Source organism: Falcatimonas sp. MSJ-15 (assembly GCF_018918265.1).
Classification (GTDB): Bacteria; Bacillota; Clostridia; order Lachnospirales; family Lachnospiraceae; genus Falcatimonas.
Genome location: NZ_JAHLQC010000012.1, coordinates 1 through 57,671 on the forward strand (window position 1 = coordinate 1; position 57,671 = coordinate 57,671).

The 57,671-nt window shown below is 32.2% G+C and carries 48 protein-coding genes, 1 other RNA gene and 1 riboswitch (1 of these 50 running past the window's edge); of the genes, 43 read left to right on the plus strand and 6 right to left on the minus strand.

Annotated elements, in window-relative coordinates:
• The first annotated feature begins 560 nt into the window (after window positions 1-560).
• Window positions 561-2,249 carry an ABC transporter ATP-binding protein gene (locus tag KQI85_RS10205; protein WP_216575989.1) on the plus strand — a complete coding sequence of 563 codons (1,689 nt, stop codon included), beginning with the start codon at window positions 561-563 and terminating at the stop codon, window positions 2,247-2,249.
• A 208-nt stretch (window positions 2,250-2,457) separates the two neighbouring features.
• Here KQI85_RS10205 and KQI85_RS10210 read toward each other — a convergent pair whose 3' ends face one another.
• Window positions 2,458-4,197: an NFACT family protein gene (locus KQI85_RS10210; protein WP_216575990.1), complete on the minus strand. Its 1,740-nt coding sequence runs from the start codon at window positions 4,195-4,197 to the stop codon at window positions 2,458-2,460.
• 288 nt (window positions 4,198-4,485) lie between these two features.
• Between KQI85_RS10210 and KQI85_RS10215 the strand changes: the two genes are divergently transcribed.
• From KQI85_RS10215 to metA, 7 genes are all read left to right on the plus strand, one after another.
• The gene (locus KQI85_RS10215) at window positions 4,486-5,364 is read left to right on the plus strand and encodes a YicC/YloC family endoribonuclease (protein ID WP_216575991.1); all 879 of its coding nucleotides are present in this window, start codon (window positions 4,486-4,488) and stop codon (window positions 5,362-5,364) included.
• 111 nt (window positions 5,365-5,475) lie between these two features.
• Window positions 5,476-5,760, plus strand: a complete 285-nt coding sequence (locus KQI85_RS10220) for a DUF370 domain-containing protein (RefSeq protein WP_253293834.1) — start codon at window positions 5,476-5,478, stop codon at window positions 5,758-5,760.
• Window positions 5,753-6,412, plus strand: a complete 660-nt coding sequence (gmk, locus tag KQI85_RS10225) for a guanylate kinase (protein ID WP_216576098.1) — start codon at window positions 5,753-5,755, stop codon at window positions 6,410-6,412. Before KQI85_RS10220 ends, gmk begins: the two co-directional genes overlap by 8 nt.
• Before the next feature lie 3 nt (window positions 6,413-6,415).
• The gene (rpoZ, locus tag KQI85_RS10230) at window positions 6,416-6,661 is read left to right on the plus strand and encodes a DNA-directed RNA polymerase subunit omega (protein WP_216575992.1); all 246 of its coding nucleotides are present in this window, start codon (window positions 6,416-6,418) and stop codon (window positions 6,659-6,661) included.
• A 79-nt stretch (window positions 6,662-6,740) separates the two neighbouring features.
• Entirely contained in the window at window positions 6,741-7,502 is a 762-nt protein-coding gene (locus KQI85_RS10235; protein WP_216575993.1) for a pseudouridine synthase, read from the plus strand.
• Entirely contained in the window at window positions 7,495-9,459 is a 1,965-nt protein-coding gene (gene ligA / locus KQI85_RS10240; protein ID WP_216575994.1) for an NAD-dependent DNA ligase LigA, read from the plus strand. The genes KQI85_RS10235 and ligA overlap by 8 nt, the downstream gene beginning before the upstream one ends.
• On the plus strand, window positions 9,460-10,371 hold the full coding sequence (gene metA / locus KQI85_RS10245; RefSeq protein ID WP_216575995.1) for a homoserine O-succinyltransferase: 912 nt from the start codon (window positions 9,460-9,462) through the stop codon (window positions 10,369-10,371).
• Window positions 10,372-10,644: 273 nt separating this feature from the next.
• Here the strand turns inward: metA and KQI85_RS10250 are convergent, their stop codons facing one another.
• Window positions 10,645-10,974, minus strand: coding sequence for a cupin domain-containing protein (locus tag KQI85_RS10250; RefSeq protein WP_216575996.1), 330 nt, complete (start codon window positions 10,972-10,974; stop codon window positions 10,645-10,647).
• Window positions 10,975-11,202: 228 nt separating this feature from the next.
• On the opposite strand from KQI85_RS10250, the gene KQI85_RS10255 reads away from it, so the two are divergent.
• Window positions 11,203-12,363: a polysaccharide deacetylase family protein gene (locus KQI85_RS10255; protein ID WP_216575997.1), complete on the plus strand. Its 1,161-nt coding sequence runs from the start codon at window positions 11,203-11,205 to the stop codon at window positions 12,361-12,363.
• 136 nt (window positions 12,364-12,499) lie between these two features.
• Here the strand turns inward: KQI85_RS10255 and KQI85_RS10260 are convergent, their stop codons facing one another.
• Window positions 12,500-13,888, minus strand: a complete 1,389-nt coding sequence (locus tag KQI85_RS10260; RefSeq protein ID WP_216575998.1) for an oligosaccharide flippase family protein — start codon at window positions 13,886-13,888, stop codon at window positions 12,500-12,502.
• Window positions 13,889-14,053: 165 nt separating this feature from the next.
• Here KQI85_RS10260 and nifS point away from each other — a divergent pair, with 165 nt between their 5' ends.
• From nifS to smpB, 15 genes are all read left to right on the plus strand, one after another.
• The gene (nifS, locus tag KQI85_RS10265) at window positions 14,054-15,247 is read left to right on the plus strand and encodes a cysteine desulfurase NifS (RefSeq protein ID WP_216575999.1); all 1,194 of its coding nucleotides are present in this window, start codon (window positions 14,054-14,056) and stop codon (window positions 15,245-15,247) included.
• Window positions 15,248-15,417: 170 nt separating this feature from the next.
• Window positions 15,418-16,494 (plus strand): tRNA 2-thiouridine(34) synthase MnmA, encoded by a 1,077-nt coding sequence (mnmA, locus tag KQI85_RS10270; protein ID WP_216576000.1) that lies wholly within the window; start codon window positions 15,418-15,420, stop codon window positions 16,492-16,494.
• A 274-nt stretch (window positions 16,495-16,768) separates the two neighbouring features.
• Window positions 16,769-18,211, plus strand: coding sequence for an MFS transporter (locus KQI85_RS10275; RefSeq protein ID WP_253293835.1), 1,443 nt, complete (start codon window positions 16,769-16,771; stop codon window positions 18,209-18,211).
• 14 nt (window positions 18,212-18,225) lie between these two features.
• Entirely contained in the window at window positions 18,226-21,420 is a 3,195-nt protein-coding gene (locus KQI85_RS10280; RefSeq protein ID WP_216576001.1) for a DEAD/DEAH box helicase, read from the plus strand.
• Window positions 21,421-21,788: 368 nt separating this feature from the next.
• Window positions 21,789-23,096: an alpha-amylase family glycosyl hydrolase gene (locus tag KQI85_RS10285; protein ID WP_216576002.1), complete on the plus strand. Its 1,308-nt coding sequence runs from the start codon at window positions 21,789-21,791 to the stop codon at window positions 23,094-23,096.
• A 511-nt stretch (window positions 23,097-23,607) separates the two neighbouring features.
• Complete coding sequence (locus KQI85_RS10290; protein ID WP_216576003.1) at window positions 23,608-24,720, plus strand: SLC13 family permease; 1,113 nt, start codon at window positions 23,608-23,610, stop codon at window positions 24,718-24,720.
• Window positions 24,721-24,788: 68 nt separating this feature from the next.
• The gene (locus tag KQI85_RS10295) at window positions 24,789-26,549 is read left to right on the plus strand and encodes a hypothetical protein (protein WP_216576004.1); all 1,761 of its coding nucleotides are present in this window, start codon (window positions 24,789-24,791) and stop codon (window positions 26,547-26,549) included.
• Window positions 26,550-27,065: 516 nt separating this feature from the next.
• Window positions 27,066-27,150, plus strand: a riboswitch (cyclic di-GMP riboswitch).
• Between the two features lie 253 nt (window positions 27,151-27,403).
• Window positions 27,404-28,276 carry a CAP domain-containing protein gene (locus tag KQI85_RS10300; RefSeq protein ID WP_216576005.1) on the plus strand — a complete coding sequence of 291 codons (873 nt, stop codon included), beginning with the start codon at window positions 27,404-27,406 and terminating at the stop codon, window positions 28,274-28,276.
• A gap of 276 nt (window positions 28,277-28,552) precedes the next feature.
• Window positions 28,553-29,569 carry a type I glyceraldehyde-3-phosphate dehydrogenase gene (gap, locus tag KQI85_RS10305; RefSeq protein ID WP_216576006.1) on the plus strand — a complete coding sequence of 339 codons (1,017 nt, stop codon included), beginning with the start codon at window positions 28,553-28,555 and terminating at the stop codon, window positions 29,567-29,569.
• Window positions 29,570-29,931: 362 nt separating this feature from the next.
• Complete coding sequence (pgk, locus tag KQI85_RS10310; RefSeq protein WP_216576007.1) at window positions 29,932-31,140, plus strand: phosphoglycerate kinase; 1,209 nt, start codon at window positions 29,932-29,934, stop codon at window positions 31,138-31,140.
• A 38-nt stretch (window positions 31,141-31,178) separates the two neighbouring features.
• Window positions 31,179-31,928: a triose-phosphate isomerase gene (gene tpiA, locus KQI85_RS10315; RefSeq protein WP_216576008.1), complete on the plus strand. Its 750-nt coding sequence runs from the start codon at window positions 31,179-31,181 to the stop codon at window positions 31,926-31,928.
• Between the two features lie 97 nt (window positions 31,929-32,025).
• Window positions 32,026-33,567, plus strand: coding sequence for a 2,3-bisphosphoglycerate-independent phosphoglycerate mutase (gene gpmI / locus KQI85_RS10320; protein WP_216576009.1), 1,542 nt, complete (start codon window positions 32,026-32,028; stop codon window positions 33,565-33,567).
• Window positions 33,568-33,644: 77 nt separating this feature from the next.
• Entirely contained in the window at window positions 33,645-33,884 is a 240-nt protein-coding gene (secG, locus tag KQI85_RS10325; RefSeq protein ID WP_216576010.1) for a preprotein translocase subunit SecG, read from the plus strand.
• A gap of 489 nt (window positions 33,885-34,373) precedes the next feature.
• Complete coding sequence (gene rnr, locus KQI85_RS10330; RefSeq protein WP_216576011.1) at window positions 34,374-36,515, plus strand: ribonuclease R; 2,142 nt, start codon at window positions 34,374-34,376, stop codon at window positions 36,513-36,515.
• 3 nt (window positions 36,516-36,518) lie between these two features.
• Window positions 36,519-36,986, plus strand: coding sequence for an SsrA-binding protein SmpB (gene smpB / locus KQI85_RS10335; protein ID WP_216576012.1), 468 nt, complete (start codon window positions 36,519-36,521; stop codon window positions 36,984-36,986).
• A 145-nt stretch (window positions 36,987-37,131) separates the two neighbouring features.
• On the opposite strand, the gene KQI85_RS10340 is transcribed toward smpB, so the two are convergent.
• A complete protein-coding gene (locus KQI85_RS10340) occupies window positions 37,132-37,452 on the minus strand; it encodes a hypothetical protein (RefSeq protein WP_216576013.1) in 321 nt (106 codons plus the stop codon).
• 146 nt (window positions 37,453-37,598) lie between these two features.
• Window positions 37,599-38,258, minus strand: a complete 660-nt coding sequence (locus tag KQI85_RS10345) for a ribonuclease H family protein (protein WP_216576014.1) — start codon at window positions 38,256-38,258, stop codon at window positions 37,599-37,601.
• Window positions 38,259-38,418: 160 nt separating this feature from the next.
• Here KQI85_RS10345 and ssrA point away from each other — a divergent pair.
• The 15 genes from ssrA (at window position 38,419) to pgeF (ending at window position 51,313) form a co-directional block, all read left to right on the plus strand.
• Window positions 38,419-38,757, plus strand: a transfer-messenger RNA (tmRNA) gene (gene ssrA, locus KQI85_RS10350).
• Window positions 38,758-38,864: 107 nt separating this feature from the next.
• Window positions 38,865-39,080, plus strand: a complete 216-nt coding sequence (locus KQI85_RS10355) for a DUF3006 domain-containing protein (protein ID WP_216576015.1) — start codon at window positions 38,865-38,867, stop codon at window positions 39,078-39,080.
• A gap of 63 nt (window positions 39,081-39,143) precedes the next feature.
• Window positions 39,144-40,883 (plus strand): serine hydrolase domain-containing protein, encoded by a 1,740-nt coding sequence (locus KQI85_RS10360; RefSeq protein ID WP_216576016.1) that lies wholly within the window; start codon window positions 39,144-39,146, stop codon window positions 40,881-40,883.
• Window positions 40,884-40,895: 12 nt separating this feature from the next.
• Window positions 40,896-41,429 (plus strand): hypothetical protein, encoded by a 534-nt coding sequence (locus KQI85_RS10365; protein WP_216576017.1) that lies wholly within the window; start codon window positions 40,896-40,898, stop codon window positions 41,427-41,429.
• 251 nt (window positions 41,430-41,680) lie between these two features.
• Window positions 41,681-42,361 carry a response regulator transcription factor gene (locus KQI85_RS10370; protein ID WP_216576018.1) on the plus strand — a complete coding sequence of 227 codons (681 nt, stop codon included), beginning with the start codon at window positions 41,681-41,683 and terminating at the stop codon, window positions 42,359-42,361.
• Complete coding sequence (locus KQI85_RS10375; protein ID WP_216576019.1) at window positions 42,358-43,854, plus strand: HAMP domain-containing sensor histidine kinase; 1,497 nt, start codon at window positions 42,358-42,360, stop codon at window positions 43,852-43,854. The genes KQI85_RS10370 and KQI85_RS10375 overlap by 4 nt, the downstream gene beginning before the upstream one ends.
• 33 nt (window positions 43,855-43,887) lie before the next feature.
• Complete coding sequence (locus KQI85_RS10380) at window positions 43,888-44,598, plus strand: hypothetical protein (protein WP_216576020.1); 711 nt, start codon at window positions 43,888-43,890, stop codon at window positions 44,596-44,598.
• Window positions 44,599-44,762: 164 nt separating this feature from the next.
• A complete protein-coding gene (gene rplS, locus KQI85_RS10385) occupies window positions 44,763-45,110 on the plus strand; it encodes a 50S ribosomal protein L19 (RefSeq protein ID WP_216576021.1) in 348 nt (115 codons plus the stop codon).
• 134 nt (window positions 45,111-45,244) lie between these two features.
• A complete protein-coding gene (gene lepB, locus KQI85_RS10390; RefSeq protein WP_253293836.1) occupies window positions 45,245-45,808 on the plus strand; it encodes a signal peptidase I in 564 nt (187 codons plus the stop codon).
• A gap of 11 nt (window positions 45,809-45,819) precedes the next feature.
• Entirely contained in the window at window positions 45,820-46,683 is an 864-nt protein-coding gene (ylqF, locus tag KQI85_RS10395) for a ribosome biogenesis GTPase YlqF (RefSeq protein ID WP_216576022.1), read from the plus strand.
• Window positions 46,684-46,734: 51 nt separating this feature from the next.
• Window positions 46,735-47,496 carry a ribonuclease HII gene (locus tag KQI85_RS10400; protein ID WP_216576023.1) on the plus strand — a complete coding sequence of 254 codons (762 nt, stop codon included), beginning with the start codon at window positions 46,735-46,737 and terminating at the stop codon, window positions 47,494-47,496.
• A gap of 220 nt (window positions 47,497-47,716) precedes the next feature.
• Window positions 47,717-49,633 carry a flagellar hook-length control protein FliK gene (locus KQI85_RS10405; protein ID WP_216576024.1) on the plus strand — a complete coding sequence of 639 codons (1,917 nt, stop codon included), beginning with the start codon at window positions 47,717-47,719 and terminating at the stop codon, window positions 49,631-49,633.
• A gap of 26 nt (window positions 49,634-49,659) precedes the next feature.
• Window positions 49,660-50,040 carry an EscU/YscU/HrcU family type III secretion system export apparatus switch protein gene (locus tag KQI85_RS10410; RefSeq protein WP_371820598.1) on the plus strand — a complete coding sequence of 127 codons (381 nt, stop codon included), beginning with the start codon at window positions 49,660-49,662 and terminating at the stop codon, window positions 50,038-50,040.
• Window positions 50,015-50,359: a YraN family protein gene (locus KQI85_RS10415; RefSeq protein ID WP_216576025.1), complete on the plus strand. Its 345-nt coding sequence runs from the start codon at window positions 50,015-50,017 to the stop codon at window positions 50,357-50,359. Before KQI85_RS10410 ends, KQI85_RS10415 begins: the two co-directional genes overlap by 26 nt.
• Before the next feature lie 84 nt (window positions 50,360-50,443).
• On the plus strand, window positions 50,444-51,313 hold the full coding sequence (gene pgeF / locus KQI85_RS10420) for a peptidoglycan editing factor PgeF (protein ID WP_216576026.1): 870 nt from the start codon (window positions 50,444-50,446) through the stop codon (window positions 51,311-51,313).
• Window positions 51,314-51,531: 218 nt separating this feature from the next.
• On the opposite strand, the gene KQI85_RS10425 is transcribed toward pgeF, so the two are convergent.
• Window positions 51,532-52,725 (minus strand): ribose-phosphate pyrophosphokinase, encoded by a 1,194-nt coding sequence (locus KQI85_RS10425; protein WP_216576027.1) that lies wholly within the window; start codon window positions 52,723-52,725, stop codon window positions 51,532-51,534.
• A gap of 324 nt (window positions 52,726-53,049) precedes the next feature.
• Between KQI85_RS10425 and der the strand changes: the two genes are divergently transcribed.
• From der to KQI85_RS16875, 4 genes are all read left to right on the plus strand, one after another.
• Window positions 53,050-54,375, plus strand: coding sequence for a ribosome biogenesis GTPase Der (gene der / locus KQI85_RS10430; RefSeq protein WP_216576028.1), 1,326 nt, complete (start codon window positions 53,050-53,052; stop codon window positions 54,373-54,375).
• Between the two features lie 7 nt (window positions 54,376-54,382).
• The gene (plsY, locus tag KQI85_RS10435) at window positions 54,383-55,027 is read left to right on the plus strand and encodes a glycerol-3-phosphate 1-O-acyltransferase PlsY (protein ID WP_216576029.1); all 645 of its coding nucleotides are present in this window, start codon (window positions 54,383-54,385) and stop codon (window positions 55,025-55,027) included.
• Window positions 55,028-55,037: 10 nt separating this feature from the next.
• A complete protein-coding gene (locus tag KQI85_RS10440; RefSeq protein ID WP_216576030.1) occupies window positions 55,038-56,048 on the plus strand; it encodes an NAD(P)H-dependent glycerol-3-phosphate dehydrogenase in 1,011 nt (336 codons plus the stop codon).
• Window positions 56,049-56,121: 73 nt separating this feature from the next.
• Window positions 56,122-57,671, plus strand: the 5' portion of a protein-coding gene (locus tag KQI85_RS16875) for a LuxR C-terminal-related transcriptional regulator (RefSeq protein ID WP_305854890.1). It continues 964 nt past the right edge of the window; 1,550 of the gene's 2,514 nt are visible here — the first part of the coding sequence; it begins with the start codon at window positions 56,122-56,124; its stop codon lies off the right edge, out of view.

Below are 57,671 nucleotides of genomic sequence, written 5' to 3' on the forward strand. Positions count from 1 at the left end.
GTCTTTAATTTCTAGAAGATTTGATATAAAATTAGTATTAGGCATAAGCATTCTCCTTTGTTGATTATTTTGTGGTGATTTAATTATAACTTATGGGATTGTTTATGCCTATCTTTTTTATAAAAATGAAAGGTTCTAAACTCTACCCCCAAGTAAAGTTTAGAACCTTTTTAATGCAATATTTTAAAATGATTCAAAAATATATTAATTTGTCCCTATTTATCTTTGTGTGTCTAATATCAAGACAGTATAATTATACATTTCACGAATTGAGTAAGCAATTAGAAAATCAAGTAGTCCCAATTCAAATACAATCCTAAGAGGCTTTTTGTTTTATATTCTTTTGACGGAAGTACGATTGAATATTGGAACTTAGCATGATATAATAATAGAAAATTTTTAGGAAGAGGTGAGAACGATATGAAAATTATCCGAGGTAACTACTCAGTACAGTTGATGTAAACTGTTGGCAGATTGTGCTGAGGTTAAAAGAAACTTGCCAGTAGTCGTTGACTGTACTGCTCTGATGCTTGAAATACAATATGTAAAGGAGTACAGTTATGCGTTATATAAAAGAAATATTAAAGAAAAACAGAATATGGGTATTGGTCTATATTGGACTAGGTATATTTAATTCATTTGTGGCTAATTACAAGGTTGACTATTTCCAGAAGGTTATTGATGGATTGGCTGATAGAACACTTGCATTTGCAGGAGTTGCAACATATGGCTTTATTTTGCTGGTAAATTATTGTATGAATTATCTGGATAATTACCCTGAAAAGAAGTTGGAACATGGTATTTATCTGGATTTTAAGCTTTTGTCACTTAGAAAAATAAGTACAATAGATTATATGGAATATCAGAAAATAGGTACGGGCAAACTTGTTCAAAGGATTGAGAATGGTTCAGCAGCAGGAAGAAATGTATTATTCAATTTCTGGTTGTGTTTGATTCGTGACTTACTTCCTACCATTGGTTTTAGTATATACTTTATTTGGAAAATAGATGAAAAAGTTACTTATGTACTGTTTGTAGGCTATACGGTTATTTTTATAATAACCAATATTCTATTGAAGTTTCTTTATAAAATAAAAGAAAAGATTTTGAATAGTGAAGAACTATTAAATCACTATTTGGTCAGAGGCTATATGGAAATGTTGGTATTTCGTATGAGCAAACAGTTCCCGGGTGAAATAAAGAAGACTTGTAATGCAAAAGAGGATATTGTTTCATCAAAAGTAAAAATGAATATGATTCATGAAGCATTCTTCACAATATTTGCACTACTTGTGGCAATGTTAGATATTGGTATTCTTTTTTATGCATGGAAAACGAAAAACCTTACAGTAGGTTCTGTGGTTGCACTAATTGCACTGATTGAAAATGCTTATACGCCAATTGCCATTTTTAATGTACTTTATGTCCAATATAAATTAGACAAGGCGTCATATAAGAGATTTGAGGAATTTTTAGGCTTAAAAGACGATGTTCAATTAAGAAACGGTAACGCAATAAATACAAATGTTGGAAAAATTGCAATAAGAAATTTATCATTCCAATATGAGGAACGAAAAATTATAGATGGCTTGAGCCTGTCAATACAAAAGGGAGAAAAAATAGCTTTTGTAGGAGAAAGTGGTTCCGGAAAATCGACCTTGATTAGGATATTATTAGGGTTGCTAAAATATAATCAAGGAGAAGTTCGCTTAGGAGACATGGAGTTAAAAGAAATTTGTCTTAATAATCTGTATGATAGAGTTAGTTATCTATCACAGGATACCCCTGTTTTTGACGGAACAATAAAAGAAAATCTGGTATTTGAGAAACAAGTGTCAGAAGAACAAATGTTAGAGGCATTGAGTGAAGTGCAACTATCTCATTTAGTTGAAAATCTTGCGGAAGGTTTAAATACTGAAATTGGTGAGAAAGGTACTTGTTTATCGGGTGGAGAAAAACAAAGACTTGCATTAGCTCGCTTGTGGTTTGAAGACTCCGAACTTGTCATTTTGGATGAAGCAACATCTGCAATGGATAATTTAACAGAAGAAAATGTAATGAAATCAGTTATGCAAAAAATGAAAGATAAAACTGTTATTGCCATTGCACATAGATTAAATTCCATTGCAGGTTTTGACAGAATTATTCTCTTTAAAGAAGGGAAGATTGTTGGACAGGGTACTTTTGAAGAACTACTACATACAGATTCTTATTTTATGGACTTGTATAATGCGAATGTGAAATACTAGTTTGTCAATTACAGGTGACATTGAAAGAGCCAGCCCATTCAAGGTGCTGGCTCTTTCAAAAATTCTATTCTAATAAATTGCACGACAACTTATCAAAAAATAAACTCCCCATTATGGAAAAATGAATAGAAAATGTATAAAAGTGGTAAAACGAATAATTATAAAGGTTTATACATTAGACACACTTTTGTAAAAAGGGAGATTAATTTTAATTAATCTCTTCAATTCCCGATATATCAGGGGAAGTCATAAGAGAATAGTTAGTATGATATATTACAAATCCAGGTGCTGAACCGGCTGGTTTTTTGACATTCTTTCGCTCTGTATAATCAATCTCTACTTTTTCCTGTTCACGTCCTTTTGAATAATAAGCAGCAAGTTTGCCTGCTTCTTCAAATGTTCTGTCAGGAAGTTCATTGCCTTCAGTCTTTACAACGACATGAGAACCCGGAATATCTTTTGCATGGAACCACCAATCGCCACCGTTGGCAAACTTGAATGTAAGTTCTTCGTTCTGATAGTTATTCTTGCCAACATATATATGGAAACCATCGCTTGATATATAATGAAAAGGTTTGCTTGTAATCTTTGTCTTTTTGCCATTATATTTTCTTTTTATATATCCATAGTCAGTAAGTTCCTCTTTGATCTGTGTAAGATCATTTTCTGAGAGTGCAATATCGAGAGAGTTACTTATTGATTCAAGATGTTTTATCTCAGCATCAGTTTCTTTGATTAGTTCAGACAAAGCTTCGTAAGTTCTCTTTAACTTGCTATATTTGTCAAAATATTTTTTAGCATTATCCATTACAGGAATTGTACTATCAAGTGGTATTGTAATCTCTTCACCGGTATAATAGTTAAGAGCTGTCATATTCTTAGAACCTTCAGGAACTGTATAACCATAAGTTGTGATTAACTCGCCATATACTTTATATTTATCTTTTTTCTCAGTATCTTTTAACTGTTTAAGCTGTAGATCATATTTTTTGACATTTCGCTCAAGAGCATTTTGAACTATCTTACGTAGATCTACAGATTTTTGCCTGATACGTGTTATTGCATTCTTAGATGCATAATAGAATTCTAGAAGTTCACTAACTGTATTAAAATTCTTGATTGTATATGCATCATCATACAAATTAAGAGAAAGACTTGAGAATTCGACAGGTTCATTCCCTTTCATAATTACATTAGGAGTATAGTTGCCATCTTTAACTTCATTAATAAGAATAGAGAACATATTAAACAGATGTTGCTTTTCAATGTCACTAAGAACATTAGCAGGAGTATCTGAGTCTATTGAAGCATTATAACATATCTCTTCTGATATAAGAGGACTTATTCCGGTAAGCGAAGAATAGATAGCTTTTCTTATAGCCATAGGTTTTGAATATACTGACTCACAGAATTCGTCATAAGTTACAGTAATAGGATTAAACTTGTGGGAAGCATCCGGAACAAAATATTCACGTCCGGGTAAGACTTCTCTTACAGAACTCATCTGATTCGACACATGCTTAATACTGTCGATAATCATATTATTACTGTTGACGAAGATGATATTGCTATGTTTTCCCATTAGTTCGATGATAAGCGTATGTGTGCATAGATCACCCATCTCATTAAGATGCTCAACATCAATGTGAACAATACGTTCAAAATCCGGCTGGTATATTCGTATAATTCTGCCATTATTAAGATGCTTTCTAAGAAGCATACAGAAGTTAGGTGCAGTCATTGGATTAGGTTTAGTCTCACTTGTAAAATACAATAGCGGGAGACTTGCTGAAGCTGACAGTAATAACTTATATTGCTCTTTGTTATTCTTAACTGTTATTATAAGTTCATCATTCTCAGGCTGTGCAATCTTATATATTCTGCCATTGAGAAGACGTTCATTCATTTCTTTTACTATATTAGAGATGACAATTCCATCAAATGCCATATTGATCCCTCTTTTCAATTATATTTTTAGTTAATCGCATAATTACATTTTGGATTAATATAAGAGTACAATTATCTAAATCAATTTTTTACTATGCTATTATATCAGCAGAATAAGAAAAAAGCAAAATTTTTTAAGCCTTTCTTTACGGATGTTCAAAGGTGTGCTATAATTAACTGAAATTATATTGTCAGGCAGATATATATTATCTGTCTGATTCTATGTTCGAAGAAATATTGTTAAAAGCAGAACATATAATTGCTTCAAGAACAGAATATGGAGGAAAAAATGATAAAGAGTATGACAGGTTTTGGAAGAAGCGAAGTAAGTGATTCTTCTAAAAAAATAGTAGTGGAGGTAAAGTCTGTTAATCACAGATATCTTGATACTAGTATTAAAATGCCTAAAAAACTTAATTACTTTGATGCTGCTATAAGAAATCAGCTAAAAGAATACATACAAAGAGGTAAGGTTGACATTTTTATCACATATGAAGATATATCAGAGAACCAGGTAGAGATAAAATATAATGAAGCTATTGCAGCTGAATATATGAATTACTTTAAGAAGATGAGTGAGAATTTTGGCATAGTAAATGATATAAATGTTAATTCACTCGCACAGATGCCAGAAGTATTGACACTAAGTGAAGCTGTATCTGATGAAGATGAGATATGGAGTCTTTTAGAGAAAGCTCTTGATGAAGCTTTCGCTTCTTTTGTTAAGACAAGAGAAGAAGAAGGAGAGAAGCTTAAGGTTGATCTGATTGATAAGCTTGATAATATGCTTGCTGCTGTCGATTTTATAGAGAAGAGAAGTCCTGAGATTGTTAACTCATATAGAACAAGACTTGAAGAAAAAGTAAAAGAACTATTAAGCGATACACAGATAGACGAGTCAAGAATTGCAGCAGAAGTTGTTATTTTTGCAGATAAGATATGTGTAGACGAAGAGACTGTGAGACTTAGAAGTCATATTGAGAATACAAAAATGGCACTTAACGAAGGAGGAACAGTAGGACGTAAATTAGATTTTATAGCGCAGGAGATGAATAGAGAAGCTAATACAATATTATCTAAAGCTAATGATCTTGAGATAACTAATACAGCTATAGAACTTAAGACAGAGATTGAAAAAGTAAGGGAACAGATACAGAATATTGAATAAATATTATATTAATGTGTTTTATCACTTGATTAATTGTCAGGGTTTGGGTATAATATGATGATGCAAGGGTCTGTATATTGCAAATATAAAGATATATGAGAGGTTGCAATTTTGAACGGATTAATTAATATCGGTTTTGGGAATGTAATTAATGTTAATAAAATAGTCGCTATTATTACATCAGATTCTGCTCCGGCTAAAAGAATGGTGCAAAATGGTAAAGACGAAGGCAAAGTTGTAGATGCTACGCAAGGGCGTAAGACAAGGTCAGTTATTGTTACTGACAGTAATCTTATTGTATTGTCAGCACTTTTACCAGATACTATAGCTGAGCGAAGCAGAGATGTTAAAAATTGCGTGAATAATATAGAGGCAAAAGGTGATGAAGATGAATAAAAGAGGATTATTAATAGTAATATCTGGTTTTTCCGGAGCAGGAAAAGGAACATTAATGAAAAGTCTTACTGAAGAATATGATAATTATGCATTATCTATATCAGCGACAACAAGAGCACCAAGACCAGGTGAGACAGATGGTAAGGAATACTTTTTTAAGACAAAAGAAGAATTTGAAGCAATGATTGCAAATAACGATCTCATAGAATATGCACAATATGTAGATAATTATTATGGAACTCCAAAAGAATATGTATTAGCCAATCTTAATGAAGGTAAAGATGTACTTCTTGAGATTGAGATACAGGGTGCACTGCTTGTAAAAAAACAGTTCCCTGAGACAGTACTTATATTCATTACACCACCAGATGCCAATGAGTTAAAGAGCCGTCTAATTAACCGTAATACAGAAGATATGGATACGATTAATAAACGACTTAACAGAGCTTCAGAAGAAGCACTCGGTGTTGAGAATTATGATTATATAATAGTTAATGATGATATAGACACATGTGTAGATGAGTTTCATGAGCTGATAATAGCCAAGCATGATAATAATATTGAAGCGTGTAACAAATATTGCGTTTCCAATAATATTAATATAATTAATGAAATCAGAGAGAGTCTTTGTGACTTTAAGAAAGGAGAATAAATTATGTTACATCCATCATATTCAGACTTAATGGAAGTAGTAAACAGTGAAGTAGAAGAAGGAGAACAGCCTTTAGTACAGAGTAGATATTCTATCGTTCTTGCAACAGCAAAAAGAGCAAGACAGATAATTGCAGGTGAAGAACCACTTGTTCCTGCTAATGGAAAGAAGCCTTTATCAATTGCAGTAGAAGAATTATATGAATCAAAAGTTAAGATTGTAGGCGAAGACGTAGATTCAGAAGAGTAATATTAAGTGAGTATGAGCGCCATAAAGGATAAGAGAATTACCTTTATGGCGCTATTTTTCAAATTAAGGTGGGATAGGATTGGCAGATAGAAAAAAGAGCAGTATTGAAGGAAAACGTGGTGAACTGATACGAATCAATAAGTATCTCAGTGAAGCAGGTGTATGTTCAAGACGTGAAGCAGACAGACTCGTTGAAGAAGGTAAAGTAAGAGTTAATGGTACTGTGGCACTTCCTGGTACAAAAGTTGCAAATACAGATACAGTCTATGTTAATAATAAGAAGATAAGTGTCTGTGAGAAACTTGAGCTGATTGCATTCAACAAGCCAGTAGGAATTGAATGTACAAGTGATAGAACTGATGATAAAAATATAATCGACTATATTGGTTATAATAAGAGAATATATCCGGTAGGAAGACTTGATCAGGCATCAGAGGGGCTAATTCTCCTTACTAATGATGGTCATATGACTAATGAACTTTTAAGAGCAGCCAATTACCATGAAAAAGAATATGAAGTTACAGTTAATAAGAAGATAACAAAAGATTTCATTGAGAAGATGTCTAATGGTGTTAAGATACTTGATACTGTAACAAGGAAGTGTTATGTAAAACAGACTGGTGAATATAGTTTCAAAATAATTCTGACACAGGGACTTAATAGGCAGATAAGGCGAATGTGTGATGCTCTTGGATATAAAGTTGTAAAGTTGAAAAGAATAAGAATTATGAATATAAAGCTTGGTAATCTGAAAGTAGGGACATATAGAAAACTGTCAGATGAAGAGATTGATATTTTATATAAAAATCTAAGAATAAGGCAGGGTAAAAGTGGTGAATAGTAAAATTGACAGAATCAAAGAATTGGTAAATATACTTAATGAAGCTGCTAAAGCATACTATTCGGAGAGTCGGGAGATAATGACTAATTATGAATATGATGCATTATATGATGAGCTTACAAAACTTGAAGAAGAAACAGGGATAGTTCTTGCTAATAGTCCGACTAACAGAGTAGGTTATGAAGTGCTTAGCGAACTTCCAAAAGAGACACATGCATCGCCGATGCTTAGTCTTAGCAAGACTAAGAGCAGAGAAGAGCTTGCAGATTGGTTAAAAGATAAAGAAGGACTTTTATCATGGAAGATGGATGGTCTTACAATAGTTCTGACTTATAATGATGGAAAGCTTGCAAAAGCAGTAACAAGAGGAAATGGCGAAGTAGGTGAAGTAATCACTAACAATGCAAGAGTATTTACTAATGTTCCTCTTAATATACCATACAAAGGTGAACTTATACTTAGAGGAGAAGCAGTAATATCATATTCTGATTTTGAAAAAATCAACAGAGAGATAGAAGATGATGATGCAAAATATAAGAATCCTCGTAATCTATGTTCAGGTTCGGTAAGACAGCTTAATAATGAGTTAACAGCTAAGAGAAATGTACGTTTTTACGCATTCACATTAGTAAGTGCAGATTATGACTTTGAGAACAGTCGTGAGAAGCAGATGTTATTTTTAAAAGATAATGGATTTCAGACAGTTGAATATAAAAGAGTTAACAAAGATAATGTAGTTGAGATGGTTGAGTGGTTTGAAAAGAAGATTGAGAGTAATGATGTTCCGTCAGATGGACTTGTACTCACTTATGATGATATAGCGTATGGTGATTCACTTGGAAGAACAGCAAAAGCACCTCGTAATGCTATTGCATTCAAATGGGCAGATGAGATAGCAGAGACAACACTTGAGAATATTGAATGGAGTGCATCAAGAACAGGACTTATTAATCCTGTTGCTATATTTAAACCGGTAGAACTTGAAGGAACTACAGTTAGTCGTGCAAGTGTGCATAATGTAAGTATTGTTAAGAGTCTTAAGCTTGGAATAGGTGATAAGATTACAGTCTACAAAGCTAATATGATTATTCCACAGATTGCTGAGAATCTTACAAAAAGTGATACAGCAGTTATACCGGATAAGTGTCCTGTATGTGGCGAAAAGACTCAGATTCGTGATGTTAATGATGTAAAATCATTATATTGTCTTAATAAAGAATGTCCGGCAAAACATATTAAGAGCTTTGCACATTTTGTAAGCAGAGATGCGATGAATATAGACGGACTTTCAGAAGCAACACTTGAGAAATTCATCGATAATGGATTCATAAGAGAATTTGCAGATATATATCATATTGACAGATATGAAGAACAGATACTTACTATGGATGGATTTGGAATGCGTTCATATGAGAATCTCCTTGCAGCTATTAATAATTCAAGAAAAACATATCTGTTTAAGTTCATATATAGTCTTGGAATAGAGAATATAGGATTGTCAAACAGTAAGATGATATGTAGGGAATATGATGATGATCTTACCAAGATTATGAATGCAGAAGTTGACGAACTAGTTACGATAGATGGCGTAGGAGAAGTTATTGCAAAGACATTTTCTGATTATTTTAAAGATGCCAATAATATAAGAAAGATTAATGAACTTTTAAAAGAGATTGTGTTTGAAAAAGATGAAAAAAGTGATTCATCAGATATATTAAAAGACAAAGTCTTTGTAATAACTGGTTCACTTAATGGCTATGCCAATAGAAATGAGATGAAAGATCTTATTGAAAAATTAGGTGGTAAGGTTACCGGTTCTGTTACAGGTAAGACATCATATCTTATTAATAATGATGTAACATCATCATCATCAAAGAATAAGAAGGCTAAGGAACTTGGAGTTCCAATTATATCTGAAGACGATTTTAATAAACTTATAGAAGGACAGGTGATATAAATGCCAATTAAGATACAGAGTGATTTACCGGCAAAAGGCATACTTGAATCAGAAAATATATTCGTAATGGATGAGAAAAGAGCTTCAACTCAGGATATAAGACCTCTTGAGATTATTATTCTGAATCTGATGCCGATTAAAGAAGATACAGAGACACAGCTACTTAGAGAACTCTCTAATACTCCACTTCAGGTTGAAGTGACTTTTATGCAGCTTGAGACTCATACATCGAAACATACATCAGCAGTACATCTTAATAAGTTCTATTGTACGTTTAGTGATATAAAAGATAAGAAATATGATGGTCTTATCATTACAGGAGCACCAGTTGAACAGATGGCTTTTGAAGATGTTAATTATTGGGATGAGCTTACAACTATAATGGATTGGTCAAAGACTAATGTTACTTCAACATTTCATATATGCTGGGGCGCACAGGCTGGACTCTATTATCATTATGGTATTGATAAGACACTTCTTGATAAAAAATGTTTTGGAATATATAAACATAGAGTTTTAAATCGTAAAGTACCACTTGTAAGAGGATTTGATGATTATTTTTATGCACCACATTCAAGACATACAGTTGTTCCAAGAGAAGCTATAGAAGCTAATGAGAATCTTATGGTACTTGCAGAATCAGAAGAAGCAGGTGTATTCATTGTAATGGCTGATAATGGTAAGCAGATATTCGTTACAGGACATCCTGAATATGACAGAATTACATTAGATGGCGAATATAAGAGAGATCTTGAAAAGGGACTTGATATTGAGATGCCTATTAATTATTATCCTGATAATGATCCTTCAAAGAGACCAATCCTCTCATGGAGAAGTCATGCTAATAATCTATATACTAATTGGTTGAACTACTATGTATACCAGAACACACCTTATGATCTTGGAAGATAAGGTAATATATAGGTTTAGGGAGTCTTGCGATACAGATTGATTATGCTAAAAATGGTAAAAAATGCTATATTTAGTATTGAAATGGGTATAAATGGTGTATTTGTACTTATTTTGAAATGGGATATGTGTGTAAAAATATGGTTAGAAAGTTCGATTATAATATATAATAATGTACTTTCTAACCATACTTTTTTAAAAACTTGATTACATTAATTATACAGTAATTAGATTAGTTACACAGTAATCAGATTAATTACACAGTGATTACATTAATTACACAGCACTATGAAACCAAAATACAAGAACTGGTTCATCATTAGAATTACTCTTAATAGTATGAGGAGTTCCTTTTGGTGCGATAAAAGCAGTTCCTTCTTCTATTGCAAATTCTTCATCTCCAATGAGTGCCATGCCACTACCTTTTAGAACAATAAATCCTTCTTGATCATCATGAATACCCGGTTTTTTATATTCAGTATTCTGATAATAAGTAACACCTGCACGACATCCGGCTACACAGCCATTAGCTTCAGAGAGAAGCTCTATACTTTTCTTTCCATCACTATTCTTTAGAAGTTCATTAAGATTATTATAACAAGCCATTATCATATCCTCCAATTATTCTTTTGTATATATAATATATTATCGTCTACAATAATACAATATCAAGAAATTTATACAAATTCTTACAAATACCTTAAGATTTCTGTATTCGCTTGAATTGTAATTGATAATATGTTAAACTCTTAGAAGTTTGACATTGTGGTGATATTATTATGTTCATCACAGGCTGTTTATATAGAGAATGATTAAAAAGAGGAGATATGCAAGATGAAAAAGAGAATGTATACAGTAGTATCAGCAGCGTTAACATTAGCTATGCTATTTGCAGGATGCTCAAATAAGAAGAATACAGATGGGACAACTGGAAGTTCTAATAGTGAAGGAACTAAAAATGAGACAAAAGAATCATCAAAAGATAAAGATAAGGCAGCAGATATAACAGCTCCGGTTATTAATCTGGCAAAGACAGAATATACGATTCCACTTGGAGAAGACGTTAATTTCCTTGATGGAGTTACTGCAACAGATGATACAGATGGAGATATAACATCTAATATAAAAGTAGACCAGTCAGCAGTAGATTTCAATACAGCAGGTGAGTATAATGTTAAATTGTCTGTTGAAGATGCAGCAGGCAACATGGCAGAACAGATAGTAAAACTTACTGTAAAGCCGGCAACTAATGAACAGTTTAATCCACCGGCAACAGAAGTAATCGGTGATTATTCACAGTATTCATCAGAGACAATTCCTTTTGGAGTTGGAAGTAATTACGATCCTGTTACTAATAGACCTACAGGACTTGATTATTATACTAATCTCTATGGCAAATATGCAGCAGACTTTATTATGCCTGATAGTGGTTATGTATATCTTACATTTGATGAAGGTTATGAGAATGGATATACACCAACAATTCTAGATACACTTAAAGAGAAGAATGTTAAAGCAGTATTTTTTGTAACACTACCATTTGCTAAAGAGAATCCTGATCTTATGAGAAGAATTATTGATGAAGGACATATAGTAGGTAATCACTCAGTATCACATCTATCAATGCCAACATTAAGTGTTGATGAACAGGTTAATGAGATAAAAGAAGTTAATGATTATGTTCTTGAGAATTATGGATATCAGATGAAGTTGTTCAGATTCCCAACAGGTGCATTTAGTGAACAGAGTCTTGCTATTGCACAAAGCCTTGGATATCGTTGCGTATTCTGGAGCTTTGCACATAGAGACTGGCTTGTCGATGATCAGCCGGATGTAACAGAATCACTTAATAATGCAGTAACAAAAAGTCATAGTGGAGCGATATATCTGCTGCATGCAGTATCATCTACTAATACTCAGATGTTAGGCGACTTTATTGATCAAGTAAGAGCCAAAGGACTTGAGTTTGGAGATTATTCCAATATACCATATTAATTCATGTATAATTAATAGATATTTTGGAAGATTTATGAAAAGCTTAACAAGCTATTTGTAAAAAAGAGAATATATCATATAGAGAAACACGTTTTCAAGATGCCAGATATAGATAAAAGCTTTTGAAGACGTGTTTTTAATTGCCTTTTAAAGACAGACTTATGAATAGCATACTCATTAAAAAACTAACAATATGACTAAGAAAAAGACCATATATGTATGCATTGATTCCATATTGTGGAACGAAGAAACTTACAGTTATAAGCCTTATTACAAGTCCTGTTATATTACAAAAGAATACATAACCAGCTTTAGTAAGCCCATTAAGTATGCTATAACTTGCTGTTGAAGTATATATAAAAGGACATATAATACTAAGATTTTCGATAAAAAAACCACATAATTCGTTGTGGAACAAAAGTAGACCAATTTTTTTGCCAAAGATTTTAAAGATAGCTAAGAAGAATATTCCCATGGCAAAACAGAAACGTATAGACATAGAAGCTGTTCTTGCGGCAGGATTAATATAATTATCAGAGTTAGTTTTGCCTAATGCTTTTGGCGATGGTGTATCTGAAGTATCGGATATTTTTTTATGTCGGTTATTATTATGTAAAACTGCTGACTGGCTTGATATCTTTGGAAGAAGCAGCGAAGATAGAGAAGTAGTAAAAGTCTGTGGTAGCATAAGAACAGACATTGCCATTCCACTTAATATACCATATATAGCAAGCGAATTGTCAGAACTAATGCCATATAATTTGAGGCTTGTTGGAAGAAGGATAGCTTCAAAACTTCCAAGAAAGCATAGAACAAGGCGATTTCCACTGATTGGAAGAAGAAATCGTATCATATTTTTATAATGAGATTTTTTAGGCAGTTTGTTTTTAGGCACTATTATTTTTTTGCCAGAGAGAATAAGAATTGTTATTCCAAATATGGCACATATAAGCTCGCTATATAACATGATCTTACCGGCAGTAGTATAATCAGGTATACAATTTGAAGCCAATAGAATGTTTACAATTAATATAGTTATAAGAATTTTGCTAATCTGTTCAACTATATTGCAGATAGCAGGGAGTAATACTCTCATTTTGCCAAAAGAGTAACCATTAATAATACTGTGAACTATACTAAGTAAAAGGGTAATTGCGATATACTTTAACAGGATGCTGCAACGTGATTCAAATAAAAAGTTAGAAGCGATTATGTCAGAAGCAAAATATAGTATTGCAGAACATATACCAGATAAGATGAGTGATATAGTAAATCCGCATATACAATATTGTCTTGAATCATTAGGATTTTCTGATATCATCTTTGACAGTGAAGTCTCGATACAGTGGCAGCACATTATGCTTACAAGACCAAATATTGGCATTGCAAGTTGAAATATACCAAAATTCTCAGCTCCTATTGCATTAGATATATAGATTTTGTAAAAAAAGCCAATAATACGACATAATACGGCTGATAAAGTTAAGAATATAGTTCCTTTAATAACTGATGAATGAAGATTCATAGTAACCTCATAGAATATAGTGGCTACTATTATATGATAGCATATAATGAATTATGACGTGACTAGATGCAATTCTTGACAAACAGATATCATAATGATACCATAAAAAAGCATATCAAAGTGGTATGAATTAGAGAATTTTAATGGAAACCGGAGGTTATATAGGTGGACAGATTAATATATTTAGACAATGCAGCAACAACAAAAGTCAAACCTGAAGTAGTTGATGCAATGTTACCATATTTTACGGAAGAATTTGGTAATCCATCAAGTGTATACAGTTTTGCAGCTAAGAATAAGACTGTTATTGAGAAAGCAAGAGAGATGATAGCAGCTTCAATTAATGCAAAGCCAAAAGAGATATATTTTACAGGCGGTGGATCAGAGTCTGATAATATGGCGATAAAAGGTATTGCAAGAGCATACAAAGATAAAGGCAGACATATAATTACAAGTAAGATAGAACATCATGCAGTGCTTCATTCACTAAGAGCTTTAGAAAAAGATGGATATGAAGTGACATATCTTGATGTTGATGAATATGGAGTAGTAAAACTCGATGAGTTAAAAAAAGCAATAAGAGATGATACAATTCTTATAACAATAATGTTTGCTAATAATGAGATAGGAACTATAGAGCCTGTAAAAGAGATAGGACAGATTGCTAAAGAGCATGGAATTTTGTTTCATACAGACGCAGTTCAGGCTTATACACAAGTACCAATTGATGTTAAAGAACTTAATATAGATCTTATGAGCGCAAGTGGACATAAGATAAATGGGCCAAAAGGCATTGGATATATATATATAAAGAGTGGAATTAACATAGAACCACTTATTGATGGTGGTGCACAAGAACGTAATAGAAGAGCCGGAACAGAGAATGTCCCTGCAATAGTAGGACTAAAGAAGGCAGCAGAACTTGCTATTGCAAATATGGAAGAGAGAGTAGCATACGAGAGTGAATTAAGAGATTATCTTATAAAGAGTATAATGGAGAGAATACCATATACAAGACTTAATGGTGACAGACATAACAGACTTCCTAATAATACTAACTTTTGTTTTCAATTTATTGAAGGCGAGACTTTGCTTATAATGCTTGATATGGAAGGTATATGTGGATCAAGTGGGTCAGCATGTACTTCTGGTTCACTAGATCCATCACATGTACTTAAAGCAATAGGACTTCCGGATGAGATTGCACATGGTTCATTAAGACTTACGCTTAGCGAGGAGACAACAAAAGAGGATATAGATTATGTTGTTGATAAGTTAGATAAGATTGTTGCAAGATTAAGACAGATGTCAACTATGTATGCAGATTTTATTGATTCTAAGACAGGTGATGTGCGATAAGCAGATAGAGCGTGTGAATAATCAAAAGGCGATGCACTATAAGTATATAGAGAATATGAATAATCAAACAAATTATATATGGTAATTATAATATAGAAAGTATATACTGAACTATTATATAAGAATTGATATAATGATTACTATATATATGATAGAAAAAGAGGAATAAAATGGAAAAGAAAAAAGTAGTAGTAGGTATGTCTGGTGGTGTTGATTCATCCGTTTGTGCATATCTTTTAAAAGAACAGGGATATGATGTTATTGGAGTTACAATGCAGATATGGCAGGATGATGACAGATGTGATATTAAAGATGATGGAGCATGTTGTGGTCTTAGTGCTGTTAATGATGCAAGAAGAGTTGCAGAACAGATAGGAATTCCTTATTATGTTATGAACTTCAAAAAAGAATTTAAAGACAATGTTATGGACTATTTCGTTGATGAATATATTAATGGAAGAACCCCAAACCCATGTATTGCATGCAATAGATATGTAAAGTGGGAAGCACTTTTAAAGAGAAGTCTAGACATTGGTGCAGATTATATAGCAACAGGTCATTATTCAAGAGTAGAGAAACTTCTTAATGGAAGATATTCTATCAAAAAGAGTATAACAGATGCAAAAGACCAGACGTATGCTTTATATAATCTTACGCAGGAACAATTAAGCCATACGCTTATGCCTGTTGGTTCTTATACAAAAGATCAGATTCGTGAGATTGCACAGAAGATAGGACTTAATGTAGCATCAAAACCTGATAGTCAGGATATATGCTTTGTACCGGATAATGATTATGCAGGATATCTTGAAAAATTCGCAGGTGTAGAGCCAAAAGAAGGAAACTTCGTAACAAAAGATGGTACTGTAATTGGAAGACACAAAGGAATTATTCATTATACAATCGGACAGCGAAAAGGTCTGGGGTTATCAATGGGTCATCCGGTATTTGTTGTTGCAATAAGACCGGAGACTAATGAAGTTGTAATTGGTGAGAATGAAGATCTATTTACAAGAAGAATAGTTGTTAATAACTTTAATTTTATGTCAGTTGACGACATAGATAGTGAAGTAAGGCTTGTAGGCAAGATTAGATATAGTCATAAGGGTGCGCCATGTGTAGTGAAAAAAATAGATAATGGACTTGTTGAATGTATGTTTGATGAGCCACAGAGAGCACCTACACCAGGTCAGGCACTTGTACTATATGATGGTGATTATGTATTTGGTGGAGGCACAATCTTATAATATAAGTTAATATCAGAACTCTTTTATAAAGATTATTTAGTTAGATAATATCTATATCCAATGAATATTGGGAAAATATATAGGTATAAGTAATTATTGGATAATCAATTTATAAAGAGTTCTGATTTTTGCATATAAATGCATATATGATTATTATAAAAGGTAAGAAATGAACATTTAAGACATCTATTGCAATATAAAAAAAACTAGTTTATAATATAATTTACGGGAAAAAGTAATGTTTTAATACAATATTTATAACGGGAGACAAATTTTGAAAGTCGAAGAGAATGTAAAAAAGTATAATAATGTAAAAATGTGGCAGATGGCACTATTTTCACTAAATACTGCTGCAGTTAATGTATATCTTGCATTAATGGTATATATGTCATACTATGCTAATCAGGTTGCCGGTTTTGGAGTTGTTCTTATATCAATGGTCCTCACAGCGATGAAAGTATTTGATGGCATAACAGATCCTATTGCCGGTTTTTTGCTAGATATAACACAAGGAAAGTTTGGCAAGTTCAGACCTTTTATGATAATTGGCAATCTTCTTATGGCAGTTAGTGTAGTTTTGCTTTTTTTTACAACACACAGAATTAATAACAGATTTAGACTTATATACTTTATATTAATATATATGGTATATGTAATCGGTTTTACATGTCAAAGTGTTGTCTGCAAGACAGGACAGACTGTTATGACTAATAATCCTAACCAGCGGCCGGTTACAACTTTTTTTGATTCATTATGTATAATGGCATCTTTTGGAGCAACAGCATTATTTACATCTAATTATCTTATACCAAAATATTCAGATTATGATAATCCGTTGCTTTATAGAGATTTTGCGGTTACAGTTATAGTAGTGTCTTTCATATGCACAATATTAGCTATGATTGGAATTTGGTCAAAAGACAGACCTGGTTTTTATGGAAAAGAAAATAAAGAGAATAAAGAAACTATGCATGTCAGACCTAAGGATTATATTGAGATAATGAGAAAAAATAAGCCGATTAAGATGCTTATAATAGCAGCATGTACAGACAAATTTGCATCTACAGTATATAGTGAAGCCGCTGTAATAGTAATGCTATATGGAATTCTCATGAATAATTATAAGATAGCAGGACTTATAGGAATTGTTACAGCTATTCCAAGTCTTCTTGTTGTATCAACAGGAATTAAGATGGCACAGAAGATTGGACAGAAGAAGACATTTGTATTTTATTCATGGATGTGTATAGTATTTCAGATTTTACTGACATTTGTACTTATGAATGATAAAGTTGGTACAATATCTTTTATAAAGTGGAATATAATATCAGTAGTATTTGTTATATTATTTTCAATATCTAATGGAGCAAAATCAGTTAGTAATAATATGGTTGTGCCTATGATTGCTGACTGTTCAGATTATGAGGTATACAGAAGTGGAAAATATGTTCCGGGACTTATGGGGGCATTATTCTCATTTGTGGACAAAGTAGTTACAGCATTAGGAACTGCATTTGTTGGTATAGTTCTTGCAATATCGGGCTATGGACACAGCTTTCCAAAAGTTACAGATCCATGTACGCCACGAATAAGAATTTTGACAATACTATTTTACAGTATAATTCCAATGATTGGGTGGGCATTTTCAATATATGTGATGAAGCATTATGAGTTAGATAGAAAAAAGATGCAGGAAATTCATGAAATTAACAGATAAGGAAGATGGATAATATGGCTTTCGATACAGAATATATAAGACGATTTGCAACAGATGAAGAGATTTATAAAGAAGCGGAGAGAAGAAGTAAGAAAGATACCGGGGTTGTTAATGAGACACGTTCATTTTGGAAGAATGAGATAACAGTACAGTATATAGAAGGAAGCAATAAAGCAAAGCTTACTGTGTCAAAAGATGAGATTATTAAGACAGAATGTAGTTGTGATGAATTTGATGAAAAAGGTATATGTGCTCATTGTGTTCTTGCTGCAATAAAATATCGTGAGAGAAGGAGCATGGCTAATTCTGTTGTATATAGTTCACCTAATGTACGAACTCTTATCAATGAATATGGGAATATGGCTTTAGGCGATGCTTATGGTGAAGTATCTGAGAATAAATACAGTATTGAACCTGAGATAAAAGTTGAAGGTGTTAATATGTATACAGAATTTGTAATACGAACAGATAAGAAGTATCTAATCAAGAATATTAATGCATTTAAAGAGAGCTTTGAACATGGAGAATATGTTGAATATACAAAAGACATAAAATTGTATCATACATATAAATCATTTGATGAAGAAAGTTACAAATTGTTGCAATTTATAATATCAACGATTAATGAATATGCTTTACTATCAAAGAGAGCCAATAAGATTAGTGAAGATATGCGTAATCAGAGACGAATACTTTTATCACCAAAGACATTTGATCTTCTTATTAATTCGGTAGTTACAGATACTGTTAATATAGAGATTAACAAAGTTGAAATTAATTATGAGATAGTGCGTAAGAATCCAAAACTTAATCTTGTGATAGAAGAGATAAGCTCTAATGGAGTTAATATGTACCTTAGAGATAAGATCAAAGTTATAAATGGTGCAGATAATCTATATATTTTTAAAGATAACAAAATGTATGTATGCGATGCTGATTATAGAAGATATATACAGCCACTACTTGGACATCTTGTGTCACCTATATATAATGAATCACAGAAGATAACTATGAATTCAAGAGATATGGGCGAGTTTACAGCAGGGATAATACCTATAATTACAGAATATATGAGCATAGATACAGAACTTGATCTTGATGGATTTAAGCCACCTGAACTAAAATCATACCTGTATATGGATGTAAAAGACAATAGAGTAGTATGTGATACATTTTTTGAATATGACAGTATAAGATATAATCCTTATGACGAGGCTAATATTCCAAAAGTATATCATAACAGACCGGAAGAATATAAGATATTATCTTTTTTAAAGAGATTCTTTAAGAGAGATGAAGATATATTGTATATAGATATGAATGATGATATGATGTTTGAGCTTATAGATACAGGAATAAATGAACTGATGGAATTGTCAACTGTATACGTATCTGATGCATTGAAAAAAGCAAGTATTGTAAAGACACCTAATATATTCATTGGAGTATCTATAAACAGTGGGCTGTTAGAATTAGATCTGGATTTTGATGATATAAAAGATAATGAGATAAAAGATATTCTCTTAAGCTATAAGCAGAAAAAGAAATATCACAGACTTAAAAATGGAGAATTTATAGAATTACTTGACAATGGTATATCAGCACTTGCTGAACTTTCAATGGGACTTAATCTCTCTGAAAAAGAATTGAAAAATAAAAAGATTGAGCTTCCATTATTTAGAACATTGTATGTGGATTCTGTACTTAGAGAAAGCAATAATGTAAAATATAAGCGTGACAAAGAATTCAAAGAGATGGTTAGAAATATTAAAGCTGTTGAAGATGGAACTTACGAACTTCCGGAAGAACTTTCACAGGTATTAAGACCTTATCAGAAGACAGGCTATTTCTGGCTTAAGACTATAAGCGAATATGGTCTTGGAGGAATTCTTGCAGATGATATGGGACTTGGTAAGACTTTGCAGATTATAAGTCTTTTGCTCAGTGAAAAAGGCAGAGGTAATTCAATTATAATTACACCGGCATCGCTTGTATATAATTGGCAAAATGAGATTAACAAATTTGCACCGGAACTTACATCACTTGCGATATCAGGGACAGCTTCAGAGAGAAAAGAACTTCTAAAGACTTATGATAAGTATGATGTGATAATAACATCTTATGATTTGTTAAGACGTGATATTCAGGAATATCAGGAGTTAAGCTTTAGATATGAGATTATAGATGAAGCACAATTTATTAAGAACCATGGAACACAGAGTGCAAGAGCTGTAAAAGCAATACATGCACAGACTAAGTATGCTCTTACAGGAACACCGATAGAGAATAGACTGAGTGAACTTTGGTCGATATTTGATTATTTGATGCCAGGATTTTTATATACTTATCAGAGTTTTAAGAAAAATTTTGAGACACCGGTAATACAATATCATGATACAGCTGCGTTAAATCAGTTGAAACATCTTATAGCTCCATTTATAATGAGAAGACTTAAGAAAGATGTATTAAAAGATCTTCCACCAAAACAGGAGAATATTGTATACTCTGTGCTTGAAGGAGAACAGAAAAAACTTTATAAAGCAAGTGTTGCAAAACTTATTAAGAAGATTGATTTACAGTCAGAATCAGAATTCAATAGTTCGAAGATGACAGTATTAAGCGAGATAACCAAGCTTCGTCAGATATGCTGCCATCCATCGCTTTTGTATACTGACTATAAAGACAAGTCATCAAAACTTGATACATGCCTTCAACTTGTAGAAGACTGTGTAGCAGGTGGACACAAGATGTTAATATTCTCACAGTTTACATCAATGCTTGAAGTTATAGGTGAGAGACTTAAAGAAGCTGGAATAAGTTATTATTACTTAAGTGGTGCAACAGGTAAAGAACAGAGAATTGCGATGGTATCAGAATTCAATGCTGATGATACACCGGTATTTTTAATCTCATTAAAAGCAGGAGGAACCGGACTTAATCTTACATCAGCAGATATTGTAATACATTATGATCCATGGTGGAATATAGCAGCTCAGAACCAGGCAACAGACCGTGTTCACAGAATAGGACAGAAGAATAAAGTGTCTGTATATAAACTCATAGCAAAAGGCACTATAGAAGAGAAGATTGTAAACTTGCAAGAGAAGAAAAAGAATCTTGCTGACAAAGTAATCTCAGAGAATGATGAAAGTCTGACAAGATTCTCAAAAGATGAGATTATAAACATACTTCAGGAAGAATTATCTTAATGTTCTTAATCTTCTTAAGGTAATCTTCAGAAATACTTTATTTTGATTTTAGAGTTTGTCCACAATTTGAACACATTTATATTGCATAATATAAAACGTAGATAGATTTTCTATCTCCCTCCCCTCATATTTTAGGAAAAAGGACCGATCGGCTGGTCCTTTTTCTTATGTCCAAAAATATCATAATATAATATAAAATAATTACATATAATCTTCTTTGAGAGCAGTATAATGTCGATATACAATATGGTTATGTATGTTCTGGTTGATGTGCTAAAGTGTTAACCAGATAAAAATGAAGCAACAATATGTATTATACATATTGATAATGTCGATAGCATTGCATATTTAAGGAGGTTTATGAATCTATGTGGTACGAAGAAGCAGTATTTTATCAGATATATCCTCTTGGATTTTGTGGTGCACCACCAGAGAACGATGGTGTAACTGTTTCAAGAATCAGAAAAGTTATTGACTGGATTCCACACATCAAGAAAACGGGAGCAACTGCAGTATATTTTTCACCGGTTTTTGAAAGTGACAGACATGGTTATGATACACGAGATTATCGAAAAATAGATGTAAGACTTGGAACAAATGCAGACTTTGCAGATGTATGTGCAAAACTGCATGAAAATGGATTTAAAGTAGTAATAGATGGAGTGTTTAATCATGTAGGACGAGGCTTTTTTGGATTTCAAGATGTAATAAAATGCAAAAGAAGTTCAAAATATCTTAATTGGTTCTATATAAACTTCAACGAAAATTCATTTTATAACGATGGTTTTTGGTATGATGGCTGGGAAGGACATTATGAACTTGTTAAACTTAATCTTGATAATCCAGAACTTGTGTCATATCTCCTAGCATGTGTAAAAAGCTGGATAGAACAGTATGATATAGATGGTTTGAGACTTGATGTTGCATATTGTCTTAACAAGGAATTTATGAAAAAACTAAGACAATTTGTAAAACAGATAAAACCTGACTTTTTCCTTGTCGGTGAGATGATACATGGAGATTACAATACTATTGTGAATGAAGATATGTTAGACAGTGCGACTAATTATGAATGTTATAAAGGATTACATTCAAGTTTTAACAGTATGAATATGTTTGAGATTGCACATAGTCTTATGCGACAGTTTGGAGAAGAAAACTGGACACTTTACAAAGGAAAACATCTGCTCAATTTTGTTGACAATCATGATGTAAGCAGAATAGCAAGTGTACTTAAGAATAAGCGACATCTGCTTCTTATATATGGTTTAATGTATGCGATGCCAGGTATTCCATGCATATATTATGGCAGCGAATGGGGAACAGAAGCAGAAAAAAGAAATGATTCAGATCTTCCTTTAAGACCAAGTTTTGAAAAACCGATTGAGAATAATTTAACAAAGTATATTGAACGCTTTAGCAAGATACATTCAAGGACAAAAGCATTATGTTATGGTGATTTCAAATCATTAGAGTTAACCAATCATCAATTTGTCTTTTCAAGAAAATGCGATGACCAGGAGATAGTAGTAGCAATTAATGCAGGCGAGAATCCGTTCTATGTTGATAAAGGCCTGCATGGACGAGAAAAGATGACAGATCTTATAACAGGACAGAAATATGACTGTAATAATGGAATGGAATTAAAACCATATTCAGTGCTTTATCTTATGTAATATATAGAAGGTATAATTATAATATGCTGTAAGAGTATAAGTATAATCTGCTGTAGGTGTATAAGAATGATATACTGTAAGTATAGAACACTATAGATATATAAGAATGATATGTTGTAAGCGTGTAAGCATAACATATTGTAGGAATATAAGAATGATATGTTGCAAGCATATAAGCATAATATGCTGTAAGTATATAAGAATATAAGAATATAAGTGTATAGAACAGTAATAAAATATAGTTACATGATATATGGTTATAAATGTGTGGCGACTCCTCATAGCAAGTCTATGGAGGGTCGCTGCTTTTTTTAGATTCTTTGTCAAGAGTGGGGGTAAAATTCATTATATAAACTTGACTTTTAATATAGGAAAAAATATAATCTATGTTAGCATTATAACAGAGTAGAATATATATTTCTACAAATTTGCAAGGCTCCTCCCACCTGAAAAGTGAAGTGAGAGGAGCTTATGACAAACGAAAGGATTTTAATTATAAAAGGTATATATAATGAAAACAGTTATAAGATTTATAAAAAAAGAAACAGTATTTATAATAGCAGCCATACTAGCAGTAATATCATCATTTTGGGTAAGACCATCAATGAAATATATAGAATATATTGATTATAGAACACTTATGATATTGTGGTCACTTATGATAGTAGTACAAGGATATAGAGAAGCAGGTGTATTTGAAAAGCTTGTTGGAAGTCTTGTAAAGAAGATGTCAGATACAAGAACTATGGCTTTATTACTTATGTGTGGCTGCTTTTTTTCAAGTATGTTCATAACCAATGATGTCGCACTTTTGACATTCATACCATTTGCCATAATATTGTTAAAAGAGACAAAAATGGAAGAGATTATGATACCTATTGTTGTATTTCTTACAATAGCAGCAAATCTTGGAAGCATGATAACACCTATTGGCAATCCACAAAACCTTTATCTGTATACAAAGTCAGGAATGAGTATAGCACATTTTGAAAAGATAATGTTCCCTTATGGGGCGATCTCATTTATAATGCTTGTAATAACTATATGCTTGTTCATTAAAAAAAGAGCGATAACATCAATAGTAAATAATGATGTAACCATTGATAAAAAGGAAATACTTATTAATACAGTTTTGTTTATTGTCAGTCTTATGTGCGTTGTAAGAATAATTGATTACAGAATATCTTTTGCAATAGTACTTATAGTAGTTATAGTTACTAATAGAGCAATAATAAAAAAAGCTGATTATGGACTATTACTCACATTTGTTGCATTTTTTATATTTGTAGGTAATATGAAGAATTTGGAAATAGTACGCAATATGCTTAATAATATCACATCTAAACGTGAAATTATGGTATCAGTAATCTTAAGCCAGGCAATTAGCAATGTTCCGGCAGCAATTCTATTATCGAATTTTACAGACAATATAACAAAACTTATAATAGGAACTAATCTTGGTGGACTTGGAACAATCATTGCATCTATGGCGAGCCTTATATCATATAAGTTCGTAAGTAACGAAAAAAGTGTGAAAAAAGCAAAATATCTTTTGAACTTTACAGCATTTAACGTGCTGTTTTTAATTGTATTGTTACTAAGTTTATCATTTACTTTGAGTTGACGAAAAAAAAGCAATATGGTATATTGTTTAATGCAGTTTAAGAAAACTGATATGAAGGAGGAAGAGAAATGAATAAAAAATTATTATCAGTACTTCTTGCAATGGTGATGATTATTGGAACATTATCAGGATGCGGAAGTAAAGGGGGAAGCTCTTATTCATCTATCGTAAGAGAAGTAAACGATATTAAAACTGGTGAATTTGAGATGGAACTTGGAGTAACAGTTAATGAAGCAGCAAGTTTAATAAGTGCAACTGGATTAGATATGCTTAATGAATATCTTGTAAGTGATAAAGATGAGATAAAAGTATCACTTAAGTTTGCAGGCGTTATTGAAAGTACAGATCCTGTAAGCGAATCAGTTAATGTAAGTTATAAGATGGGAACAATGTCATCTTACAAAGATCTTACAGAAGTTATAGTTAAAGATGATACAGTATATATGAATGTTAAGACATTACTTACTGCAGTTGAAGAATATGTACCTGATATTGCAGATGAGATATCTCTTGATAAAGACTACGTAGGAATGACAATGTCAGAAATCGAAGATAATCTTGGATACAAAGTATCAGAATTAACAACAACAACAGATGAGATCGAAGGAGTAGAGAATCCACAGGAATTCCTGACAGAGACAGTATACTACATAATCGAGACTCTTGAAAAAGCAACAAAAAGTACAGATTTATTTGAAAAATCAGATAAAGGATATGCATTTTCACTTGATGATAGCAATCTCATAGATGTTACAGAAGCAATCGTAAAATATCTTGATAAAAATGCAGAATCTGTATTTGATGAATATGTTAAGACACTTGAAAAATTAGATGGTGATAATGCTGATATGATTGCTGAGATTAAAGAACAGAAATCATCATTTATAGATACAGTAAGTGAACTTGTAGAAACTTTTGATAAAGATGAAGTAGAAAAAGAATTCGAGGCAGCTGGAATTAAATTCTCTATTGATTCATATGCTGAATGCACAGGAAAAGAAGGCAAGAGAGAAGCTTCAAGTGATGCAACAATATCAGCAGAATGTCAGGGAATAAAAGGAAAATTAACAGTATCATCTACATTAAACGAAAAAACAGGTAAAAAAGTTGAAGTACCTGCTGAAGATGCATATTACAAATATTCAGAAATAGCTGAATTACTTGGTGTAGCATCAATAGGTGATGAGTATGGATATGATACTGGTAATGATAAAAAAGATACTGATAAAGACAATGACAAAGATAATGACAAAGATAATGAAAAAGAGACTACTACCGATGAGACAACAGCATTAAAAGAAAATCCAGTTGCTGATACACCAGTAAAAGCAGATCCATCATTATCAACATCTCTTTCATCAGGTCAGGTTCAGTTTGATGGAAAAGTATTAACATTACCTGCTAATGTATCTGATATTATAGACATGGGATGGGCATTATCAGATATGACATCAGACAAGACAACAATAGCAGCTAATGATTATGATTTGGTATATTTTGAAAAAGGTGATTATACAGTAAGTATTACACTAACTAACGATACAGATGCAGATTTATCATATGATAAATGTAAGATTACAGAAGTATATGTATCATCATCAGGCGATTACAATAAGGGAGTTCCAGTATGTTTACCAGGAGGAATTCAGGTAGGTTCTACATATGAACAGGTATTAGCAGCATATGGAAAACCTGATTATGAATCAGAATATACAACAGACGTATATTATGGTTACGGTCCTGCAGATGCAGAATCATTAACTATAAGTATTAACGTTGACAAAGAGACAGGACTTGTTAATAGTATAAGCATTTCATACTATGAATAATATATAAGTCAAATAATAAGCAGAGATATATATTATACAGACGCAGAATACAAATTAAGTGTTCTGCGTCTTTTTAATTAATATTATACGCTGCCTTTTTAATTGAGTATTCTGCGTCTTTTTTAATTAAGTACTTTGCGTTGTCTTTTTAATTAAGCATTCTGCGTCTTTTTAATTAAGCATTCTGCGTCTTTTTAATTAAGTATTCTGTGCTGTCTTTTTGATTAAGTATTCTGCACTTCCTTAATATGTAGAAGAAATTGACTTTGCAAAAAAGGCAGCAGATATAAAAAATAGAATATGCATATTATTTTTAACACACCAGAAGTTAACATAATATAATCAAAACATAAAAGTAAAATTAACAAAGACATGAAATTAATTAATAAACATAAAATTATAATTAAAAACATGAAAACAAATCGAGATAACTTGACATAATTAAGAAAAATATATATGATGAGTACAGTTAATAAAGTTTGATAAGTTTATTTTTGCTTTATATTAATTAAATAATTAAATATTGGGCAAACCTGTAGAAATGCAGGGACGCAAAGCCAAGGGTCTAAATCGTTAATCGAGATGACAGCCGGTTGCACATTTATATGTAATTCATATTTATGGTTATCAATGCGCTCTGGTATGGAGCGCTTTTTTATATGTGCAATATATGTGTTATGTATGTAGCTATAAACATATTTTACAAGCCTTAAATGTTATTAACGATGTAGGATGGCAGCGTGAGAACTATGAATCACTTGTCTATTACATTAGAAAAATTAGTTTTACTGATTTTTAAGAACTAGTTTTAATTACTTGAAATACTATTAAAACTAAGGGAGGCTTTTTAAATTATGATAAGAATTAAAAAGAAAAGCATTCTGGCACTGGTGCTTAGTGTGAGTATTGTGTGGTTACCGGGATGTCAGAATAAAGGAACAGAAGAACATAGCATTATTGCTATCGCACAAAGCGAAAAAGATTATAAGAAGGCAAGCCAAAAAGAGAGTAGCAAATATGCAACAGATAATACAGCTAATGATACAACAATAGAGATGACAACAGAATATGTTGAAGAGACAACAGTGGAGCCTGTAACAACAATTGCAGATACGCAGGAAGTAGTTACAGAGCCTGTAACAGCTGCAACACAGCCGACAGTAGCTGAACAAAGTACGGCAGTTACAATGCCACCTGTACAGCAGGATCCTGTAACAGAAGAAGAACAACCACAGGAAGAAGCAACGCCTGAACCGGTTGTGCAGACGGAGCCACAGCCTGGAGTTGCACTTACAATAGAACAGGCAGCGGCAATATCAGAAGCCAACTATAATAATTATTATGGATATATTATGCAGGTCGCAGAACTTATTAACCAGTTCCGTGCCGAAAATGGACTCGCTCCGGTATCGGTAGACTATACAGATTGCATAGTTGCGGGAATTCGTTCAGCAGAAGGAGCACATCTTGATTACTTCAGTCATGAAAGACCTGATGGCAGCAAAGTAAGTACAGTTATTAATTATTATGGAATCAGTTGGGAAAGATGTGGAGAGAATCTTGGAAGAAGGCAGACTTCACCGGAAGGAATAGTTGAAGGATGGAAGAATTCAGATTCAGGACATCGTGAGATTATGTTAAAAGCAGAATGGACCAGTATGGGAATCGGAGTTGCAGTTAATGCAGACGGAGATCTTTACTGGAGTGCTGTTTTTATACAAAACTAAATATTATCTAATTTTTGTAGGCAGTTGTCTGTGTCTCCCGTTTGCAGGCAACTGCCATATTTATAAGCTAGAGCGTAAAGCTAATTACCTTTAGGTGATGGGGAATTCACATAAAAAAATGATAAATTTTGTAATAATTAATAAAAAATCAAATTAGGGCTTGATATTTTAGAGCAAAGAAGGTAAAATACTACTAGGTTGATTTTTTATTAACAATCTTTATGAAGTATCTGTCATAGACAGAACGAAAAATTATTCTTAGGAGGAATTATAGACATGGCAGTAAGAGTAGCTATCAATGGATTTGGACGTATTGGACGTCTCGCATTTAGACAGATGTTTGGAGCAGAAGGATATGAAGTTGTTGCAATCAACGACTTAACAAGCCCTAAAATGCTTGCACACTTATTAAAATATGATTCATCACAGGGTAAATATGAATTAGCTGATAAAGTAACAGCTGGTGACGATTCAATCACAGTTGATGGAAAAGAAATCAAAATTTATGCATTCCCAGATGCAAACAATTGCCCATGGGGAGAATTAAATGTAGACGTAGTTCTTGAATGTTCAGGATTCTATACATCAAAAGAAAAAGCACAGGCTCATATCAATGCAGGTGCTAGAAAAGTTGTTATTTCAGCTCCAGCTGGTAATGACCTTCCAACAATCGTTTACAACACAAACCATACAACATTAAAAGCAGAAGACAATATCATTTCAGCTGCTTCATGTACAACAAACTGTTTAGCACCTATGGCTGATGCATTAAACAAATTTGCACCTATCCAGTCAGGTATTATGGTAACAATCCATGCTTACACAGGTGATCAGATGACACTTGATGGACCACAGAGAAAAGGTGATTTAAGAAGATCAAGAGCTGCAGCTGTTAATATCGTTCCTAACAGCACAGGTGCTGCTAAAGCAATCGGTTTAGTTATCCCAGAATTAAATGGTAAATTAATCGGATCAGCTCAGAGAGTTCCAGTTCCAACAGGTTCAACAACAATCTTAACAGCAGTTGTTAAGAAAGCTGATGTAACAGTTGAAGGAATCAACGCAGCTATGAAAGCAGCAGCTAACGAATCATTCGGTTACAATGAAGACCTTATCGTATCAAGCGATATCGTTGGTATGAGATTTGGTTCATTATTCGATGCTACACAGACAATGGTTTCTAAAGTTGGCGATGATTTATATGAAGTACAGGTTGTTTCATGGTATGATAATGAAAATTCATACACAAGCCAGATGGTTAGAACAATTAAATACTTCTCAGAATTAGCTTAATATATAATTAATTATATAGTTGATTAGTTAATTTAGATCCAGAAAAGGGTCCGGTAATGTGGTTTTTCCATAGGACCGGACTTTTCTATTTATGTGTGTATATATTTATATTGTATAAAAATATATTGTATAAAAATATATTGTATAGAGATATGATATATAAGATTAGATAAATACCACGATAATTAATTATAAACTTTTGATTGTAATAAAAGAATGACATAAGTCTATAATAATCAGAAGACAAACAAATAAAATTTAGGAAAGGAAAAGCTACTTAGATGAATTGCGATTAATAGTAGATATTAGCAAATCATCTGGCATATATCATATTATATATGTTTTAGTAGCAGATAAATATAATGCTTAATAAGAAATCAGTAGATGATATTAATGTAAAAGGACTTCGTGTTTTATGCAGATGTGATTTCAATGTACCATTAAAAGATGGAAAAATCACAGACGAAAATCGTCTTGTTGCAGCTCTTCCAACAATTAAAAAATTAGTTGCAGATGGTGGAAAAGTAATTCTTTGCTCACATCTTGGAAAAGTAAAAACAGAAGAAGACAAAAAGACAAAGACTCTTGCTCCAGTTGCAGCAAGATTATCAGAATTATTAGGACAGGAAGTAAAATTTGCTGCAGATCCAGAAGTAGTTGGACCTAATGCAAAAGCTGCTGTTGAAGCAATGAAAGATGGAGATGTAATCTTACTTGAGAATACACGTTTCAGAGCAGAAGAGACAAAGAATGGAGAAGCTTTCTCAAAAGAACTTGCTTCACTTTGTGATGTATTTGTAAATGATGCATTTGGTACAGCTCATAGAGCACATTGTTCTAATGTTGGTGTTGCTAGCCTTGTAGATACAGCTGTAGTTGGATACTTAATGCAGAAAGAAATTGACTTCCTTGGTAATGCAGTAGAGAATCCAGTAAGACCTTTCGTTGCAATCCTTGGTGGTGCAAAAGTAGCAGATAAATTAAATGTTATCTCAAACTTACTTGAAAAATGTGATACATTAATCATCGGTGGTGGTATGGCATTCACATTCTTAAAAGCTCAGGGATATGAAATCGGTACATCATTAGTTGATGAGACAAAGATTGATTATTGTAAAGAAATGATTGAAAAAGCTAATAAACTTGGTAAAAAATTATTACTTCCAGTTGATACAGTAGCTGCAGATGCATTCCCAAATCCAATCGATGCTGAGATTCCAGTAGAAGTATATGCAGTAGAAGATATGCCAGCTGATAAAGCAGGATTTGATATCGGACCTAAGACTGCTGAATTATATGCAGAAGCTGTTAGAACAGCTAAGACAGTTGTATGGAATGGACCAATGGGTATCTTCGAAAATCCTGTTCTTGCAAAAGGAACAATTGCAGTTGCTAAAGCATTAGCTGAAACAGATGCTACTACAATTATCGGTGGTGGTGATTCAGCAGCAGCTGTTAACCAGTTAGGATTTGGTGATAAGATGACTCATATCTCAACAGGTGGCGGTGCATCACTTGAATTCCTTGAAGGAAAAGAATTACCAGGTGTTGCAGCAGCAAACGACAAATAATATAAAAAATATAATTAAATACCAAAGGAGAAATGGCAATGCGTAGAAAAATTATAGCTGGTAACTGGAAGATGAACAAGACTCCAAGCGAAACAGTAAAATTAATTAATGAATTAAAACCTTTAGTAAAGAATGATGATGTTGATGTAGTATTTTGTGTACCTGCAATATCACTTACAACAGCTATTGAAGCAGCAAAAGGAAGTAATATTGAAATTGGTGCTGAAAATATGTTCTATGAAGAAAGTGGTGCATATACAGGGGAAATCGCACCTAATATGTTAACAGATATTGGTGTAAAATATGTAATCATTGGACATTCAGAGAGACGTGAATACTTTGCAGAAACTGATGAAACAGTTAATAAAAAAGTATTAAAAGCATTTGAACATGGTATTACACCTATTATCTGCTGTGGTGAATCACTTAAACAGAGAGAACAGGGTGTAACAATCGATTTTATCAGACAGCAGATTAAAGTTGCATTTTTAAATGTAACAGCAGATCAGGCTAAAAAAGCTGTAATTGCATATGAACCAATCTGGGCAATCGGAACTGGTAAAGTTGCAACAACAGCTCAGGCAGAAGAAGTATGTGCAGCAATTCGTCAGGTAATCGGTGAGATCTATGATGAAGCTACAAAAGAAGCAATTCGTATTCAGTATGGTGGAAGTGTTTCTGCTGCAAGTGCTCCAGAATTATTTGCAGAAGCAGATATTGATGGTGGTCTTGTAGGTGGTGCAAGTCTTAAACCAGATTTTGGAAAGATTGTTAATTATAACAAATAATTATTGGTATTTATGTTTGTACGTTAGCTATGGTGAAATACCCATGGCTAATGTTTTGGTCAGTGACCGCATTAAAAAGTGATAAGGAGTAATTATTATGAGTAAGAAACCTACAGTATTATTGATATTAGATGGATATGGATTAAACGAAAAAACAGAAGGAAATGCAATCGCATTAGCTAATACACCTGTTATGGATAAACTTATGACAGAATATCCATTCGTTAAAGGATATGCAAGCGGAATGGCAGTAGGTCTTCCTGATGGTCAGATGGGTAATTCAGAAGTAGGACATCTTAATATGGGTGCAGGAAGAATTATATATCAGGAACTTACAAGAATTACAAAAGAGATTAATGACGGAGATTTCTTTAAGAACGAAGCATTTAAGAAAGCAGTTGATAATTGCAAAGCTAACAATTCAGCATTACATTTATTTGGACTTCTTTCAACAGGTGGTGTACACAGCCATATTACACACTTATTTGGACTTCTTGAATTAGCTAAGAGAGAAGGACTTGATAAAGTATATGTACATGCATTCCTTGATGGACGTGATACAGCTCCTACATCAGGTAAAGGATTCATGCAGGAACTTGTTGATAAGATGAAAGAATTAGGAGTAGGTGAAGTTGCATCAGTAATGGGACGTTACTATGCAATGGATAGAGATAATAGATGGGACAGAGTAGAAGCAGCATATAATGCAATCACAAAAGGTGAAGGTAATAAAGCAGAATGTCCAGTATGTGCTATTCAGGAATCTTATGATAATGATAAGAATGATGAGTTCGTTGTTCCAACAGTAATTACTAAGAATGGAGAACCAGTAGCAACAGTTAAAGATAATGATTCAGTTATATTCTTTAACTTCCGTCCTGACAGAGCAAGAGAGATAACAAGAACATTCTGCGATGATGACTTCACAGGATTTGAGAGAGGCTCAAGAATTAAGACAACATACGTATGCTTCACAGAATATGATGTTACTATCGCTAATAAAGAAGTAGCATTTAACAAAGTAGCAATCAAGAATACATTTGGTGAATTTTTAGCAGCTAATAATAAGAAACAGTTAAGACTTGCTGAGACAGAAAAATATGCTCATGTAACATTCTTCTTCAATGGTGGAGTAGAAGAACCTGTTGAAGGTGAAGAAAGATCACTTGTAAAATCACCTAAAGTTGCAACATATGATTTACAGCCAGAGATGAGTGCACCAGAAGTTAGAGATAGATTAGTAGCAGCTATCAAATCAGATAAGTATGATGTAATTATCTGTAATTTTGCAAATCCTGATATGGTTGGACATACAGGTGTTGTTGATGCAGCTATTAAAGCAGTTGAGACAGTAGATGAAGCAGTTGGCGAAGCAGTAGAAGCACTTAAAGAAGTAGATGGACAGATGTTTATCTGTGCTGATCATGGTAATGTAGAACAGCTTATTGATTATACAACAGGTGAGAGCTTTACAGCACATACAACTAATCCTGTTCCATTCATTCTTGTTAACTACAATGATGAATATACACTTCGTGAAGATGGATGCCTTGCAGATATCGCATCAACATTAATAGAGATGATGGGAATGGAACAGCCTGCAGAGATGACAGGTAAATCACTTCTTGTTAGAAAATAGTATTAAAAAAGATTGAAAAATTAAAAGATATAAGGTATAATTGAATCTATGCTTGACCGATTACAGGAGGTGTAGAGATGAACGTAATTAAAGTAATACTTACAGTTATATTTGTATTAATTTCTATAATATTAACTGTTGTTGTATTAGCACAGGAAGGTAAATCAGCTGGTTTATCAGGTGCTTTAGGCGGAACAGGTGAAACATACTGGAGCAAGAATAAGAGTCGTTCAGCTGAAGGAAAACTCGAGACAGCAACTCGCTGGTTAGTAATTTTATTCTTAGTTATAGCTGCGGTTTTGAATATTAATTTCTAAGATATTTTCGAATACTGCAGGTATATATACAGAACAAGGATAGAATGTTTGATAATACGTTTTGTATATATGACAATTAATATAATGAACTAGTGTGTGTGATGTCGCACTTATACCAGTGATAAAAAAGGGATGTTTATATAGCATCCCTTTTTTCACATTACAAAAGTAATATTATAAGAAATAACATCATTAAATGCGTAACATTGCAAAGCTAAGTAAAAGTATTATTAAAGTGACAACATTGCTAGGTAAAAGTATTATTAAGCTGACAACATTGTTAAGTAAAAGTATTATTAAAGTGGAAACATTGATAAGTGAAAGTATTATTAAAATGGCAACAAAGCTAAGTAAAATAATATTGGAGAAACATTATAATTGGAAATGGAAAATTCATATTAAGGTTGATTTTTAATATCAAAATCAGAGTAGGTATGATATAATGAGAATAGTTATTAGAGAAGAGATTTGAAAAGAGGTGTAAATCTTATGGATAAAGAGTTATTTGAGACAAGAAAACAGATAATAATGGACATTATTAATGACGAGAATTATGTCCCAATGAAGATAAAAGAGATTGCAATATTATTACAGGTACCAAAATCAGAGAGAGCAGATCTTGAAGAAGTATTAATGGCACTTGTGAATGAAGGTAAGATTAGCCTTTCTAAAAAAGGTAAGTATTGTAAAGGCGATATGAATCTGATTACAGGTGTTTTTCAGGCTACACAGCGTGGATTTGGCTTTGTAAGTGTTGAAGGAGAAGATGAGGATATATTCATATCAGAAAGCGATACTAATGGAGCATTTACTAATGATGTAGTAAATGTAAGAATATTAGAAGGAAAATCAGGCAAGCGAAGAGAAGGAACCATTGTTAATATTGTAGAAAGAGGCATAAAAGAGATTGTTGGAATATATCAAAAGAGTAAAAGTTTTGGCTTTGTTATTCCAGATAATCAGAAATTTACCAAAGATATCTTTATTCCGGCAGAAAAATCAATGGGTGCGGTAACGGGCCATAAAGTTGTAGTGAAGATAACAGATTATGGTAAAAATGGTAAAAAACCGGAAGGTAAAGTAATAGAGATTATAGGCCATGTTAATGATCCGGGAACAGACATAATGTCTATAATAAAATCATACGATCTTCCACTTGAGTTTCCTGAGAATGTTATGCATCAATTAAAAGATATTCCTGATGAAGTGTCAACAAGAGAGATGGCAGGACGTGTTGATATAAGAAATTGGCAGACTGTTACAATAGATGGTGAAGATGCTAAAGATCTTGATGATGCAATTACAATAAGCAAAAAAGATGGAAAATATACATTAGGCGTTCATATTGCTGATGTTACCAATTATGTCAAAGAAGGCACACCTCTTGATAAAGAAGCTTTAAGAAGAGGAACAAGTGTATATCTTGTAGACAGAGTAATCCCTATGCTTCCTCATAAACTTTCTAATGGAATATGTTCACTTAATGAAGGCGTAGACAGACTTGCATTAAGCTGCATTATGGATATTGATGAAAAAGGTAATGTCTATGGACATAAGATATGTGAAACAGTTATTAATGTTGATAGAAGAATGAGTTATACAGCAGTTAAAAAGATACTTGATAATTCAGATGAAGAAGTTGTTAATGAGTACAAGGAATTAGTTCCGATGTTCGAACTTATGAAAGAACTTGCTGCTATTCTTAGAAAAAAAAGATTTAGCAGAGGCTCTATTGATTTTGATTTTCCAGAATCAAAGATTATACTTGATGAAAAAGGCCGTCCGATAGATATAAAGCCTTATGAGCGTAATGTAGCAACAAGAATAATTGAAGATTTTATGCTTATAGCTAACGAGACAGTCGCAGAAGATCATTTTTGGCAGGAGATACCTTTTGTATATAGAACACATGATAATCCGGACCCAGAGAAGATAGAACGACTTGGTATGTTTATTAACAATTTTGGATATTCAATTAAGATTAGTCAGGATGATATTCATCCAAAAGAATTACAGAAACTTCTTGAAAAGATTGAAGGTTCAGATGAAGAAGCATTAATAAGCAGGCTTACTCTAAGATCATTAAAGAGAGCACAATATACAACAAGTTGTACAGGCCATTTTGGACTTGCAGCAAAGTATTATTGTCATTTTACATCACCAATAAGAAGATATCCGGATCTTCAGATTCATAGAATTATAAAAGAAAATCTTCATGGTGGACTTAATGAACGAAGAATAAATCATTATAATAAGATACTTGATGCTGTTGCAAAACAGGCAAGTATGACAGAGAGACGAGCTGATGATGCAGAGAGAGATACAGATAAACTTAAAAAAGTTGAATATATGTCACATAGAATCGGAGAAGTATTTGATGGTGTTATATCAGGTGTGACTTCATGGGGATTCTATGTTGAACTTCCTAATACAGTAGAAGGAATGGTTCATATTAGTTCATTAAGAGATGATTATTATTATTTTTCAGAAGAAGAATATGCACTTAAATCCGAGATACTTAATAAGCAATATAAGCTTGGCCAAAAAGTAAAAGTTGTTCTTGTTGATACTGATAAGATGTTAAGAACAATAGATTTTGAATTATATGATGAAATTGTGGGAGGATTATAGATAATGTCAAAAGATGCATTTAAACTTATCGCTAATAACAAAAAGGCACATTTTGACTACTTCATTGAAGATACATTTGAAGCCGGAATAGCACTTGCTGGAACAGAAGTAAAATCTTTAAGAATGGGAAAATGTAGTGTTAAAGAATCCTTTATAAGAATAGAGAATGGTGAAGTGTATATATATAATATGCACATAAGTCCTTATGAAAAAGGAAATATATTTAATAAAGATCCTTTAAGAGTTCGAAAACTACTGCTTCATAAATATGAAGTTAACAAAATGGTTGGTAAGATGCAACAAAAAGGTTATACAATAGTACCACTTCAGGTATATTTTAAAGGAAATCTGTGTAAAGTACAGATAGGGCTTGCAAGAGGTAAAAAATTATATGATAAGCGTGAAGATATAGCTAAGAAAGATCAAAGACGTGAAGCTGAGAAGAACTTTAAAGTAAAAAATCTATATTAAAAGTAGTATTAAAAAGTAAAAATTGCTCTATACTGTAAGTATAGATTGAAGAATTGTAGTGGTTCATTAATTGTCATCTGTGTAAAAAATTGCTCTATACTATAAGTGTAGAGCAATTTTTAGTTGACGATTATAATGTCTATGCTTAAAAAGAACTCTCAAGTTCAAGAATCTTCATAAAAGATTGATATTGAACAGAAGAAAGTGTGTTGTTAGTAAGCCAGCTGAATTGATCGTCTGTGATAATTTTCTTTTTAGTATAAGTATATGAAAAATTGTTACTATGACCTATACCATTGGTATATAATTTAAGCCAATTAGAATTAAGCAAAAATTCATCTGTAGCATATCTTGCACTATATAACTTAATATAATATTTTCTGACAAGTTCATTAGCCAGCGTTATATGACCATATTGACTGCAAGAGTAAAATTCCCCACTAGGAGAAAGCCATCCACATAACATGTATGTAAGTTCACCTCGATGTAATAAATAATAATGATTAGAAAATTGTAAAACTACATTAGACTTAAGCGAATGTGATTTTGCAATTTCCTTGTACAGTAGATGGTTTTAGTGTAAAATAAAACAAAACAAATAGCAAGAATAAGTTATTGACAATTTAATGCTTTTTTCGCCTCGTTATGCATTTTTTCGACATGTTCTTTGTCTACTACACTTGAAATCTTAAAAAATTGAATATCTATCTGATCTTTAACAGAATTAATAAAACGCTTATAGGCAGTTGATTGTGGTGTATCAGCAGACCATATATTAAGTGGCCATGCACCAACGCATGCAAGTGTATGGAATAAAGTTATACTCTTATAATCATTAGATAATGCATAGTTGATAGCGAGAATTGCAGCCATAACCTCTCCACAACTGTCTTTAAGATCAGCAAAATCATTTTCACATACATCGATTACAGTAAAAGAACTTTTTATTGAAAATAAAGTCTTATTTTTGTTCTCCGGTGTATTAAAGATTTTTAGTATATTCTCGATTTTATTAGATTCAGAATGAGTGAATTCAACTGCGGCTGCATACATTCTGGTTAATGGATCAAATTCACCACAGATATAAGCAGTACATTCAGTTTGCTTTAATACTGAGATAGAGTTTTCATATATGAAATTTTGCGCTTCTTCAAGAGAAGAACATCTCTTAAATACAGCTTCAGGATATCCTTTTACCTGAGTCATGCAACTATCTAAAGTTTTATAAACACCCTTTCGTCGTCCTCTTTTAACAGCATAGTAATATTGCATGTATTTCATCTCCTTATATTGAATGAATGTGTTATAAAAAAATAATACTATTCGATCTATCGGTAAGAATGATGAAATCTTGAATTATAAATAAAATTTAATTTATTAAAAAAATCTATTGAAGATAAAATAAATTTTTGTTATAATGTAAATACATTTAGGGCTTGTAAAGGTTTCGACAGGGGTTTTGAATGTGGAGAAGCAATTCGCAGGAGATGCGTTAAATTTCAAAATTAAATATAAACGCTGAAGATAATTTAGCAATCGCTGCCTAGTGGCAGCTGTCTGACCTAGAGCACCTACACTTTAGCAATCAGGCATCGACTATGTAGGAAACGATGTATGCAAAGCTTTGAGCATGCAGGCGTATTATGAAGCTACTAAGGCATATAAGGTGTTGGTTCTTGATATGTCAAGGGAATGTAAATAATCAACTATAATTGTAGAAGTACGCAGGACGGGCTTTTGGACGCGGGTTCGATTCCCGCCAGGTCCATATATGCTCGAGGTAACTTGAGCTATTTTTTTACAAAAGATACATATTATAAGTTATATTTTGTGAAAACTTTTTATAATGTATTTTTCTAATGAAAAGGGGGATTTCGTATGGAAGAATTATTAGTAGAAGGTTTTGAAGGTGTTTATGCATTATGCGAACAGAAAGATAAGCAAAAGACAACTGTTCCTAAGTACAGATTACCATTAGAGACACGAGTTGGGGATTTTGTATTTTTGAATCGTGATGGTATGTATGAAGTAAAGACATCAAAGAAGACGAATCATGGAATGACTCAGTATTTAAAGACTTTGCTCGGAAGATGATTTGTAGCCACCATAGCAGATTTGGAATCTTGATTTATTTTAAGAATGGAAGGATCTGTTAAGGTGGCTTTTCTTTTATATAATGGATATTATTATATAAGAATAAAGAGAATTGGAGAATGTATTATGAGAATGTATTTTGAAAGAAAAAGACCTGAAGAGGTAGGAATAGCTTCAGAGAATATTATCAGATTTATAGATGAATTAAAAAAAGAGCATGTTAATATGCACAGTTTTATATTATATAGAAGAAATAGTATTATAGCAGAAGCTTATTATGCACCTTATACGAGAGATACTTTGCATAGAGTATTTTCTGTGACAAAAAGTTTCACATCGGTGGCGATAGGAATCTTAGCTGATGAGAAGAAGATAGATCTTGATGATAAGATTATTGATTATTTTGCAGATAAGACTGATGGAATTGAGGTTCATAAGTATATAAAAGATATTACAATAAGAGACATGCTTATGATGTCAACTGCTCATGAGGCTACTACATATAAAAAAGTCACACATAATGATTATGTCAGAAGTTTTTTTGAAGTTGAACCTTCACATTATCCGGGAACATCATATGCTTATGATACATCTTCAAGTCATACACTTGCAGCTTTAGTTAAGAAGATTACCGGGAAGAATATTCTTGAATTCCTTAAGGAAAAGTGTCTTACAGAGCTTGGTTTCTCTGATGAGTCATATGGAATATCAGATCCTATGGGAATTACAATGGGCGGCTCAGGAATTATGGCAAAACCAATTGATTTGTTAATATTTGCAAACCTGATTATGAATGGAGGCAGAGTAAAAGACAGACAGTATATCTCAAAAGAATATATAACACTTGCAACAACTTGTAAGAGAAATACTTATGTGCGTAGTAATGTTGATGCTGAAAGATATGGATATGGATATCAGTTTTTTATGACAAAATATAATGGCTTTTGCTGTTATGGTATGGGAGGACAGTTAGTATTATGCTATCCTGATAAGGAGCTTATTTTGGTAACAACAGCTGATACACAAGATAGTCAGGAGAAAACACAGAGAATATATGATGCCTTTTATAGGAATATATATGATAAACTTGATGTACTAAATATATCAGATAATATATCCGAAGATAGTAAGTCAGGTAATAAAAGCTATGAAGAACTGCTTGATATTATCGGTTCGCTAAAGATAGAAGAAGACGATATCGATAGTGATTATGAGAAGCTTAAGCTGATAGATAAAAAAAAGTTTGTTTTTGACGATAATCCTGCAGGACTTATAAAAGCTTATATTGATATAGATAATAATAATGAATCAGGAAGTATTATACTTGATTTTAAGAATGATAATGCAAGTGGCAATAACATAAGCAATGCTAATGCAAATAGTTATAACATAAGTAATGATAATGTAAGTGGCAATAATATAAGTAATGCTAATGCAAGTAGTTATAGTATAAATGATGATAAGCCAAGTGGTGATGATATAAATAATCATAAATCAAGTAGTGGTAATGTAAGTAATAAGGCAAATATGGAAGACAAAGCCATAAGAACATATAGAATAGAATTTGGAGTGAAAGAACTAAAAGAGTCGATATTTCCATATTATAATATGAGATACCTTGCTAAGATTCTTGTAGCTTTCAAAGATACATTTATTATAAGATGCCACATTATAGATGAGTCAGTATGCCCGCTTTACATAGAAGTGACTACTAATGGTGATAATGTTACATTCTATATGAAGAATAAGGATGAAGTATTTTTTAAGGAATTTAATGGATATGTCAGTGGAAAAATACATTAAGAAAGGTAGAGTATGATGGAGGAGAATAAAAAGTATGTATTAGATGGATTTGAATATGAGACAAAAGAAGATTATGAAAGTGCATTAAATGAACAAAAAGGTATCCAGTTTTTGTTTAAGAAATATAATATGAAAGATTCGAAAGTTGCTACTACAGTATACAATAATGCAATAGAAAAGGAACTTTTTAAAACACAGACAGGAATTAGTTTCATGTATGAACTTCGAAAAAAGATAAGTAATACTGGCAAGATTGAAGCAGAAGAACTTAAAACTATAAAGATTAAGAATGTTGATAAGCAAAAAAAAGAAGAGGTTCAAAAACTTTCTGACAAAATAAAGATTTCGATTGGGATAAATTGTATTCTTGCAATAGTCATTGTAGCGATGATTATAATTGCATCTACAAGTGGCAATGCTAATATTATGAATTATGAAGCTAAAATACAGAATAAGTACAGTAGCTGGGAAAGTGAACTAAAAGAGAGAGAAAAAGCTATTAAAGAGAAAGAAGCAGAACTTAATATTAGTAATGATAATAAGTAGGAGTAGTCAACAGAATAACATGTAATTATTATATTAATACATAAATAAGATATATGTTCACAAAAATAACATATAATTCTATTATAATGTCAATTATATAAGATGCTAATGTTAAGCTTATTATTTAATATATTAGATAATAAGCTTAACATTTAATGTATTAGACAAGTAAAGACTAGCGTTTAATATATTAGGTAAGTAAAGATTAGCATTTAATTATTAGATAATAACACAGATAAGAGGTAATAAGTATGGAAAAATTGAAAATACTTGTAGTTGATGATGAAGCTAGAATGAGAAAACTTGTAAGAGATTTTCTTGTCCGCAATGATTATACAGTTGTTGAAGCAGGAGATGGAGAAGAAGCTCTTGATGTATTTTATTCTGATAAAGATATTGCACTTATAATTCTTGATGTTATGATGCCTAAGATGGATGGATATGAGACACTTAAGAGAATAAGAAAAGATTCTAAAGTGCCAGTAATAATGTTAACAGCAAAAGGCGAAGAAGATGACGAATTAAGAGGCTTTGAGCTTGGTGTAGATGAATATATATCCAAACCTTTCAGTCCTAAAATATTAGTAGCAAGAGTTGAAGCAATTCTTAGAAGAAGTGGTAATGGAACAGCAGATGAATCAATAAGAGCAGGAAGAATAGAACTTAACAAAGTAGCACATATTGTTAAGATTGATGACAAACCTATTGAATTAAGTTTTAAAGAATTTGAACTGTTAGCATATTTTATTGAGAATTCAGGTATAGCTTTGTCAAGAGAAAGAATATTAAATAGCGTATGGAACTATGATTATTTTGGTGATGCAAGAACTATTGATACACATGTTAAAAAACTTAGAAGCAAGATGGGTGACTGCGGAGAATATATTCATACAATATGGGGTATGGGATACAAATTTGAGGTGGAAGCATGAGACATTCCATAAGATTTAAACTTACGCTTATGATGCTTGCACTCACAGGTGGTGTAATACTTGCACTTATATTACTTAATACAACTTTTCTTGGTAAATTCTATTACAAGACAAAGCAGTCAACAATGAAGAATGTATATTATCAGATAAATCAGCTGTATGGAGATATTGATTATGATACATATCAGGCACAGGATGAAGAGACACTTGACAATATCAAACTTGAACTTGAAAAGATATGTAGCAAAAACAATGTCAACATACAGATAATTGATTTTAATCATCATACAACTTTCAATTCAGGAATGTCTAGTCAGACAATAGAGAATATATTGAATGCATATATATATTCAATTAATATATCAGGAAGTGAAGTTATATCAAAAAGTGATGACTTTGTGCTTACAAGCAATTATGATAACAGACTTGGAGTTAAGACGCTTAATCTTGTTGGCGAACTTCAGTATAGTAACTTCATAATAATGACAACAACTGTTGAGAGCATAGAAGAAGCGATAAAATTTAGTAATCATTTTATTGAATATGCAGGACTTATTGTTATGATGCTTGGTGTTATAATAACAACAATGTTTGCAAGAAGAATAGCAAAACCAATAACAGAATTATCAGGAATTGCTGAGAAGATGGCAGAGCTTGATTTTGACATAAAATATGTAAGTAATGATAAAGGCGAACTTGGTATACTTGGAAATAGTATGAATAAGTTGTCAGATAAGCTTGAGATGACTATCTCAGAATTAAAGTCAGCTAATATCTCATTACAAAAAGATATTGAGAAAAAAGAGATGATAGATGAGATGCGAAAAGAATTCGTATCTAATGTGTCACATGAATTAAAGACTCCTATAGCACTTATACAAGGATATGCAGAAGGACTTAAGGAAGGGATAAATGATGATCCTGAAAGTACAGAATTCTACTGTGATGTAATCATAGATGAGGCAGCAAAGATGAATAATATGGTTAAGAAACTTCTTACACTTCAGCATATTGAGTCAGGAACAGAAAAAGTTAATATGGAGCGTTTTGACATAATACCTATAATAAAATCAGTAGTTAAAGCTAATACACTTTTAGCTGATGACAAAAATATAAAGATAATTTTTGAAGAAAATAATCCGATATATGTATGGGCAGACGAGTATCAGGTTGAGGAAGTTATGACTAACTATGTAACTAATGCAATTAATCATGCTGATGGAGATAAGATTATACGAGTATATACAGAGATAAAGGATGGAAAAATAAGAGTCAGCGTGTACAATACAGGACATAATATTCCAGAAACAGAACTCGAAAAAGTATGGATTAAATTTTACAAAGTTGATAAAGCAAGAACAAGAGAGTATGGCGGAAGTGGTATAGGATTATCAATTGTAAAAGCGATAATTGATTCTTTTGGACAACAATGTGGAGTATATAATGTTGACGACGGTGTAGTATTCTGGTTTGAACTTGACTGCAAAAATTAGAGATGATTTTGTATACAAGGGGGAATTTAATATATGAAAAAAAGACTTTTAACTGTTGTAACTGTATGCAGTATAGCAGCAGCATCTATGTCGGGATGCTCAGGTGTGATAGATCTTAATGGACGTTCAGATGAGCTTATTGCAGAATACGCAGCTGGCGTAGTTATGCAATATACATATGAGAATCTAAAACCGAAGCCATTCAATAGAGCTGAGTATTATCCAAATGGTATACCAACAGCGGATACAGTGACTGAGACTATAGAAGATGAGACTAAAGATGGCGATCTTACTATGTATAATTCAGTCGCAGATTATGCTGCAATGCTTGGAATTACATGTGATATGAGTTATGTAGGTTATGAAGTATGTGATACTTACCCAAATGGTGGTGTTGAGACTTTTTATTCAATATCTGCAACAAAAGGAAGTAAGCTTGTAGTAGTTCATTTTAATTTGACTAATAATTCTGGTGGAGATATAGGTGTTGATACACTTCAAAGTACAAAAGAATATAAACTTACTGTTAATGGTTCGACAAAAGTAAATGTTCAGGATACTATACTTCCTGAAGATATACAGAATATGAGCGAAGTTATAAGTCCTGGCACAAGTGCGGACAGAGTGTTAATATTCCAGGTATCACAAGAAGTAGCAAGCGATGTAAAATCAATGATGTTAACAGTTAAGGATGAAGCAGGAAGCACAATATCAATTAATCTCAAAGAACAGCAGCCACAGTAATTATGTTAATATGGAATATGAAAATTGTAGAAAAAAAGTGAAATGCATTAAAAAAAGCTTGCGTATATAAAAAAATCATGGTAGAATTAGTTGTTGTGAAAAAAGAGATGTTCCTCTGTTACAGAAGGTATTAAGAACATTAAAGTTATTAAGGAGGTCACACGATGAACGAAATTATTAAGAATATTGAAGCAGCTCAGTTAAAAGAGAACGTACCTAGCTTCAATGTAGGTGATACTGTTAAAGTATATGCTAAAGTAAAAGAAGGAAGCCGTGAAAGAATTCAGGTATTCGAAGGAACAGTTCTTAAGAAACAGGGCGGTGGCGCTCGTGAAACTTTTACAGTTAGAAAGAATTCTAATGGTATCGGAGTTGAGAAAACTTGGCCATTACATTCTCCTAGTGTAGAAAAAGTTGAAGTTATCAGACTTGGTAAAGTTAGAAGAGCTAAACTTAACTACTTAAGAGGCAGAGTTGGAAAGAAAGCTAAGGTAAAAGAATTAGTTAAATAAGAATTGTGGGACAGTTACATATTGTTAATTGTCCCCTTTTTTTATCTATGGGGTAACAGAAGGTGCGAAAGTAATTTTGCAATAGCCTATCTGTAGGGTGATGTTAGAGAACTTCAATACAAGGAGAAATTGGTATGATGGAGTTTGGTGCAAATAACTATGAGTTTAAGATATATGAAAAAATACTTAAATGGGCAGTTGATATAGTTCTTGTGATTACAATAGCTGTTTTTGTCGGATTATATGTAGGCAAGATAAGCATAATGAGTGGTAACTCAATGAATACAGTGATAAGCAACAATGATAAACTGCTTGTAGATATGGTAAGTTATAATTTTACGAAGCCATCAAGATTTGATATTATTGCTTTCTCTCCGGATAATGGAGAACATACATATATAAAGCGAGTAATAGGACTTCCAGGTGAGACTGTGGAGATTAGAACAGATGGCAATATATATATAGATGGACAATTATTAAAAGAAAGTGAAGAATATACATATGAGAAAATTGCCAATAGTGGAATAGCTAAAAAGCCGGTTACATTATCAGATAATGAGTATTTTGTACTTGGCGATAATAGAAATAATAGTGAAGACAGCCGTTTTGACGAGATTGGCAATGTAAAGAAAAGTGATATTATAGGAAAAGTGTGGTTCAGAGTCTCACCTGTGAACGCATTTGGTTTTATAGAATAGAGAGGTAATATATGCATTTTCAGTGGTATCCCGGTCATATGACCAAAGCAAAAAGAATGATGCAGGAAGACATGAAACTTATAGATTTAGTTATTGAGCTTGTTGATGCAAGAATTCCATTAAGTAGTCGTAATCCTGATATTGATGAACTTGGCAAGAATAAGTCAAGATTGATTCTTCTTAATAAATCAGATTTAGTAACAGAAAAATCTAATGATATATGGGAAAAATATTTCAAAGACAAAGGTTATTATGTAGTAAGAATTAATTCGAAGAATGGTACAGGAATAAGACAGATTGACAGTGTAGTGCAAGAAGCATGCAAAGAGAAGATTGAAAGAGACAGAAGAAGAGGAATACTTAATAGACCGGTAAGAGCAATGGTTGTAGGAATACCTAATGTAGGAAAGTCTACTTTCATTAATGCGTATGCTAAAAAAGCATGTACAAAAACAGGTAATAAACCGGGTGTCACAAAAGGTAAACAGTGGATAAGACTTAATAAAAATATAGAACTCTTAGATACACCGGGTATTTTGTGGCCAAAATTTGATGACCAGTTAGTCGGCATGAGACTTGCTATGATTGGATCTATTAATGATGATATTCTTAATACAACAGAACTTGGATTTGAACTTATCAAGTTTATTCATGCTAATTATGAAGGACTTTTAGAGAAAAGATATGCTATAAAAGAAAGTGAAGATACACTTGATATGCTTACACAGATAGCAATATCAAGACACTGTATTTTAAAAGGAAATGAACCGGATCTTGATAAAGCAGCTAATATAGTCCTTGATGAATTCAGAGCAGGAACGATTGGTAAGATAACTCTTGAATTCCCAGAGCAGGAGAATGTTTTAGACAATTAAAAAAAGATAATAGTGACTAAATGTGTATAGATATACTCATGGAGGAAAAGAATGGAAGAGAAGATTGGCACAATAAAAGACATACTTGCAGATACAGCAATAGAAGATATCAGTGCATTTATAGCTAAGTATTCACAAGATGAGAGAAAAGGTGTTGTAAAGCTTGTTGATAGTGCAAGGAAGAAGCTTGAAGCGTACGAAAAAGAAAAAGAGAGAATATATATGATGCATGAGTTTGAAAGAGAATATGCATCGTATGGATATATATGTGGTATTGATGAAGCTGGCAGAGGTCCGCTTGCAGGTCCTGTTGTCGCAGGAGCTGTTATTCTTCCAAAAGATGATGATATATTATACCTTAATGATTCAAAACAGTTAAGTGCTGCTAAGAGAGATGAATTGTTTGATATAATTAAAGAAAAAGCATTATCGTATGGTATTGGAATTGTCTCACATGACAGAATTGATGAGATTAATATTCTTCAGGCAACGTATGAAGCTATGAGAAGTGCTATTAATCAGTTAGATCCTAAGCCCGATATATTGTTAAATGATGCTGTAACTATACCACTTGTAGATATTACTCAGGTTCCGATAATTAAAGGAGATGCAAAGAGTGTATCTATTGCAGCGGCTAGTATTATTGCAAAAGTTACAAGGGACAGACTTATGGAAGAATATGCCAAAAAATATCCTCAATATGGATTTGAAAAACATAAAGGATATGGTTCGAAGGAACACATAGAAGCAATTAAAAAATATGGACCATGTGAGATTCACAGAAAGACATTTATAAAAAATTTCATTGATTAGAGTCTTAGCTTTGACTACTCCCGCAGGCTTGCCTGTGGGAGTAGTCCGATATATGATTTACTATAAGGTGCTTTTAAAGATTAAGCATTGACGCTTATCCTTTTTGTAGGAGTAGTCCGATAAATCATTTACTATAAGATGCTTTTAAAGATTGAGCATTGATGCTTAGCCTTTTTGCAGGAGTAGTCCGATATATGATTTGCTATAAGGGGGACTTGTTATGAATATTGAATATGGTAAGTATACAGATAGGAACGATATATCTGCAAATGGAAGATATATAGGTAATGTCGCAGCCCAGGATAATAGTGTAAGTGATAATAGACAAGACAGAATGAATCAGTTATCTGAACTAAAACCAGGAGATACATTTACCGGGACAGTAGTGCAAAGTAAGAATAATACTGTGCTTTTACATATAGATGGCAGTGATGCGTATGTGAGTGCATCGCTTGAAGGTACAGATAATTATTATAATGAACAAAAAATCACATTTCAGATAATAGATAATGAAAATGGTCGTATAACAATAAAGCCTCTAAAACAACAGGATATAATTGATGCTTTGACAGAAAAGACACTTTTAAGTCAAGGAATAACTATTAATGATAAGAATATTGCAATAGTAAAAGAACTTATTAATAATAATATGAATCTTAGTAAAGAGAATATTATTATGCTATCAAGAGGACTTTTGACTATTGATGGATCAGATATATCAGAACTAGTCAAACTTCTAAAATATGATATCTCAATAAATCAGGAAAATTATAATACATATAGACGTTATAATGACGGAACTGAAAGCATACAGCAAGATGTTAATACTATTATAGACAATGTAAGAAATATGTATAATGCTAATGAAAAAGAATTCATGAATCTTATGTTACATATATTAGATATTGATGGTGGCAAAGCAGAAGGTTCATATAATATGAAAGCTAATGATAGCATTGCAAGTGGTGTTACAAGTGAAACAGGAATTAGTGATGCTATAAATAATATAGATGGTACGTTAAAAGAAGTAGATAGTATTAATATAGAAAGTAAAGATACGGAAAGTGTTAACAATACTAAAGATATATTATCTGGTAGAGAGATGAATGTAACTGATATAATTGAAAATGACACTAATGTTCATGCAGACAATAGTAAGATAGATAACCATTATCAAATTAATGATATTAGTGAAGATATCATTGGTACAAGAATAGATGCTTATAAACATAAAGAGAATAGCGATGATATGAACAACAATATTAAGACTGATAATATGTTTAAAGCAGAAAATGATCTTACATTACATAACAATACTACAACAGATAATGAAATAAGTGATAGTCTGAAGAATAATTCTTTGCTAAAGACAGATATAAGAGATATTATTTCAAAAGCAGATGCAGATAATATTATCAATTATATGTTAAAGAGCAGTATAGAAAGCGATGACATTCTTCATAGTATAGTTACTATAGAAGATGTGCTAAAACATACTTTTGAAAAAAAATCTGATGTAAGCGATTCATTAAGCAGATTATTTGAAAATATACTTAAGACTTCTATGGCAGTAAAGAGTGAAGAACTATATAAAGGAGAAGTGGGAGAGTATTTTAAAAAGATGGTTCAAAAGATGGATATAATAACAGAATATGCTGACAATTATATGAAATCTGCCCAGAATATCACGACAGCGGCACAATCTATAAGCGATAATATTAATTTTATGAATGAGATGAATATTACAATGCAATTTGTACAATTCCCGGTTCAGATTAATGGCAAAGAACATCAGGCAGAACTTTATGTATATCGCAATAAGAAGAATGTCAATGCAGATAAGGAAGAAAAAACAGCTTTTATAAGACTTGATATGGAGAACCTTGGTAATGTTGAGATATATGTCAAATTATATAATAGTGATGTTAATATGAAATTTTATGTTGATAATGATGAAGCTAAGACAATACTTAAAGATAATATTGATATATTGAATGAGAGAATAACAAAACTTGGATATCAGGTAAGTGAAGAATTTGTAAAAAATGAACACAAATGGAACTTTGAAGAAGACTTCATGAAGAAGAGTGAACCTTATAAGATGCTTAAAAACACTGGATTTGATGTCAGAGCATAATATAACCAATAGGGTGGGTGAATCTTATGAAAGATTATAGAAGAGAGTTAGATAATTATACAAAAGATAATAAAGTTATACAAAAGAGAAAAATGGATGAAGAAGAACATAGTGAATCAAAGTCCCAAAAAACAGCTATTGCATTGTCATATGATGGAGATATGACAGCACCTGTTATAGTAGCTACAGGAAAAGGTTATGTCGCTGAAAAGATATTAAAAAGTGCAAAAGAAGCTAATGTACCGGTACATAAGGATGAAAAACTTGCAAAGACACTCGCAAAGCTTGAACTTGGAGATGCTATACCACCGGAATTATACAAAGTTGTAGCAGAGATTTTGATATATGTTAATGATATGGATACACTAAAGGAAAAAGTTAATGGAAAACAAGAGAAAAACAGGTAAAAAATATGAAGATATAGCGGCACAATATCTCATAGAGAATGGATATAGAATTATCGAACAGAATTTTTATACGTATTATGGTGAAGTTGACATAATTGCCGAAAATGAAGGATTTCTTGCATTTATTGAAGTAAAATATCGAAAAAGTGAGAAATATGGCAGCCCATTTGAAGCAATTAATTCACGAAAAATGAAAAACATTCGTAATAGTGCGAGATATTATATATATTCAAAAGGGATATCGCAGATGAAACCGGTAAGATTTGATGTAATAGCAATTCTTGGTGACAATATTGAACTTATAAAGAATGCATTTTAATTACACTTTAAGGATTTCAATTTTTTGATGTACTTGAGCATATTTAAACACATTTTGAAAGCAGAAAAGGAGAGACAAAATATTATGATACAGATAGTAAAAAATTTGAATAATATAGTTAATGAAGAGACAACTCTTATTAAAGAGAATAAAGGAGTCCCATATATAACTTTTAATAAACTCAATGATATTGAATGGTTAACTAATGCTTTTTCAACTCGTATAGGTGGCGTGAGTGAAGGAATATATAGTTCGATGAATCTTTCTTTTACACTTAATGATGACAGTGAAAAGGTACTTGATAATTTTAAGATATTTGCAAATGCGATAGGTGTAGATGTAAAAGATATGGTATATTCACAGCAGACACATACCATTAATGTTAAGAAGATTACAAAAGATAACAAAGGTATGGGAATTATAAGAGAGAGAGATTACAAAGATATAGATGGAATTATAACTAATGAGCCTGGAATTTGCCTTGTTACATCATACGCAGACTGTGTACCATTATATTTTGTGGATATAAAAAATAAAGCGATTGGATTATCACATTCTGGCTGGAGAGGAACAGTTGGTAATATAGCTGCTAATACACTTCAGTTAATGAAAAAAGAATATGGAACAAAAGAAGAAGATGTGATTGCAATTATTGGTCCATCAATATGCAAAGATTGTTATGAAGTATCAAAAGATCTGTATGATGAATTTGAAAAGAAGTATTCACAAGATGAACTAAGAGATATATTTGAGAAAAAAAATGATGAGAAATATCAGCTTGATCTCTGGAAAGCCAACTATTATAATTTTGTCAATCTTGGAATAAAAAAAGAAAATATATCAGTTACAGATATATGTACATGCTGTAATAAAGAGATTATGTTCTCACATCGTGGAAGTCATGGTAAGAGAGGAACACTATGTGCATTTCTTATGATAAAAGAAAACAAGTAATAAGCAAAATATATTTTCGCATAAAATATATGAAAATTCACTATTCATAAGAAAAAGTTAAAATGAAATATATGAAAAATTCGCTATTTACAACGAAAAGTCAAAATAAAACATATAAAAAATTCGCTATTCATAACAAAAAATCAAAATAAAACATATAAAAAGAGAGATATTCGCAATCTAAACAAATATCTCTCTTTTTGACTATACTTAACTAATTATAGAAAAGCATCGCCTTCATTATATTTTTTAACAAGTTTCTGTATACGTTCAGTAGGATCTGCAACATTACCAAGAGTTACATCATGATTCATTGTATCGATAATTGTAGCAAGGAATTTACTCATATCTGCTTCAAGGTAATATGGTCTGTTCTTTAAGGCATCACATCTGTATGTTAAGTTAGTTGTAACAACATAACTGAATATACCCTGTTCATAGAATTCATCGAATTTTTCAAGACCATCAGTAAACAGACCAAATGTTGTACAGATAATAACACGTCTTGCTTTACGTTCCTTAAGTTCACGGGCAGTATCAAGCATACTCTCACCAGATGAGATCATATCATCAATGATAATAACGTCTTTACCTTCAACGGATGCACCGAGAAATTCATGTGCAACAATAGGATTCTTACCATTGATTATTGTTGAATAATCTCTTCTCTTATAGAACATTCCCATATCAACACCAAGAACATTAGCAAAATATACTGCTCTGCTCATAGCACCTTCATCAGGTGAGATGATCATTAGATGTTCTTTGTCAATTTTAAGCTCTTTATCTTTTCTTAAGATCGCTCTGATAAACTGATATGGTGGTGTATAATTATCAAATCCACTGAGTGGAATTGCGTTGCATACACGAGGATCGTGAGCATCAAAAGTGATAATATTAGAAACACCCATATTAATAAGTTCTTCAAGACCAAGAGCACAGTCAAGAGATTCACGTTTTGTTCTCTTGTGCTGACGACTCTCATATAGGAATGGCATGATAACATTAACTCGTTTTGCACCTGCAACTGAAGCTGATATGATTCTCTTAAGATCCTGATAATGATCATCTGGTGACATATGGTTAGTCATACCACATAGTGAGTAAGTAAGACTATAATTGGCAACATCTGTCATAATGAATAAGTCAGTACCTCTGATTGATTCATTGATAATACCTTTAGCTTCACCTGAACCAAAACGTGGACATGAGCAGTTTAAAAGATAATTAGATTCTTCATATCCTTTAAATGCGATTGTAGATTTGTGAACAGAAGTGCTGCTTTTTCTAAAATCAACAAGATAATCATTAACTTTTGAACCAAGATCACGACAGCTCTCCATTACAGCAAGTTTAAGCGGACCAACAGGTATAGAATTCTCTGCTGGTATAATAGGAACGTTTGTAGACATAATATCCTCCTGAGTACTAATAAAAATAATGTGGAAGTCGATACAAAAAACAACAGCCACTGATATAACATTACTTTCAATAAAGCAACTTAACAAATCAGAACAAAAATATCACATTTCTTATTCTGACGCAATAACTCTATCATAAGATTTATAACACTACAAGAACATATAAGTCAATAATAAGTATTAAAAATATGATGATTATCAAAAAAAATACAATGATTATCAAAAAAATACAACATAGAAAAACTTTACAAAGAACAATTAAGTTGGTATTATATAATAGTTAAATTATGATTTTTAGTAATGAAGGAGATAAAAATGAGTAAACCTATTGTTGCAGTAGTAGGCAGACCTAATGTTGGTAAGTCTACACTTTTTAATGCTTTAGCAGGTGATACTATATCTATAGTAAAAGATACACCAGGTGTTACAAGAGACAGAATCTATGCAGATGTTAATTGGCTTAATACATCATTCACACTTATTGATACCGGAGGTATCGAACCTGATACTAATGATATTATTCTGTCACAGATGAGAGAACAGGCTGAGATAGCAATTCAGACAGCAGATGTAATTATATTCCTTACAGATGTAAGACAAGGACTTGTAGATGCTGATTCAAAAGTAGCAGATATGCTTAGAAGATCAGGAAAGCCGGTAGTGCTTGTCGTTAATAAAGTTGATAATTTTAATACGATGATGCCGGACGTATATGAATTCTATAATCTTGGAATTGGTGATCCACATCCTATATCAGCAGCTTCAAGACTTGGAATTGGTGATATGCTTGATGCTGTTGTTGCGAATTTTAGAGAAGATCAGCTTGTTAGTGAAGAAGATGACAGACCTCGAATAGCTATAGTAGGTAAGCCTAATGTAGGTAAGTCATCAATAATCAATAAGATTCTTGGAGAGAACAGAGTTATTGTATCAGATATCGCAGGAACAACAAGAGATGCTGTTGATACACCGGTAATCCATAATGGCAAAGAATATGTATTCATTGATACAGCAGGTCTTAGAAGAAAAAATAAAATAAAAGAAGAACTTGAAAAATATAGTATTATAAGAACTGTAAGTGCTGTTGAAAGAGCAGATATAGTTATTATAGTAATTGATGCTACAGAAGGTGTAACAGAGCAGGATGCCAAGATTGCAGGAATTGCACATGAGCGAGGAAAAGGTGTAATTATTGCTGTTAATAAGTGGGATGCAATCGAGAAGAATGACAAGACTATATATGAACATAGTAAGAGAATAAGAGAGATTCTTTCTTATCTTTCATATGCTGAGATAATATTTATATCAGCAAAAACAGGACAAAGAATGAACAAAATGTTTGATATGATCGATATGATAATTGACAGTCAGACAATGAGAATTCAGACAGGTGTTCTTAACGAGATACTTACTGAAGCAGTTGCAATGCAGCAGCCACCTTCAGATAAAGGACGAAGACTCAAACTTTTCTATATTACTCAGGTTTCAATAAAGCCACCAACGTTTGTTATTTTTGTAAATGACAAAAAGCTGATGCATTTTTCATATACACGATATATTGAAAATAAGATTAGAGATGCGTTTGGATTTAAGGGAACATCATTAAGATTTATTATACGAGAAAGAAAAGAAAAGGAGTAAGGACAAAATGGAACGTTTAATATGCCTGGCTATCGGCTATGTTTTTGGACTATTTCAAACAGGTTATATTTATGGAAAATTGAACAAAGTAGATATTAGAGATTATGGAAGTGGTAATGCAGGTGCAACCAATACAATGAGAGTACTTGGCAAAAAAGCAGGAATAATCACATATTTTGGTGATGCATTAAAAGCAGTATTTTGTATAATTCTTGTATGGATTATATATGGAAAAAAGCTGCCTGATATGGTATCACTATTATCATTGTACGCAGGTCTTGGTGTAATACTTGGACATAACTTTCCTTTTTATCTAAAATTCAAAGGTGGAAAAGGAATTGCGACAACATCAGGTGTTGTATTTTCTTTTGATTGGAAACTTACAATATTAGGATTTATAACATTTTTTGGTACAATGTATCTATCAAAGTATGTATCGCTTGCGTCACTTGTATTTGTAACAGGTTTCTTCATAGAACTTGTTATATTTGGAAATCTTTCAATGCTTAATATTCATGGCACATATTTATATGAAGCATATGCATTAGGCTTTATTATAATGGCATTGGCATATATTAGACATAGAGCGAATATTAAAAGATTACTTACAGGAACCGAAAGAAAAATAGGACAGAAAAAAGAATCAAAATAGAGGTGCAGATATGGCAAATATAGGAATTATTGGGGCAGGAAGCTGGGGAATTGCTTTGTCAATTCTTCTATATAATAACGGCAATAAAGTTACAGTATGGTCTGTAATTGAAGATGAGATTAAGATGCTTAATGAAAAAAGAGAGCATGAGAGATGCCTTCCGGGAGTAAAACTTCCAGATGACATGGTTTTTACAACAGACTTGGAACATACAATTAAGAATGCAGAACTTTTAGTTCTTGCAGTTCCATCTGTATACACACGAAGTACATCAAAATCAATGTCTGGATATGTAAGAGAAGGACAGATTATAGTTAATGTTGCAAAAGGAATCGAAGAGAATACGCTTAAGACGCTTACACAGATTATTGAAGAAGAGATTCCATGTGCAGATGTAGCAGCATTATCAGGACCAAGCCATGCAGAGGAAGTAAGCCGTTCAATTCCTACAACATGCGTAGTAGCAGCACATAGCAGGGAGACAGCAGAGTATATCCAGAACATATTCATGAGTGAGAATTTTCGAGTATATACAACACCGGATATTCTTGGAGTAGAACTTGGGGGTTCACTTAAGAATGTTATAGCCCTTGCAGCAGGTATTGCAGATGGACTTGGTTATGGAGATAATACAAAGGCAGCACTTATAACAAGAGGAATAACAGAGATAGCACGACTTGGTATAGCTATGGGAGGAAAAATTCAGACTTTTAGTGGACTTTCAGGAATAGGTGACCTTATAGTTACATGTGCAAGTATGCACAGTCGTAACAGACGTGCCGGAATTCTTATCGGAAAAGGCTATTCAATGGAAGACGCAATGAAGGAAGTTAATATGGTTGTTGAAGGCGTATATTCTGCTAAAGCAGCCAGACAGCTTGCTGAAAAATATCATGTAGATATGCCTATAATAAAAGAGGTAAATGAAGTCTTGTTTGAAGGAAAGCCGGCAGCAACAGCGGTAAAAGAATTAATGCTTAGAGATAAGACAATAGAACATTCTGATTTGCCTTGGGAGTAGAGATAAGACAATAGAACATTTTGATTTGCTTTGGAAATAGAGATAAAATAAAATCCTTTAGGGGGGATTGACAATGGCCATTTCAAATGAAAAAAATTCAGATGTGGTATATGTTTCTGAAAGGTTGCAAGAAAAGATTGATGCCATAGCCGGTTATAAAGTTACTATAATAGATGCACCGACCGGCTATGGAAAATCAACAGTTTTAAAGAAATATTTCAGTAATAAATATAAGAACAATTATATACTAACATGTGGCAATTCTGATAAAAAAATTTTTTATCAGGAATTTTGTGAACTCATAAGTCATATTGATAGAAAAATATCAGACGAACTGATAAAAGAGGGATATCCGGTTAATTATAGAGATATCAGAAAACTTCAGAATATAATTCTTCGTATGGAACCTGAAGAAGAGACATATATAATTATTGATAATTACCATTATATAGGTGGCGAAGAACTTGATAAATTCCTATTTGAAAGATATGATGAATATGATAAGAATATAAAATTTATTATATCATCTCAAGGCATTACGTCTAGTATTATGCTTGAATATATAGACACAAGACGTTTTATGCATATCGAAAAAGAAGATATGGAATTTTCAAAAGTAGATATTAAGCGTTATTTTATTCAATGTGGCTTTAGTACACTTGATCTTGAAGATATTAATAGATTGTATGAGTTCAGCGAAGGATGGCCAAGTGCAGTATATCTTCAGATGATTAATTATGAAGATAATAGAACGATTGATGAGAATTTAAGTATGTCTCTGCTCATTGAACGAGCGGTATGGAATCACTTTAATGATATACAGAAGAAGATAGTTATGTATTCATGTCTGTTTGACAGATTCACTATACGTCAGTCAAAATTCATGGTAGATGAAGAAGAAGAACAGTATGTAGAAGAGACTATAACAAATTGTGCATTTATAAAATATGATGAGAATGAGAAAATGTTCTATTTTAATGGGATCTTTAGAAGGTATCTGATGGATAGATATTCTAAACTTAGCATAAATGAACAGAATGATATAATAAAGTATGCAGGAAAATGGTTTGTTGAGAATAAGGATTATTTTGAAGCTATTAAGAAATTCTATACAATAGAAGATTACGAAGATATGTATGAGATGCAGCCTGTGGTTATGGATTTGTATCCATATGCTAATAAAGAGAACAAACCTATCTTCATAGATATTATATTAAATTGTCCAGAAGAGATTAAAAAGAAACATCTTGTATTTTTGCTTATAATATGTTTCATAATAATCTTTTATAATGAAGAAGACTTGTTACAGACTACTCTTGACGAGGTAGAAGGTTATATAGAAGAAGCAACATACGAAGATGAAAAAATGAAAAATACAATTCTTGGAGAGTTATATTTTGTAAGAGCAATAGCAAGATATAATGATCTTAGAGCTATGCACAGATATATTTTACAGGCATACAATTATCTTAAAAAACCGATAAGACTATTCTCTGGTGATGGACAGTGGACATTTGGTTCACCGTCAACACTTACATTATATTATAATAAACCCGGAAAACTTTGGAAGATGGTAGAATATTTTGATGATAATATTAATGTATATTATAAACTTACAAATGG

Bases quoted from the DNA above. Each gene is read 5' to 3' on its own strand.
- KQI85_RS10260 (WP_216575998.1), bottom strand. From the start codon at position 13,888: ATGAATCTTCATTCATCAGTTATTAAAGGAACTATATTCTTAACTTTA.
- pgeF (WP_216576026.1), top strand. From the start codon at position 50,444: ATGATACAGATAGTAAAAAATTTGAATAATATAGTTAATGAAGAGACA.
- KQI85_RS10440 (WP_216576030.1), top strand. From the start codon at position 55,038: ATGGCAAATATAGGAATTATTGGGGCAGGAAGCTGGGGAATTGCTTTG.
- KQI85_RS10250 (WP_216575996.1), bottom strand. From the start codon at position 10,974: ATGGCTTGTTATAATAATCTTAATGAACTTCTAAAGAATAGTGATGGA.
- KQI85_RS10355 (WP_216576015.1), top strand. From the start codon at position 38,865: ATGGAAGAATTATTAGTAGAAGGTTTTGAAGGTGTTTATGCATTATGC.
- KQI85_RS10370 (WP_216576018.1), top strand. From the start codon at position 41,681: ATGGAAAAATTGAAAATACTTGTAGTTGATGATGAAGCTAGAATGAGA.
- rpoZ (WP_216575992.1), top strand. From the start codon at position 6,416: ATGTTACATCCATCATATTCAGACTTAATGGAAGTAGTAAACAGTGAA.
- rnr (WP_216576011.1), top strand. From the start codon at position 34,374: ATGGATAAAGAGTTATTTGAGACAAGAAAACAGATAATAATGGACATT.
- KQI85_RS10300 (WP_216576005.1), top strand. From the start codon at position 27,404: ATGATAAGAATTAAAAAGAAAAGCATTCTGGCACTGGTGCTTAGTGTG.
- KQI85_RS10380 (WP_216576020.1), top strand. From the start codon at position 43,888: ATGAAAAAAAGACTTTTAACTGTTGTAACTGTATGCAGTATAGCAGCA.
- KQI85_RS10405 (WP_216576024.1), top strand. From the start codon at position 47,717: ATGAATATTGAATATGGTAAGTATACAGATAGGAACGATATATCTGCA.
- secG (WP_216576010.1), top strand. From the start codon at position 33,645: ATGAACGTAATTAAAGTAATACTTACAGTTATATTTGTATTAATTTCT.
- ylqF (WP_216576022.1), top strand. From the start codon at position 45,820: ATGCATTTTCAGTGGTATCCCGGTCATATGACCAAAGCAAAAAGAATG.
- KQI85_RS10290 (WP_216576003.1), top strand. From the start codon at position 23,608: ATGAAAACAGTTATAAGATTTATAAAAAAAGAAACAGTATTTATAATA.
- lepB (WP_253293836.1), top strand. From the start codon at position 45,245: ATGATGGAGTTTGGTGCAAATAACTATGAGTTTAAGATATATGAAAAA.
- KQI85_RS10345 (WP_216576014.1), bottom strand. From the start codon at position 38,258: ATGCAATATTACTATGCTGTTAAAAGAGGACGACGAAAGGGTGTTTAT.
- rplS (WP_216576021.1), top strand. From the start codon at position 44,763: ATGAACGAAATTATTAAGAATATTGAAGCAGCTCAGTTAAAAGAGAAC.
- gap (WP_216576006.1), top strand. From the start codon at position 28,553: ATGGCAGTAAGAGTAGCTATCAATGGATTTGGACGTATTGGACGTCTC.
- KQI85_RS10410 (WP_371820598.1), top strand. From the start codon at position 49,660: ATGAAAGATTATAGAAGAGAGTTAGATAATTATACAAAAGATAATAAA.
- pgk (WP_216576007.1), top strand. From the start codon at position 29,932: ATGCTTAATAAGAAATCAGTAGATGATATTAATGTAAAAGGACTTCGT.
- KQI85_RS10255 (WP_216575997.1), top strand. From the start codon at position 11,203: ATGAAAAAGAGAATGTATACAGTAGTATCAGCAGCGTTAACATTAGCT.
- metA (WP_216575995.1), top strand. From the start codon at position 9,460: ATGCCAATTAAGATACAGAGTGATTTACCGGCAAAAGGCATACTTGAA.
- gmk (WP_216576098.1), top strand. From the start codon at position 5,753: ATGAATAAAAGAGGATTATTAATAGTAATATCTGGTTTTTCCGGAGCA.
- gpmI (WP_216576009.1), top strand. From the start codon at position 32,026: ATGAGTAAGAAACCTACAGTATTATTGATATTAGATGGATATGGATTA.
- smpB (WP_216576012.1), top strand. From the start codon at position 36,519: ATGTCAAAAGATGCATTTAAACTTATCGCTAATAACAAAAAGGCACAT.
- KQI85_RS10205 (WP_216575989.1), top strand. From the start codon at position 561: ATGCGTTATATAAAAGAAATATTAAAGAAAAACAGAATATGGGTATTG.
- KQI85_RS10280 (WP_216576001.1), top strand. From the start codon at position 18,226: ATGGCTTTCGATACAGAATATATAAGACGATTTGCAACAGATGAAGAG.
- plsY (WP_216576029.1), top strand. From the start codon at position 54,383: ATGGAACGTTTAATATGCCTGGCTATCGGCTATGTTTTTGGACTATTT.
- der (WP_216576028.1), top strand. From the start codon at position 53,050: ATGAGTAAACCTATTGTTGCAGTAGTAGGCAGACCTAATGTTGGTAAG.
- tpiA (WP_216576008.1), top strand. From the start codon at position 31,179: ATGCGTAGAAAAATTATAGCTGGTAACTGGAAGATGAACAAGACTCCA.
- KQI85_RS10340 (WP_216576013.1), bottom strand. From the start codon at position 37,452: ATGTTATGTGGATGGCTTTCTCCTAGTGGGGAATTTTACTCTTGCAGT.
- KQI85_RS10375 (WP_216576019.1), top strand. From the start codon at position 42,358: ATGAGACATTCCATAAGATTTAAACTTACGCTTATGATGCTTGCACTC.
- KQI85_RS10210 (WP_216575990.1), bottom strand. From the start codon at position 4,197: ATGGCATTTGATGGAATTGTCATCTCTAATATAGTAAAAGAAATGAAT.
- KQI85_RS10415 (WP_216576025.1), top strand. From the start codon at position 50,015: ATGGAAAACAAGAGAAAAACAGGTAAAAAATATGAAGATATAGCGGCA.
- KQI85_RS10425 (WP_216576027.1), bottom strand. From the start codon at position 52,725: ATGTCTACAAACGTTCCTATTATACCAGCAGAGAATTCTATACCTGTT.
- mnmA (WP_216576000.1), top strand. From the start codon at position 15,418: ATGGAAAAGAAAAAAGTAGTAGTAGGTATGTCTGGTGGTGTTGATTCA.
- KQI85_RS10215 (WP_216575991.1), top strand. From the start codon at position 4,486: ATGATAAAGAGTATGACAGGTTTTGGAAGAAGCGAAGTAAGTGATTCT.
- KQI85_RS10285 (WP_216576002.1), top strand. From the start codon at position 21,789: ATGTGGTACGAAGAAGCAGTATTTTATCAGATATATCCTCTTGGATTT.
- KQI85_RS10365 (WP_216576017.1), top strand. From the start codon at position 40,896: ATGATGGAGGAGAATAAAAAGTATGTATTAGATGGATTTGAATATGAG.
- KQI85_RS10295 (WP_216576004.1), top strand. From the start codon at position 24,789: ATGAATAAAAAATTATTATCAGTACTTCTTGCAATGGTGATGATTATT.
- KQI85_RS10400 (WP_216576023.1), top strand. From the start codon at position 46,735: ATGGAAGAGAAGATTGGCACAATAAAAGACATACTTGCAGATACAGCA.